Annotated in this window: 54 protein-coding genes and 1 pseudogene; 20 read left to right on the forward strand and 35 right to left on the reverse strand. The window is 62.0% G+C overall.

Going from position 1 to position 49,942, the window contains the following annotated elements:
* Positions 1 to 217: 217 nt before the first annotated feature.
* The 8 genes and pseudogenes from Q8R73_RS26065 to Q8R73_RS12600 form a co-directional block, all read right to left on the reverse strand.
* The gene (locus Q8R73_RS26065) at positions 218 to 1,636 is read right to left on the reverse strand and encodes a Clp protease N-terminal domain-containing protein (RefSeq protein WP_371126085.1); all 1,419 of its coding nucleotides are present in this window, start codon (positions 1,634 to 1,636) and stop codon (positions 218 to 220) included.
* Between the two features lie 243 nt (positions 1,637 to 1,879).
* On the reverse strand, positions 1,880 to 2,680 hold the full coding sequence (locus Q8R73_RS12570; protein WP_305719869.1) for a hypothetical protein: 801 nt from the start codon (positions 2,678 to 2,680) through the stop codon (positions 1,880 to 1,882).
* 229 nt (positions 2,681 to 2,909) lie between these two features.
* Positions 2,910 to 3,122 carry a DNA-binding protein gene (locus Q8R73_RS12575; protein WP_305719870.1) on the reverse strand — a complete coding sequence of 71 codons (213 nt, stop codon included), beginning with the start codon at positions 3,120 to 3,122 and terminating at the stop codon, positions 2,910 to 2,912.
* A gap of 274 nt (positions 3,123 to 3,396) precedes the next feature.
* Complete coding sequence (locus tag Q8R73_RS12580) at positions 3,397 to 3,825, reverse strand: hypothetical protein (RefSeq protein ID WP_305719871.1); 429 nt, start codon at positions 3,823 to 3,825, stop codon at positions 3,397 to 3,399.
* Between the two features lie 17 nt (positions 3,826 to 3,842).
* On the reverse strand, positions 3,843 to 5,258 hold the full coding sequence (locus tag Q8R73_RS12585) for a site-specific integrase (protein ID WP_305719872.1): 1,416 nt from the start codon (positions 5,256 to 5,258) through the stop codon (positions 3,843 to 3,845).
* A gap of 317 nt (positions 5,259 to 5,575) precedes the next feature.
* Positions 5,576 to 5,704: pseudogene (locus Q8R73_RS12590) on the reverse strand (PepSY domain-containing protein); the annotation flags it as partial.
* A gap of 277 nt (positions 5,705 to 5,981) precedes the next feature.
* Entirely contained in the window at positions 5,982 to 6,365 is a 384-nt protein-coding gene (locus tag Q8R73_RS12595) for a response regulator (RefSeq protein ID WP_305719873.1), read from the reverse strand.
* A gap of 194 nt (positions 6,366 to 6,559) precedes the next feature.
* Positions 6,560 to 6,856, reverse strand: coding sequence for an HU family DNA-binding protein (locus tag Q8R73_RS12600; protein ID WP_305719874.1), 297 nt, complete (start codon positions 6,854 to 6,856; stop codon positions 6,560 to 6,562).
* 818 nt (positions 6,857 to 7,674) lie between these two features.
* On the opposite strand from Q8R73_RS12600, the gene Q8R73_RS12605 reads away from it, so the two are divergent.
* Positions 7,675 to 9,531, forward strand: coding sequence for an ABC transporter ATP-binding protein (locus tag Q8R73_RS12605; protein WP_305719875.1), 1,857 nt, complete (start codon positions 7,675 to 7,677; stop codon positions 9,529 to 9,531).
* Positions 9,532 to 9,569: 38 nt separating this feature from the next.
* Entirely contained in the window at positions 9,570 to 9,842 is a 273-nt protein-coding gene (locus tag Q8R73_RS12610) for a PqqD family protein (RefSeq protein WP_305719876.1), read from the forward strand.
* Here Q8R73_RS12610 and Q8R73_RS12615 read toward each other — a convergent pair.
* Positions 9,800 to 10,195: a lasso peptide biosynthesis B2 protein gene (locus tag Q8R73_RS12615; RefSeq protein ID WP_305719877.1), complete on the reverse strand. Its 396-nt coding sequence runs from the start codon at positions 10,193 to 10,195 to the stop codon at positions 9,800 to 9,802. The two genes, Q8R73_RS12610 and Q8R73_RS12615, sit on opposite strands and share 43 nt — an antisense overlap.
* A gap of 65 nt (positions 10,196 to 10,260) precedes the next feature.
* On the opposite strand from Q8R73_RS12615, the gene Q8R73_RS12620 reads away from it, so the two are divergent.
* The gene (locus tag Q8R73_RS12620) at positions 10,261 to 12,033 is read left to right on the forward strand and encodes an asparagine synthase C-terminal domain-containing protein (RefSeq protein ID WP_305719878.1); all 1,773 of its coding nucleotides are present in this window, start codon (positions 10,261 to 10,263) and stop codon (positions 12,031 to 12,033) included.
* Between the two features lie 272 nt (positions 12,034 to 12,305).
* Here Q8R73_RS12620 and Q8R73_RS12625 read toward each other — a convergent pair whose 3' ends face one another.
* Positions 12,306 to 13,400 (reverse strand): LuxR C-terminal-related transcriptional regulator, encoded by a 1,095-nt coding sequence (locus tag Q8R73_RS12625; RefSeq protein WP_305719879.1) that lies wholly within the window; start codon positions 13,398 to 13,400, stop codon positions 12,306 to 12,308.
* A 191-nt stretch (positions 13,401 to 13,591) separates the two neighbouring features.
* Between Q8R73_RS12625 and Q8R73_RS12630 the strand changes: the two genes are divergently transcribed.
* A complete protein-coding gene (locus Q8R73_RS12630) occupies positions 13,592 to 13,834 on the forward strand; it encodes a hypothetical protein (RefSeq protein ID WP_305719880.1) in 243 nt (80 codons plus the stop codon).
* A gap of 13 nt (positions 13,835 to 13,847) precedes the next feature.
* Here Q8R73_RS12630 and Q8R73_RS12635 read toward each other — a convergent pair whose 3' ends face one another.
* Entirely contained in the window at positions 13,848 to 14,030 is a 183-nt protein-coding gene (locus Q8R73_RS12635) for a hypothetical protein (protein ID WP_305719881.1), read from the reverse strand.
* Between the two features lie 117 nt (positions 14,031 to 14,147).
* Positions 14,148 to 14,834 carry a TenA family protein gene (locus tag Q8R73_RS12640; RefSeq protein ID WP_305719882.1) on the reverse strand — a complete coding sequence of 229 codons (687 nt, stop codon included), beginning with the start codon at positions 14,832 to 14,834 and terminating at the stop codon, positions 14,148 to 14,150.
* A gap of 135 nt (positions 14,835 to 14,969) precedes the next feature.
* Between Q8R73_RS12640 and Q8R73_RS12645 the strand changes: the two genes are divergently transcribed.
* On the forward strand, positions 14,970 to 15,971 hold the full coding sequence (locus Q8R73_RS12645) for a DUF808 domain-containing protein (protein ID WP_305719883.1): 1,002 nt from the start codon (positions 14,970 to 14,972) through the stop codon (positions 15,969 to 15,971).
* Between the two features lie 55 nt (positions 15,972 to 16,026).
* Here the strand turns inward: Q8R73_RS12645 and Q8R73_RS12650 are convergent, their stop codons facing one another.
* Positions 16,027 to 16,284, reverse strand: a complete 258-nt coding sequence (locus tag Q8R73_RS12650) for a hypothetical protein (RefSeq protein ID WP_305719884.1) — start codon at positions 16,282 to 16,284, stop codon at positions 16,027 to 16,029.
* A 128-nt stretch (positions 16,285 to 16,412) separates the two neighbouring features.
* The gene (locus Q8R73_RS12655) at positions 16,413 to 16,898 is read right to left on the reverse strand and encodes a hypothetical protein (protein WP_371126086.1); all 486 of its coding nucleotides are present in this window, start codon (positions 16,896 to 16,898) and stop codon (positions 16,413 to 16,415) included.
* A 111-nt stretch (positions 16,899 to 17,009) separates the two neighbouring features.
* On the opposite strand from Q8R73_RS12655, the gene Q8R73_RS12660 reads away from it, so the two are divergent.
* The 3 genes from Q8R73_RS12660 (at position 17,010) to Q8R73_RS12670 (ending at position 18,629) form a co-directional block, all read left to right on the forward strand.
* The gene (locus Q8R73_RS12660) at positions 17,010 to 17,600 is read left to right on the forward strand and encodes a formyltransferase family protein (RefSeq protein ID WP_305719885.1); all 591 of its coding nucleotides are present in this window, start codon (positions 17,010 to 17,012) and stop codon (positions 17,598 to 17,600) included.
* Between the two features lie 167 nt (positions 17,601 to 17,767).
* Positions 17,768 to 18,130, forward strand: coding sequence for a hypothetical protein (locus Q8R73_RS12665; RefSeq protein WP_305719886.1), 363 nt, complete (start codon positions 17,768 to 17,770; stop codon positions 18,128 to 18,130).
* 112 nt (positions 18,131 to 18,242) lie between these two features.
* The gene (locus tag Q8R73_RS12670; RefSeq protein ID WP_305719887.1) at positions 18,243 to 18,629 is read left to right on the forward strand and encodes a hypothetical protein; all 387 of its coding nucleotides are present in this window, start codon (positions 18,243 to 18,245) and stop codon (positions 18,627 to 18,629) included.
* A 13-nt stretch (positions 18,630 to 18,642) separates the two neighbouring features.
* On the opposite strand, the gene Q8R73_RS12675 is transcribed toward Q8R73_RS12670, so the two are convergent.
* Both Q8R73_RS12675 and Q8R73_RS12680 read right to left on the reverse strand, forming a co-directional pair.
* Positions 18,643 to 18,843 (reverse strand): hypothetical protein, encoded by a 201-nt coding sequence (locus tag Q8R73_RS12675; protein ID WP_305719888.1) that lies wholly within the window; start codon positions 18,841 to 18,843, stop codon positions 18,643 to 18,645.
* 11 nt (positions 18,844 to 18,854) lie between these two features.
* A complete protein-coding gene (locus Q8R73_RS12680) occupies positions 18,855 to 19,253 on the reverse strand; it encodes a RidA family protein (protein WP_305719889.1) in 399 nt (132 codons plus the stop codon).
* 290 nt (positions 19,254 to 19,543) lie between these two features.
* On the opposite strand from Q8R73_RS12680, the gene Q8R73_RS12685 reads away from it, so the two are divergent.
* Together Q8R73_RS12685 and Q8R73_RS12690 are read left to right on the forward strand one after the other, a co-directional pair.
* Complete coding sequence (locus Q8R73_RS12685; protein WP_305719890.1) at positions 19,544 to 20,422, forward strand: DMT family transporter; 879 nt, start codon at positions 19,544 to 19,546, stop codon at positions 20,420 to 20,422.
* A gap of 223 nt (positions 20,423 to 20,645) precedes the next feature.
* The gene (locus Q8R73_RS12690) at positions 20,646 to 22,079 is read left to right on the forward strand and encodes a caspase family protein (RefSeq protein WP_305719891.1); all 1,434 of its coding nucleotides are present in this window, start codon (positions 20,646 to 20,648) and stop codon (positions 22,077 to 22,079) included.
* A 75-nt stretch (positions 22,080 to 22,154) separates the two neighbouring features.
* On the opposite strand, the gene Q8R73_RS12695 is transcribed toward Q8R73_RS12690, so the two are convergent.
* On the reverse strand, positions 22,155 to 22,394 hold the full coding sequence (locus Q8R73_RS12695; RefSeq protein ID WP_305719892.1) for a BrnA antitoxin family protein: 240 nt from the start codon (positions 22,392 to 22,394) through the stop codon (positions 22,155 to 22,157).
* A 2-nt stretch (positions 22,395 to 22,396) separates the two neighbouring features.
* Complete coding sequence (cysK, locus tag Q8R73_RS12700; protein WP_305719893.1) at positions 22,397 to 23,374, reverse strand: cysteine synthase A; 978 nt, start codon at positions 23,372 to 23,374, stop codon at positions 22,397 to 22,399.
* Between the two features lie 228 nt (positions 23,375 to 23,602).
* On the opposite strand from cysK, the gene Q8R73_RS12705 reads away from it, so the two are divergent.
* Positions 23,603 to 23,818, forward strand: coding sequence for a hypothetical protein (locus Q8R73_RS12705; RefSeq protein ID WP_305719894.1), 216 nt, complete (start codon positions 23,603 to 23,605; stop codon positions 23,816 to 23,818).
* Between the two features lie 30 nt (positions 23,819 to 23,848).
* Here the strand turns inward: Q8R73_RS12705 and tgt are convergent, their stop codons facing one another.
* Complete coding sequence (gene tgt / locus Q8R73_RS12710) at positions 23,849 to 24,982, reverse strand: tRNA guanosine(34) transglycosylase Tgt (protein ID WP_305719895.1); 1,134 nt, start codon at positions 24,980 to 24,982, stop codon at positions 23,849 to 23,851.
* 277 nt (positions 24,983 to 25,259) lie between these two features.
* Here tgt and Q8R73_RS12715 point away from each other — a divergent pair, with 277 nt between their 5' ends.
* Together Q8R73_RS12715 and Q8R73_RS12720 are read left to right on the forward strand one after the other, a co-directional pair.
* Positions 25,260 to 26,285 carry an aspartate-semialdehyde dehydrogenase gene (locus Q8R73_RS12715; RefSeq protein ID WP_371126087.1) on the forward strand — a complete coding sequence of 342 codons (1,026 nt, stop codon included), beginning with the start codon at positions 25,260 to 25,262 and terminating at the stop codon, positions 26,283 to 26,285.
* A 271-nt stretch (positions 26,286 to 26,556) separates the two neighbouring features.
* A complete protein-coding gene (locus Q8R73_RS12720; protein ID WP_305719897.1) occupies positions 26,557 to 27,678 on the forward strand; it encodes a hypothetical protein in 1,122 nt (373 codons plus the stop codon).
* A gap of 33 nt (positions 27,679 to 27,711) precedes the next feature.
* Here the strand turns inward: Q8R73_RS12720 and queA are convergent, their stop codons facing one another.
* From queA to coaD, 4 genes are all read right to left on the reverse strand, one after another.
* Positions 27,712 to 28,791: a tRNA preQ1(34) S-adenosylmethionine ribosyltransferase-isomerase QueA gene (gene queA, locus Q8R73_RS12725; RefSeq protein WP_305719898.1), complete on the reverse strand. Its 1,080-nt coding sequence runs from the start codon at positions 28,789 to 28,791 to the stop codon at positions 27,712 to 27,714.
* 123 nt (positions 28,792 to 28,914) lie between these two features.
* Complete coding sequence (locus tag Q8R73_RS12730; protein WP_305719899.1) at positions 28,915 to 29,379, reverse strand: peptidylprolyl isomerase; 465 nt, start codon at positions 29,377 to 29,379, stop codon at positions 28,915 to 28,917.
* A gap of 204 nt (positions 29,380 to 29,583) precedes the next feature.
* Positions 29,584 to 30,147 carry a peptidylprolyl isomerase gene (locus Q8R73_RS12735; protein ID WP_305719900.1) on the reverse strand — a complete coding sequence of 188 codons (564 nt, stop codon included), beginning with the start codon at positions 30,145 to 30,147 and terminating at the stop codon, positions 29,584 to 29,586.
* A gap of 28 nt (positions 30,148 to 30,175) precedes the next feature.
* Positions 30,176 to 30,673 carry a pantetheine-phosphate adenylyltransferase gene (coaD, locus tag Q8R73_RS12740; RefSeq protein WP_305719901.1) on the reverse strand — a complete coding sequence of 166 codons (498 nt, stop codon included), beginning with the start codon at positions 30,671 to 30,673 and terminating at the stop codon, positions 30,176 to 30,178.
* A 283-nt stretch (positions 30,674 to 30,956) separates the two neighbouring features.
* Between coaD and Q8R73_RS12745 the strand changes: the two genes are divergently transcribed.
* Positions 30,957 to 31,214, forward strand: a complete 258-nt coding sequence (locus Q8R73_RS12745; RefSeq protein WP_305719902.1) for a hypothetical protein — start codon at positions 30,957 to 30,959, stop codon at positions 31,212 to 31,214.
* Between the two features lie 108 nt (positions 31,215 to 31,322).
* Here Q8R73_RS12745 and Q8R73_RS12750 read toward each other — a convergent pair whose 3' ends face one another.
* From Q8R73_RS12750 to Q8R73_RS12765, 4 genes are all read right to left on the reverse strand, one after another.
* On the reverse strand, positions 31,323 to 31,784 hold the full coding sequence (locus Q8R73_RS12750; protein ID WP_305719903.1) for a GNAT family N-acetyltransferase: 462 nt from the start codon (positions 31,782 to 31,784) through the stop codon (positions 31,323 to 31,325).
* 63 nt (positions 31,785 to 31,847) lie between these two features.
* Complete coding sequence (gyrA, locus tag Q8R73_RS12755; protein WP_305719904.1) at positions 31,848 to 34,589, reverse strand: DNA gyrase subunit A; 2,742 nt, start codon at positions 34,587 to 34,589, stop codon at positions 31,848 to 31,850.
* Between the two features lie 201 nt (positions 34,590 to 34,790).
* On the reverse strand, positions 34,791 to 35,189 hold the full coding sequence (locus tag Q8R73_RS12760; RefSeq protein ID WP_305719905.1) for a DUF2306 domain-containing protein: 399 nt from the start codon (positions 35,187 to 35,189) through the stop codon (positions 34,791 to 34,793).
* Positions 35,190 to 35,355: 166 nt separating this feature from the next.
* Positions 35,356 to 35,859, reverse strand: a complete 504-nt coding sequence (locus tag Q8R73_RS12765) for a single-stranded DNA-binding protein (protein ID WP_305719906.1) — start codon at positions 35,857 to 35,859, stop codon at positions 35,356 to 35,358.
* A 467-nt stretch (positions 35,860 to 36,326) separates the two neighbouring features.
* Between Q8R73_RS12765 and Q8R73_RS12770 the strand changes: the two genes are divergently transcribed.
* The 3 genes from Q8R73_RS12770 (at position 36,327) to Q8R73_RS12780 (ending at position 40,561) form a co-directional block, all read left to right on the forward strand.
* Positions 36,327 to 37,097 carry an outer membrane protein gene (locus Q8R73_RS12770; RefSeq protein WP_305719919.1) on the forward strand — a complete coding sequence of 257 codons (771 nt, stop codon included), beginning with the start codon at positions 36,327 to 36,329 and terminating at the stop codon, positions 37,095 to 37,097.
* Between the two features lie 253 nt (positions 37,098 to 37,350).
* A complete protein-coding gene (uvrA, locus tag Q8R73_RS12775) occupies positions 37,351 to 40,332 on the forward strand; it encodes an excinuclease ABC subunit UvrA (protein ID WP_305719907.1) in 2,982 nt (993 codons plus the stop codon).
* 16 nt (positions 40,333 to 40,348) lie between these two features.
* Positions 40,349 to 40,561, forward strand: coding sequence for a hypothetical protein (locus Q8R73_RS12780; RefSeq protein WP_305719908.1), 213 nt, complete (start codon positions 40,349 to 40,351; stop codon positions 40,559 to 40,561).
* Between the two features lie 81 nt (positions 40,562 to 40,642).
* Here the strand turns inward: Q8R73_RS12780 and Q8R73_RS12785 are convergent, their stop codons facing one another.
* From Q8R73_RS12785 to Q8R73_RS12810, 6 genes are all read right to left on the reverse strand, one after another.
* A complete protein-coding gene (locus Q8R73_RS12785) occupies positions 40,643 to 41,731 on the reverse strand; it encodes an acyltransferase (RefSeq protein ID WP_305719909.1) in 1,089 nt (362 codons plus the stop codon).
* A 545-nt stretch (positions 41,732 to 42,276) separates the two neighbouring features.
* A complete protein-coding gene (locus Q8R73_RS12790; protein WP_305719910.1) occupies positions 42,277 to 42,564 on the reverse strand; it encodes a HigA family addiction module antitoxin in 288 nt (95 codons plus the stop codon).
* 5 nt (positions 42,565 to 42,569) lie between these two features.
* On the reverse strand, positions 42,570 to 42,857 hold the full coding sequence (locus tag Q8R73_RS12795; RefSeq protein WP_305719911.1) for a type II toxin-antitoxin system RelE/ParE family toxin: 288 nt from the start codon (positions 42,855 to 42,857) through the stop codon (positions 42,570 to 42,572).
* A 77-nt stretch (positions 42,858 to 42,934) separates the two neighbouring features.
* Complete coding sequence (locus Q8R73_RS12800; RefSeq protein WP_305719912.1) at positions 42,935 to 43,690, reverse strand: AAA family ATPase; 756 nt, start codon at positions 43,688 to 43,690, stop codon at positions 42,935 to 42,937.
* A gap of 249 nt (positions 43,691 to 43,939) precedes the next feature.
* Positions 43,940 to 44,806, reverse strand: a complete 867-nt coding sequence (locus Q8R73_RS12805; RefSeq protein WP_305719913.1) for a DUF296 domain-containing protein — start codon at positions 44,804 to 44,806, stop codon at positions 43,940 to 43,942.
* Positions 44,807 to 44,809: 3 nt separating this feature from the next.
* On the reverse strand, positions 44,810 to 46,456 hold the full coding sequence (locus Q8R73_RS12810; protein ID WP_305719920.1) for an acyl-CoA synthetase: 1,647 nt from the start codon (positions 46,454 to 46,456) through the stop codon (positions 44,810 to 44,812).
* 79 nt (positions 46,457 to 46,535) lie between these two features.
* On the opposite strand from Q8R73_RS12810, the gene Q8R73_RS12815 reads away from it, so the two are divergent.
* Positions 46,536 to 47,309 carry a potassium channel family protein gene (locus Q8R73_RS12815; protein WP_305719914.1) on the forward strand — a complete coding sequence of 258 codons (774 nt, stop codon included), beginning with the start codon at positions 46,536 to 46,538 and terminating at the stop codon, positions 47,307 to 47,309.
* A 16-nt stretch (positions 47,310 to 47,325) separates the two neighbouring features.
* On the opposite strand, the gene Q8R73_RS12820 is transcribed toward Q8R73_RS12815, so the two are convergent.
* Positions 47,326 to 47,454, reverse strand: coding sequence for a hypothetical protein (locus Q8R73_RS12820; RefSeq protein WP_304741461.1), 129 nt, complete (start codon positions 47,452 to 47,454; stop codon positions 47,326 to 47,328).
* A gap of 161 nt (positions 47,455 to 47,615) precedes the next feature.
* Here Q8R73_RS12820 and Q8R73_RS12825 point away from each other — a divergent pair, with 161 nt between their 5' ends.
* A complete protein-coding gene (locus Q8R73_RS12825) occupies positions 47,616 to 47,894 on the forward strand; it encodes a GNAT family N-acetyltransferase (RefSeq protein WP_305719915.1) in 279 nt (92 codons plus the stop codon).
* A gap of 155 nt (positions 47,895 to 48,049) precedes the next feature.
* Here the strand turns inward: Q8R73_RS12825 and Q8R73_RS12830 are convergent, their stop codons facing one another.
* The gene (locus tag Q8R73_RS12830) at positions 48,050 to 48,412 is read right to left on the reverse strand and encodes a DUF3597 domain-containing protein (RefSeq protein WP_305719916.1); all 363 of its coding nucleotides are present in this window, start codon (positions 48,410 to 48,412) and stop codon (positions 48,050 to 48,052) included.
* Between the two features lie 259 nt (positions 48,413 to 48,671).
* Between Q8R73_RS12830 and Q8R73_RS12835 the strand changes: the two genes are divergently transcribed.
* Positions 48,672 to 49,592, forward strand: coding sequence for a DUF2189 domain-containing protein (locus Q8R73_RS12835; RefSeq protein WP_305719917.1), 921 nt, complete (start codon positions 48,672 to 48,674; stop codon positions 49,590 to 49,592).
* Positions 49,593 to 49,942: the final 350 nt, after the last annotated feature.

Below are 49,942 nucleotides of genomic sequence, written 5' to 3' on the forward strand. Positions count from 1 at the left end.
CGTGGACAGATCACATGATTGGACATCAAAAGCTGCCACTCGAACGCGATTGGCGTTCGTTACCGTTGCGGACGTGGACGGCCTTATCCCCCGATGGCTATCTGGGTAGCGTCCTTGTGGGGGTCTGTGGTGCGCTAAGCCGTGCTTACCGTCCCACATCAGAGCCAAAAATGTTGCTGGCGAGCGGGACGGTCCTACTATCGGATCATTGGTGTACCTAAAGTCCCAACCGAGACAAAAGGGAGACGATCCAACCAAATTGCGCTTCCAATGCACCCGCGAGCGAAAGAAGAATCGGCTTCGATGCAGCAAGAAAACTGACCATGGCCGCAAAGAGTTGGTCCGGATGCTTCATTAGATGAGAAACGCCCTCCTTCACGGCGCTGTCGCGCGCAACCTTACCGACCTCACGACCTTGCTTAAGAAGATACTGGCCGATAGCGCCCAATGCGCCACGTATCCACGAGTGTTTTACGGACGTTGCCCCTTGCGTAACTGGAACGCCCAGATTTGAAGCTGATTCGTCTAATCGTTTTATCTCCGACGCGACGTCCAAAGTCTCGTTGTCGAAGATCTGACCTGCGCTCGAAAGTTGATCGAAGATGGGATCAAGCACCCGGTCTCGGAGCGCATCCAACGACTCCGACATTTGCCGGTAGCGATCAAGTTCCGTCGTAACACTATGTATGTCCGGAAAGAGGGTGATCAGACCCGCATGAGCAATAATCAAGGATTGGGTTGCAAATAGTTGATCCGCGTCCAAAGGTGGATTTCGCTCACGATCTGGAGAGGATTGTGATTTGACCTTTAAAAACATTTCGATGTCGAAGCCGGCCATAAAAAGCGAGTAAGCGCCCGTCTGAGGTCCAAGTCTTGCGAGAGCGTCGCTATAATGGTCGACAAGCCTCTTGAACTCCGGGTGTTCGTTGGCGCGTAAGTCACACAGACGCTTGAGATCGGAATGACGCTGCTCCACCAATGCTTTTCGTTCGCCGATCTGATCAATGGCAGGTGTCTGCTCAAAATGAAGTCGTCCCGCAATAGGCACGAATACTGGCGCAGAACTAGAACTCTCCTCTATCAGGCTCGAAATTTTCTCGTCATCCGCCGCCTGCTCTTCAGGCACTAGACCATGAGAGATATAGCTTACAACATCGTAGCGAGTAATGCCCTGCCCTAAGAGGACCTGTTGAGCAAACGATCCTTTCTCCGAAAATAGGGCGGCTAGAGCGTTTGCGCCGGTAACTACCTCACGGCCCGAAGATTGGACATGGATAACGGCTCGCTGAATGACTCTTTGAAAGCTTTCTGTAGGTTTAGCATCATCCGCCGGCTTTGCGACGATTGGGCGACGTTCAGGGAAAAACCATCTAGAAATTACATTTATGAAGGCACCACTTTCGTCCGCGGGGGTGGACTCGGATGCTGCCGGCAACTGAGCCTTGAGATGATAGCTCAACACTCTTCTAAGCTCGCTGAGGTCGCCGTGACATGCGTCGATGACGCTTGACGCATCTTCGTCATCGAGCAGTGCGAGCAAGAGGTGTTCCAACGTAGCAAACTGACTTAGCTCTTCGTTCGCTATCGCCAAAGAGCGATGTAAGGTCTGTTCGAAGGCTGGAGAAAACGTTGTCATGAAAAAATCTTTCGCTGCGGAACTTCCGCGCACATGTCAGTTCCCCTAAAAATGTTGATTCGATGAAAACAAATCATGGCCGCGACCGATAACCTCCGGTGTTTGACATTTGGCTTCTTCTCACGGCACCTTAGCTCAGGGACCGCAACCAGTGAATGTATCGATTTAGGTTTTCCCGCACTTTCGGGTTCTCGTGGCGTTTGCGCTGCACTAATGGTAGCCGAAATGCTCGTACCTTGCGCATCACCGCGGCGGCCACAGCCCTGGGGCGGGGCCCACAGCGCCTTCAATTACGTCGCTCCGGTTTTCCACCCGATCCCCAAGGCCAGAGAAAGCGGCGCTAGTGCTGTGGAGATTTCCCTGCTCTTGGGCTATGGCCTTAGCAATCAGAATGTCAAAGGCGTCGCTAACACGGTTGCCGCGATGAGGGTGGAAGGACCGTGCTTTACCAGCCAGCGGCATAGCAACCACCGGCAACGGTTGGTTCGTCCTTGCCTGCGCGGTCGCGAAGACCTTGTCGAAGTAGACCAACGGCTTATTATCGTTCCCTTGTCCTGCGATCTGCTTGGTTTCGGCAACAATCATGGCGACTGAGTAGCCGGCCTTGATCCACTTGGCCGCGCGTTCGGTCACGCCGTACCAATTCATCGGTGCTTCAGCGTGGTCCTTGAAGCCAGCGGCATTCAGGAACGTGAGACCGAGGGCGATGGCATCTCGCTTATCTGCAGAGACCTCTTCTCCTTTGTCCGAAAGAGATTTTCCATGATCGCGCACTTGCTTTTCTACATCATCATTTAATTCATTCAATTCATACAATTCATTCCTCTTTGTAGTCGATTGCGCAGTCGTATGCATCTCGGTTTGCGTGGTCGCCGAGCTGTTGGGTCGCTGATATGCGGCCCACTTGCAAAGGGTTATGAGGGTTTGACCTGTAGTCGTCTGCGTGGTCACTGACTGGTCAAATACGAGGGCGCTCAAAAATCGCTGCACCCGCTTATCGGACCATCGCCAAGCCTTTGCCATGAAGCGCACCGAGAACGTCAATTGACCCGGCTCCAAATGAACTACGATGCGATGTCGCCCGTTGGTGGCTGGCACCTCGCGCGCGGTATGTGATGCGGACTCTATGAGCCAAAGCCACGCTTCCAAATTGCTGAACGCGCCTTGAGGTTTGAACCTTGGATGTGCCAGCAGACCTCGCGAGACTAGAAAATATCCGCGGTTGTTCGTTTGCCCGCGGTTTGGGCGGCATGGCGCTGGTGCTGAACCCACGTCATGCCCCCCCGAGCGAGCCCGCGCGACGCTTCTCCCACTCCTCCAGCAGCCTCTCGCGAAAATAACGCCGTCCGTTGATCACGATCGGCCGCGGGAACTTAAGAGCTTCGTTTTCGAGCCAGCGGCCGAGCGTGCGCGTGACAATCTTATACCGAGCGCAAGCCTGCTTCGCGGGAATAAGTGGGCCGGTATCCTGATCATTTTCGTTCATGGCGGTGCTCCAAGACACAATGGCGTAGGTCTCAGGGCGGGAAGCGCCTGGACCCGACTGTTTGCAATGTGATGATTTGGATGCACCGTCCCCGGCACATTGAGCGCTGCGACATCCGTCCCCGGAGCGTGGGCTCGTGCACCGTTACTCGGTGATTTGAATATGCCTGTCAAGTCTCGGACAAAGGCGCACTAATGAACCGGTTTTGCGATCCAAATTATTTTGATCTGGAACCTTGAGCTCCGGACATCCGACGCTTGACCTAGTCGTGTCGTCACTTCTTTAGCACAGATACTAATCCAATGAGCATTCCGCCGAACCCGATCAGCAGCGTGAGGCGCATCTGCCAAAGCTCCCAACGCTCCTTTTCCTCCTTCCTCACAGCGGCCCGGAGCTTAAAGACTTCTTGAGGGCTCAGTCGCCACTTCCCGTCATAATCACCTTCAACCCATTTTCCGTTAGACGTGGAAAATGGCGGTGTTGGCAGTTGGAGGTAGGTCGCTTTACTCTGCCATTGTTGACTCAGCAGCAATCCTATCTCGTCATCGATAACCCCAATTTCTTGCGCGCGAACCGCGTAAACGGCATTTTCATCGTCATCCGTTTCAGCCTCTTCATATTTTTGGTCGTAGAACCGCTCTGTTTTCTTTCGACTTCTAACAAGACGACGTAGATTGAAGTAGCTCTTGATTTCATCAAGCATTTTCTCAACCCCACAACTCAAGCAGATGCAACGATGGGATGATCCGAAGCTCCTCTAACCATGCTAACGACGTTAGTAGCCGATCCCGGATTGACGAGGCTCAATACAAAGTTCGACCACGCCTCTAACGCTCGCCGCTTCTCGTCAGCAAACGAGTGCCGCTGATAAACGCCGGCCACACCGCGGAAACTGCCGGACGTGTGGTTCAGAATCTTCTCAATCACTGGAAGGTTAATGCCGAGACGCGCCATGCCGGTCGCTCCCGTCCTACGTAGATCATGCAATGTCCAGTGCGCAAGCGGCTGCACATCCGCCGGATTATCGCCGCGCTCGACTGCATCGACCTTTTGAAGCTTTATGATTTCGGCATCGAGCCGTTCCTTAGCCCGACTGAACCCCGATACCGGCGTTGTGCCCGTGACTGTGAAAATCAAGCCGCGCCTACCTATCATAGGCAACCCCTCTAGCAGAGCCCAAGCCGCAGGCGACATAGGCACCTCGTGCTCTTGGCCGTTCTTTACCCGGTCCCGCGGAATGACCCAAAGCCGATCCTGTGCCTTCAATTCTGGCCGAGACATGTCCGCGACCTCATCGCGGCGCTGCAGCGTGAGGATCAGGGTTTGAACCATTGGACCAAACGGCCAACCGATTGCGTCGGCACCGCGCCAGATCAAACGCAACTCGCCATCATCTAACACGCGATCACGGGATTGCTCTGCTGTCGGCGGCGACACCCCGGCGCAGGGCGAAACAGCAACGATATCCCGGGACGCTGCCCAGGTGAACATTTTGCGGATGGCCGCCAGGACGCGATTTGCCGTCACTGGCGACCCCCGTGAGACGATCCGGTCCAGAAGGTCATGGACATCGCGCCGCGTGATTTCGCGCACCGTGCGATCACCCCACTGGCTTAGGACCTCGCCCGCGCTTTCGGTGCGGACCAGTTTGCTCTCATCGTCCGGGTCTGGCTTCAGCCCGATCAGGCGAGCAGTCTGAAGCCAACTTGAGGGGCGAGTTTTTTGTTTCGCATATTTTTCGATGAAAAGTCGGGCAACGGCTTCAAACGTATCGCGATCAAGCAATTCAGATTGCTCGGCTCGCAGTCGGGCGTGCTTCTTTTGCCGCTTTTTTTGTTTCCCGGGATCGATGCCCCGCGCAACCTGCAGGGCCGCCTCGCCGGCAAGCTTCCGCGCCCCAGCTAGCGTGTTCGCTTGATCCAGCGCCGCGTGCTCCGGCTCATCCGTGCCAAGATACACGGGACCGAGCGTCAACTTCTTTGGTTTGCCAACGAAGCGATATCGGAAGGCCCATGATTTCGCCCCGGCGGGCTGCACCACCAAGTAGAGGCCCTTGCATCCAGGGTCGGGGATCTCCCGGCGATCTGCGGTGGGCCGAAACGCTTTGACGGACAAAGGTGTAAATGGTCTAGTCACGCGCGGGCCCCTTCAGGGTAACACCGGGTAACAAATTGAGGCTGTCTCTACCTGTTACCCTGTGTCACGGACAGTAGGAGACATTAGCACTAAATACAAGGATTTACAGGTGATTTTGGCCTCTCGATGTCTTGACTTGTCCCGATCTACTCCCATCGGCACGTGACTTTTAATCATGGGGTCGAGGGTTCGAGTCCCTCCGCGCTCACCAATATATCAGATCCTCTATCAGGCCCCGCCCCGCTGCGGCATTTGAGGTTTGGGTTCGAACCATCAAAAAGGCCCCGCCGATGATGGCAGGGCCCTCCTTCGGTTGGCTAATCATCTACCTTTTCGGACGTGATCGCGCCGGTCTTTGGATCGGCATGGAATTCCATCTTCTTGCCGTTCTTGATACCTTCGCCTTCCCAGCGACCGTCATCGGCTTCAAGTTTCGTCACTTGAGTGTCCTACTCATGGCGTCAACTCCTTCTTGATGAGGCACCAACAAGGCTGGAAGCAGAAGGTTTCGGGGACTGCTGATTGAAAAAAATAGCCCCGCCGATTGGGCAGGGCTTTGTCATTGCTGCTTTGCCAATCTCCCTTAAGGATAGCGGACAACTATCCCAGATCTGGCAGCGCGCCCGAATAGCCGGGCATCGATCACGCGGCAGCTCAATCCGCGAATTTCTTTGTTGTGCATACGCCAAGGCTGCCGCCTCCCTCGTCGGGAAGCCGACCTGCCTATGGTTTCGGTGCAATGTCGTTGAGAAGGTTCGAAATGGCGGTGACGAGTTGCGCCGGCGCGAACGGCTTGCTCAACAGGACGCTGTTGGGAACGCCGTGCGAAGCCCACTCGTCGGCCGCCGCTCCGGTCATATAGATGATGGGAAAAGCCGGATCGATCTCTCTGGCCCGCTTCGCGACCTCCCAGCCATCGATCCTCCCAAGCAGGTTGATGTCGGTGACGAGGCCGCGGAATTTATTCTGAGCCTGCAGCAGGGTGACCGCTTCTTCGCCGGAAGCGGCAATGACCGGTTTGAAGCCTCCACTTTCCAGTGTTTCCTCAACGACAGTCCGTACCAGTGGGTCGTCTTCAACGACCAGGATCACAATCGAATCTTCCAAAGTCCGTCCCCCTGCCTGCCACTACATCGTGCAAGCCGGGGAATTGTTCCGGCCAAGTGTATAAAAGTGAACATAGCGGATTCGACGCCACACCCGTATAGAGCTGGCGCGCCGGCGGCTACGGGACATGGCCGATCGATGGGTCGGCCTCTCGCGGGCAGGTACGGCGGCCTGCGTCTGCTGTTTGGAACAGCTCACACGGCGTCTTTGGCCACCTTCAGCGGGGACGCCTTGACCGACTTGCTGGCCGGCTTGGCCGCGAATTCCATCGGCTCTTTCGTAAACGGATTCACGCCGCTGCGGGCTTCGGTGGCGGGCTTGTTCACGACCGACATCTTGACGAAGCCGGGAATCACGAACTCTCCGGACTCATTCAGCTCCTTGTACCCCACAGTCGCCATTTGCTCGATCACGGCCTTGACGTCTCCCTTGGCAACCTGCGTTCCCTCGGCGATTGCATCGATCAACTGGTTCTTGGTCATCTTGGCCATCGGAAGTACCTTTGTGTGGGGTTGGGAACGGATTTGAGCGCGCGGGCTATGCGGGTGCACAACTCGGTCCGGAACGCGGTAAAACCACGCAGCGCGCTTCTCGTTCATGCCTGCGGTGATGAAGTTACCGGGCTTTAAACCCATCGAAGCCCAAAACGCAAGAAGGAGATCGGCGCGAGTTCCATGTCTCCCCGACCAGGCCGCCGCACCGGCCAGGGCGCCGATCATGGCACAAGCACGGTCCGGGAGCGGCAGGACCCGATGGTTCCGTGCCGAAGCCCCGCCTCCCGAATCACGATGTCGCTCGCCGCGGCGCTGATTAGGCCGAATCTGCAGGCCGCCAAAAAGTAATTGGGCTCACCGGCCTGGCCGGTGAGCCCAGAACAAGCGCGCCACGACCGGCGCAGGTCGCCTCGGTCCTGTTAGCAACGCTGTCCGTTGGACAGACGGCACTGACTACCCGGCTGGCTCTTCGGGTCCGACGCGGTCTGGGCTTGTGCCAGCGATCCCCCGACAAAAACCGCGAGCGCGAACGCAGCTGCGACCAGAGCTGAAAAACGAATCATGGAATCCTCCTGATTTGGGAACGCCAGCTCCGGCTCGGCGAGGCTGGTGACAGATAGTGTCTCGCCATACGTGCGGGCGGCGCGTCGGGGCCGCATCCCCCAAATAGATGAAAGCAGCCGAAATAAAACGCCGCGCGCAAAGCCGGTTTATCGGCCACGGCAGCCCTTCGGTGTTAGAATGAGGTCGTATCGAATCTCCCGCGCCCGATCGCCGGGAAGCAGCTGAATGTATCGCCGAACAGCGACGTTGTTATGCATAGAATTGATATTGCCGCCGCCCCGCCTCCAGATGTCCCGCATTCTTCATTACTGGCGTTCTACCGATACTTTCTCGCAGAGCATAAGCAGATCTTTGTCTGGCTGTTTATCTGCGGCTTCGGCGTGGCCTGCGCTGACGCCATGGTTTCCGTATTCGTCGGGAAGGTGGTGGCTTTCGTCGGTCAGCCCGACCGCTGGCAGGCATGGCTCGAACGTTGGCCGACGCTGGTTGCACTTCTCGTCGCGATAGGAATCGTTCGCCCTGGCATCATCTATGTCGATCTGCATCTGCGAAACAGCTATCTCGTTCCCGGCGTCACGTCCCGTATGCGCTGGATCAGCCATTGGCTGGTGGTGAACCAGAGCTGGCAATTCTTCCAGAATGATTTTCCAGGACGCCTCGCCCACAGGGTAATGCAAACCGCCGGCTCCCTGCGCGAAACCGCCGAGGCCGCCATTCGCGCGGTCTGGTATCTCGCGATGTATGGTGGCGCGAGCGCCGTTCTGCTGGGCGGCGCCGACTGGCGGCTGGCGCTTCCCATTGCGGGCTGGTTTTGTGGCTACGCCCTGTTGTTGCGCCATTATGTGCCGCGACTGCGGGCAAAGGCAGATGGCAGTTCACAGGCCTATTCGGATCTGATGGCCCGAATCGTCGACTGCTACAGCAACATTCTGACCATCAAGCTGTTCTCCTACGCCGCGGCCGACAGCGATCACGTTCGCCACGCCCTGCTGTCGCACAACGATGCCCAGCTGCGGCACATGCGAACGATCACCGGCTTCATGACGAGCCTCACGCTTCTCAATACGGCGCTGTTGACAGGAACAGGCATCATCGGCGTCAGCCTGTGGCTCAACGAGTCCATTGAGGCGGAGGCCGTGGCGATGGCGCTCCCGCTGGTATGGCAGCTATCGAGCACCGGCGGCTGGGTCGCGTGGGAAATATCCGGCATTTTCCAGAACCTCGCCGACGTCAAACAGGGGATGGAGTCGATCGCGGCGCCCAACCCGACGGTCGATCCTCCCGGCGCAAAAAAGCTCGAGATCAGGACCGGCGCCATCGAGTTCAGACAAGTGGGTTTCGGATACTCCAGCGAGCGCCCGCTGTTCGAGCAGTTCACATTGACTCTGGCGCCGGGTGAGCGCGTTGGCCTGGTCGGACGATCCGGCGCGGGAAAGTCTACTCTCGTCAGCCTGCTGTTGCGGCTCTACGACATCCAGGACGGCTGTATCCGTATCGACGGACAGGACACCCGCGAAGTCTCGCTGGACAGTCTCCGATCCTGCATCGGCGTAGTCACTCAGGACACCGCACTCCTGCACCGTTCGATTCGCGACAACATCATGTGCGGCAAGCCTGACGCCACGGAGGCCGAGCTCGAGCGAGCCCTGAACCAGTCCCGAGTTTCGCAATTCATGCCGGACCTGCGCGACGAAGACGGCGGAACCGGGCTCGATTCAACCGCCGGCGAGCGCGGTGCGCGATTATCGGGCGGGCAGCGTCAACGAATCATTCTGGCGCGGACGCTGCTCAAGAATGCCCCCATCCTGGTGCTGGACGAAGCCACAGCGGCGCTCGATTCCGAGGTGGAGCATGCAATCCAGGAACAGTTGGACACGCTGATGGTGGGCAAAACAGTCATTACAATTGCGCATCGCCTTTCAACGCTGGCTCGAATGGACCGAATTGTCGTACTGGATGCGGGACACATTCTGGAGGAAGGATCGCATGAACAGCTGATCGCTCAAGGCGGACTTTACGCCTCACTCTGGCAACACCAGACCGGTGGACGCCTTCCCGGCGGCGAACACTCGTCTTTCGCGCCGCCCAAATCTCCTGATTTCCACTGACTCTTCCCCGAAACTCTCCATCGCAAAGTGGTTTGAACATGCATATTCGACTGGCTGCCGGCACGACTCTCACGAACGTTGAAGGAAAGGACGTACTCTTCTCCGTAAAATCAGGCGATTCCTACGGCCTCAATGAAACGGCCGCGCGGATGCTGAGGCTCGGACTGGAGGTCGACCTGGAGCAAGTCGTCGATCGGCTGGCAGACGAGTACGGCGTCGAACGGAAGGAAATCCGTGATGATTTCGAAGAGCTCGCTCGCGAACTCGTTCAGCTGAAATTCGTGTTGGTCGCTTCAAGCCAGGGCGGGTAGGAAGCCACAACGGTGAAATCTTCCATACCCGGAGTCTCGATGAAGGTCTGCTCATTGCATATCACCCAAGCGTGGCCCGAGAGCGGCGACAGCCGCATGCCGATCCTGAGGGAAGCCGGATGACCATGACGATTCAACACGTACCAGGTCGCAACCGCCTGATCGAGACACTCGATCCGCAGCGGCAATAGCTGCATGCCGCGTATCGCGCTGCCGGCGAGATCCTCCGCTGATGCATCCGGCGAACGGCCGCGCCCCCGGGCGCGTCCCAACCATCGAAAGAAGGTGACGGTGCGGTCGATCCCGAACAGCTTCGTCGAGAAATGAGAGAAACACAAAATGGATACGCTCATGCAATTCGGCATTTCTGTAGGACTGCTTACCTCTCGATAGTAACCGAAAAATATCGGAACCGGCAATGAACGCATACTCGGCTGCCAACTCCCTCTGGAGCGTCGATCGAAACTGCCACGCGGTAGATTGTGCCCGGGGAACCATTCTGATCGAGGGAGCCGTCTTCCGGGTCGAGAACCAAGTCGGGCGCCGGGCTCTGGATCATTTGGCCGCGCTGATCGATCGCGAAGGCCCGGCTTCGATCGCCAGGGCGGAGGGCGATTTCGTCGCCATCATCGCAACAGATCAGGACGCCTTCGCGTTCAAGAGCTTCACGTCCCAGTACCAGATCTACTATCGGGAGTCGGATGGCACGGTTGCCAACCGCCTCGGCTTTTTCTTCGATGCTTCCAACGCAAGCTGGAACCAGCACTACTTCGCCAGACATGTTCTGCTGGTGCCGGGCTATCAGTTTCTGAGCACCGAAACACCTCTCGATAACGTCAGCAGGGTGCTTCCCGGCGAATTGATCCGACTGCGTCCCTCCGTGACGCGCCAACAACTGATCCGGCGGAATTACACCTATCGGCTCGATGTCGCGCAACGCAACGAGGACGTTGCGCCGGATATCCTGGCGATCCTGCGAAATTCGATCAAATCCCGTCTTGCGGCATATCCGGATGCGAAGCTTTGCGTCGAGATCTCGGGCGGCCTCGACTCCTCGTTCATAGCCTGCCTGCTGGGCGAGGAGGCTTCGAACATTCGCGGCGTGATGTTTTCACAGCCGAATGTGCCCTCGCATGTCATCAGCGAAGGCTATGCGCGCGAAGTCGCGGACCGCTACGGGATCGACCTCGTCGTGATGCGGCCCGAAGACCTTCCGGATGCGGTCGACGAAACCCCTGATTATGCCGATGAACCGAGCGATTTCTTCTGGTTCGGCGACTTGTTTTCGAGATCGGTAGCCAACGTGGCGGAGCCCGGCTCGCAGATTTTTACCGGCTTCGGCGCGGATCAACTGTTTCTGCGCTCGCCGTCATTCCTTCCATACCTGCTGCAACGCCGTGAGTACCGGCACTTCGCAAAAGCCCTGCCCCCGGCCAGCGCGCTGCTGTCGCGCGGGCGGGCCAATCTCGGCTGGCAATGCATGCTGTCGCTCGTTCCTGAAGGTATCCACCGACGGCTTAACCGGGCATTTGCCGACCGGGGGTGGAACCCGTGGGACGTCGGCGACGTCAACATGCGCCGTATGCTGACGGATGTGGTTCCCTGGCTACGTTGCGGCCGAAGCCTCCACGCCTATTCCGGAGAACGGGAAAAACTGGAAAAGGAGTTGGTCGGCGATGGGATCATCTGCGACGACTGGGGCTATTTTTCCGCGCCGCGGACCGTGACGCAGAGTCATTTCGCCGCGAAAGGACACACCGACGCTTCACCCTATTGCGATCTTCCGCTGCTGGATTTTGTCTATGACGAGGTCAGCGCCCTGCGCGTCCATGATTTTGAAGGGCGTTACAAGGAACTGCTGCGGGAATGCCAGAAGGGTATCGTGCCGGAATCGCTGCGCGGCCGGCAAAACGACACGTTCGTCTTCAATTCGTTTCAGCTGACATATGTGAACAAGGCCCGAGCGCATTTCGCCTCGCTGCTCAAGACCATTCCCGACGGCTGGGTCGATCAGCGGGGTGCGAACCATGCCCTGGAGCAGCTCTCGTTCGGCATCACCACCAGTTCAACCCGATCGGCGCTGGCCCTGATGGGCTATTTGAGCTGGCGCCGGGCTTTCATAGGGCACTGCACCTCCCCCGGCGGACCGAAGATCGCCGGCGCGATATCCGCACGATCCCTGCAGTCATGAAAAAGCGGCGCGCTCGCGAGGAGCCCGCCGCCTGGATGTACCGACGTCTGTTGTTACTTGAAGTAGCCGGAATACTTCTTGCCGTCGGTGCTCGGTCCAGTGTGATTGGACTTGATCAGCGCCAGGGTACCCAGCTTGACGATCGTCGGTTTGGTGTAAGATTTCACGATTATCTCCGTAAGATTCAGGCGCAAATCACGCCATTCCAATAGTGCAGTCAGTCAATCGACGCGTCATCCTCCAAATAGATGAAGAGACTCGCCGGTCAGACGCTAATTCTTCGCCGCGCCGCGATCAAGCGTGACGCTGGCCAGCAGCGACACCACCTCGGCCTGTCGGGCGCATCCGGTTTTTTCCAGAACCTGACGCAGTTGCGAGCGGACGGTGGAGATCGCCACCCCGCCGCTGGCTGCAATCTCTTCCAGAGTCTCGCCGACGGCCAGCCCGCGCGCCACCCGGGCCTCCGAAGCGGTCAGGTCGAACAGCGACCGCATCAGTTCCACCGGTGGCGCTGCCGGCGCCGACACCGGCGTCACCACCAGAAGCGCGTAGCTGCCGGCAAAGATATCGTGCGCGGAGCGTCGGATCGGAATGATGTGGACCACCAGCACCGCCTTGTCGTCGGCGTCGCGCAGCGGAAATGAGCGGACGGAGAATTCGGAATTGGTATCGAGCGCCCCAAGCGCCGCCCACAACAGGTCGTTGGCGCGACTATCCGTCAGTGCGATTCGGTTCCGGGCGCGCCAATGCACGTGGCCGGACAAATCCTCGATCAGGGGGTGGGTTTCGATCACCGTGCCGTCCTCGCCGAGCAGCAGCGCGGGCAATCCCATCGACGTCAGCGCCTCCTTGGCGCCAACGGCACGCTGCAGCCCCAGCCGGGCCGAGACAAGGGCGCTGCGCGCCAGATGAGAACGCAGCTGGTTCAGCGCCTCGACGCGCTCCTTTTCGATCGGTCCCCGATCGTGATCGCGCTCGATGCTGAAGACGATATGATCGCCGGTCGGCAGTTGCAGACCGGTACCGGCGGACCAACCGAGCCCGTGCGGGCGAAAGAAGTCCCGATAGATCGGATCGTTGTCGAGCTGTTCCTGCGTCCAGAAATCATGTTCGACAAAGAATGCCGGCAGCGTCCGTCCAAACAGGCAGATCCGGCGCGGACAGCGCTTGAACCACCCGTCTTCGACATAGGAACGAAAAATCTCGTTCAAGTTCGCCGACGCGGTCCATGTGAGAACGCGGTCGCGGGCGGAGAACAGCAGGCCGCCACGCGAATCCGTCAGTTGCGCCAATTCATCGAGGACGCCGGGCCAGAGTTCCGGAACGAAAGAACTTTCGTAGATGCGGTCGATCAATTCGGACTTCATGGAACTCCCGTAAGACACTTGCGATCAACCCGCGGCGGCAAAATCGCTTGGCCTTCGCACCGTATTTCGCTGCTTGCCGTCAATCAAGCGCGCACCAAGCCGTTGATTTATGCGGCCTTCTGCCGCGCGCGGCGTCGGAACCTGTTGCGGGTCAGATGGTTGGGTCCAGCGAAGCAAAAGTCAGGAAATAGATGCGCGAGAAAAAGATCGGCCGGCCGCTGGCAATCTCCGCCGCCGTTGCCCTGCTCAGCACGGCGGCGTTTCTAATCGTCGAGTTCGGCCCTCGAAACCGGGAGGCACCCGACCGGATGGCGACCAAAGAAGCCGCGCAATCAGCCGGCGCGAACGTTATCCCGACTCAGCCCGAGCTGGCGGTTGAACCCACACCGGCGGGACCCAAGCGGATTCAGTCGTTTCCCGGTGGGACAAAGTAAAACGGGGACTCCGTCAGGCCGACCAGCGATCCTCTTCCCGTGCCTGCTCCTCTGCGTTCAGGCGCTCCGCCACCTCCTCCGCGGTCTGCTCGTTGCACGCTTCCGCAATCGTCTCGCCGTCACTCTTGACGATCTTTTTGCGCCTGGTGCGAACCGGAAAGTCATCGGGTTCGAGGGATTTTTCATCTTCGGGCATTACATTGCCTCCCATATTCGGTTGGTGCGCAACTGGCGATCCGAACGCCGGTACCGCGAGAGAAAACATTCCAGACGGATGTCGGTTCCTTCGGCCGCGCGCTGCAGGCGGCGTGCTCTAGGCGGGCGAAATGCCCTGGCGCTGCCCAGCGCGCCAGCCCATCTCCCAGAACTCGACTTCGAGTCGGGTGGCTTCCTTGAAGATCGCGATCAGGTCTGCCTCGCGGGCCGGCGTGGCATAGAGATCGGCGAGACCATCCAGCTGCATCAGCGCTTTCGCCGCGAGCTCCTGATAGGGCGCGCCGGCATATTCGGCGATCCAGGCGCGGTAGGGATTGGTTTCAGCGAGCGCGCCGGGGTGCGCGGCGAGTCTGGTCGCGATCTCCCCGTAACCGATGACGCAGGGGGCGAGCGCTACCTTGAGCGCCAGCAGATCGCCGCGCATGCCCGCGTCGAGCACATAACGCGTATAGGCCAACATCTCGACCGCCGGCGGGGCGTGCTCCAGATCGTCAGGCGACAGGCCCCACCCCGCGCACAGTTTCACATGCAGGTTCATCTCGACGTCGATGATGGCCGACAGGCCGGCCGCGGCTTCGCGCATGTCGGCAAGCCTGGGCGACTTGTAGACGGCGAGCGCATAGGCGCGGGCAAACTCGATCAGGAACAGATAGTCCTGAACGAGGTAGCGACGGAACGCAGCCTCGTCGAGCGAGCCGTCTGCCAGCCCGTCGGTAAAGGGGTGCAAAGTGTAGGTCCGCCACTCCGCGGATGCCGCTGTCTTCAATCGCTCGAAAAAACTCATGATCTTTCGCCGACGGCCTCTCGACGGGTGTCTTCGGCTCGTTGCCGGGTTATAGCTGAGACGAGCAACAATGTCCGCGCTCACTTCGAGAGTCGGCAATCAGGCCGGCGATCTGTTGATTGAAGGGAACTGTTGATGAGCATCGGACTGATCGCCCTGCTCGACGATATCGCGGCGATCGCGAAGGTCGCGGCGGCTTCGCTTGACGATATCGCCAGCCAGGCCGTCAAGGCAGGCGCCAAGGCGGCCGGCGTCGTCATAGACGACACTGCGGTCACGCCGGGCTATGTGATCGGTTTCGCCGCCAAGCGCGAACTGCCGATCGTGGGCAAGATCGCGGTCGGATCGCTGCGCAACAAGCTCCTGATCCTGCTTCCCGCGGCCCTGGCCCTGAGCTTTTTCCTGCCCTGGGTCATCACGCCTCTGCTGATGATTGGCGGCGCCTATCTCTGCTATGAGGGGGTGGAAAAACTGCTGGAAGCCGTGCTGCCCCATCATGCCCAACAGCACGAAGCCCAGCTCGGCACGGTCGCGCTAAACCCGCAAACCCTGGAGGACGAAAAGGTCGCAAGCGCCATCAAGACCGATTTCATCCTCTCGGCGGAGATCATGGCGATCACGCTGGCGGCACTTCCCGCCGGCAGCATCTGGACGCAGGCCCTGGTGCTGGCGGTGGTCGCGATCGGGATCACCGTCGCGGTGTATGGCACGGTCGCGCTGATCGTGAAGGCCGACGACATCGGCTTGGCGCTGGCAACCAACGGCGTTGCCCCGCCGTTCGGCGGCATCGGCCGGGCGCTCGGGCGCGGCCTCGTTCGCGGTATGCCCGCCTTCCTGACCTTGCTCAGCGCCGTCGGCACCGCCGCCATGATCTGGGTCGGCGGCGGCATCGTGCTGCACGGGCTGGAGGTCTACGGCCCGCCATCGATCGGACACGCCGTTCACGCCGCGACCGAGGCTGCGGCTCACGCGCTCCCGGCGGCTGCGAGCGTGCTTGAGTGGATCGCCCATGCGGCCATATCCGGGGTCATTGGTCTTTTGATCGGCGCGGTCTGCATCCCTGTCATTGGATTTGTCGTTGCGCCCGCATGGAAGCGGCTGAAGGGTTTGATGCCGGGCAGCGCCGGCGGGAAGTGAGTCCCGGCTCGCATCGGATTCCCTGCACCCCTCTGCACACCGTCCGCGGATGGCTTCAGCCCTGCCCGTCCTCCAGCCCATACTCCCGGTAAATCGCCAGCGGGTCGCGGTCGGGAAACAGCCGGCATTTGGCCTGCGCCAGATGCACGGTGACGGTGCCTTGCTGGCAACTGGCGATCAGGAGCTTCCTGATATCCTCCATGTGAGGCCGCGGCTGGCTTGCCGGCGGCAGTTGCTCCAGCGCGATCAGCGCGGTGGCGAGCGCTTCCGTGAGCACCCACTCATCGTGGCCGGTGATTCCCTTTTTCGGCATTTGGATGGCCTCATTCCAGGGATGCACAAAGTCATGCCACCCGTTCAGCGGGTGTTGCAAAGAACGGTATTGCTCGGCGGCCGCGGAAAGCCGGTCGCCGCAGGCCTCGCCGCCGCGATGACCGCCGCTTACTGCTTCGCGAACGGAATATGCTGGTGGTACTGCTTCGGTATCGAGCTTCGATAGCGCGCCGGCACCGTGCCGCTGTCGATCGATTTGTCGATCTCCTGCTGCCGGGTCATCTTCTTCTTCGCCGCCTTCTTTTTCTTGGCGTTCGCCGGCTCGGTCGTGGCCGCTTCCTTCGCGGCGGCTGGCGGCGCTGTTGTCGTGGCTGCGGCGGCCGGTGGAGTCGTCGTTGCTGCCGGTGGCGTGGCCGCTGGCGTTCCCGTCCCGGTACCCGGCGTGGTCTGCGCCAGCACCGTGCCGGCCGACAGCGACACCAGAACAATCGTCGCCGCGATCAAGGGATGTCTCTGCTTCAAGGAAAATCCTGGCATAAAAACCTCCAATGCTGCCCCGGCTGCAATGCAATCAGCGTAAGCCCGCGGCATCGCCTCATGCAAGCCGCCTTCAGTGGCGTTTTTGCGGCCCGGCGCTTGGACACGGTCGGCCATTCCGAACTCCTTCCCGCCTGTTGATAACCCGGCCTCGCCGGCGCCCCCGGCGTGACAGACGGCGGCGACGTGTTATCGACGGGACGCCTTGCCCTGGACGGATATGACACCATGCGGATTACCTTGGTCGGCTCCCGCCATTTCGGCGTGACGACACTGAACATGCTGCGCCAGCAGGGCGTCGAAATCGCCCGCGTCGTCGTGGCGGACTCCGACGACCGCCTCGCTGCGGCCGCCCGCGACGCCGGCATAGCGGTTGCCGTGCAGGCCGATCCCAAGCTCGTGGTGGCCAGTGAGATCGCCGAAGGAACCGACCTGATCGTCACCGCGCACAGCCACGCCCGCATCGGCAAGGACGCGCTGGCGGCGTCCAGGCTCGGCGGGATCGGCTACCACCCCTCGCTGCTGCCCCGGCACCGCGGCATCGCGGCAGTCGAATGGACCATCCGCGAAGGCGATCCGATCGCCGGCGGCTCGGTTTATCATCTGGCCGACCGTATGGACGCCGGTGCGATCGCGGCCCAGGAATGGTGTTTCGTCAAGAAGGGCGAAACCGCCCGGGAATTGTGGGAGCGGGCGCTGGCCCCGCTCGGCCAGAAGCTCCTGGCAGAGGTAATTGAATACGCAAAGATTCATGGGTCGCTGCCCGCCAAGCCGCAGGACGAGCAATTCGCCACCAGCGCGCCCAACTTGCCAAGGTAATCAGGCACCGGCAGCATACAGGTCAAATCCCTCGTTCCCGGCCCGGAACCAATTTGGCTGGCAAATGTTTGATATGTAGGGAACTTTTCGCGTTGTGGCGGCGCAGCAAACTTTGAACACATTGTGGCTCAATACCGCGCCATCACACCTATTCGGGGATCTGATTCATGCGCTTCACTCGCATTCGCGTCGCTTTTCTTGCCTCCTTTTTGGTCGCCGCCGGCACCTTTGCCGCCGGTCCCGCCTCTGCTGACAGCAATGCCTATGACGGGCTCTGGAACGTCACCGTCGTGACGAAATCCGGCTCCTGCCAGCCGACCACGAGTTCGACACTGGTCGTGACCGATGGCAAGGTATCGGCCGGTGGCGCTGCCGTTTCCGGCAAGGTCGGAAGAGAGGGACTTGTGCGAGTCTCGATCAATGGTGCATATGCGAACGGCCAACTCAACGGGAAGACCGGTTCGGGGAAGTGGAATGGCTCGTCTGCAGGCGTACCGTGCAGTGGTCGGTGGGAAGCGTCGCGGCAATAAGCCCGGTCCCACAGCGGAAATCATCGCAAACGCGCGACGGCTGATTTTCGCAGCCGTCGCGTTTTTCTTGGCCGGGACCGTAAGCCATGCGGACCCCGGGGCATTCACCGGCATGGCCGGCAACTGGTCCGGCGGAGGCACCATCACGCTGGACGACGGGTCCACCGAGCGGGTTCGGTGCCGTGCCACCTACGCGGTTCGCGCTGACGGCGATGGCCTCAACCAGACCCTGACTTGCGCCAGCGACAGTTTCAAATTCAATCTCGCCAGCAACGTCATCGCCCAGCGCGGCGCATTGTCCGGAACCTGGAGCGAAAGCATTCGCAACGCCAGCGGCAATCTGGAAGGCCGCGGCGGCGGCGGCCATTTCAATGTCGTCGCCAACGGTCCTGGATTCAGCGCGCATATTTCATTGACGACGCGCGGCAACAAGCAATCCGTCGTGATCAAGTCCGACGGCGCCTTCCGCGTCACCTCGATTTCGCTGACCCGCTCTTGACCGTCTGCCGCAGCTAACTGGTTTTGGGCTTGGCCAGGCGCTCCGCCGTCTCCGTCATGGTCTTGGCGATCAGCAGGGCCTGTTCCTTGTTGAGCGCGAAATCCTGCACGCCCTTATGCGTGGTCAGCGACAGCACCATGATATCGGGCTGGTTCTCCGGCCAGCCGGTCGCGAAGGCGGTCACAAAATCCGCGGAGGTGGATCGTTTGTTCATCGTCGGTTTCCTCAGGCGTTCGGCACGAACGCGGTGACTTCGATCTCGACCTTGGCGCGCGTATCAACCAGGCCCGAGATGTAAAGCAGCGTCGATGGCGGGAAATTGCGCCCGAGTGTCTCCTTCCAGGCGGCGCCGATGCCGGCGCCCGCGGCCTGGTATTCCTCGCGGCTGGTCAGGTACCAGGTCAGGCGAACGATATGCTCCGGGCCGGCGCCGGCTTCGCCGAGCAGCTTGATGATCCTGCGCAGCGCGGTGCCGGTTTGCGCCGCCATATCGGGCGCATAGTCGCCCTTCTCGTCGCCGCCGGGTTGGCCGGCCAGCACCACCCAGCGGCCTGGACCATCGACCGCGACGCCGTGCGAAAAGCCGCGGGGCTTTGACCATTCGGCCGGTTGCAGAATGAGCATGAAGGCGTTCTCCCGATTGTTGTTGTCGTCGTTCCCGGACGGCCCGGAAGGACAGGCCCGGAACCTAGAGATTCCGGGTTGGGTGCTGCGCACTGCCCCGGAATGACGACTACGTTTAGCACCGATCGCGCGGGCCCTCCCACCCGAATTTTGGCGCGGCGCAGCACTGCCCCTGCATATTTGCGCGTTGCAAATCGCGTCGGGGTCGCCGATACCGGCCTGCCCTTCCCGCATCTGCGCGCCGCACCCGGCGCGGCAGCCTTAAGCAATCTCCTGGCAATCACCCAACGATGGACCGAACACCTTCCATACCTAGGGCCGCGCTGTGGATGGCGGGCTGGCTCGCCCTGATGCTGATCATCACGGTGGCCGGCCGCGAGGCGACGCGCGAGGTCAACGTCTTTCAGATCATGGAGGTGCGCTCGATCCTCGGCTTCTGCATGCTGTACCCGCTGATCCACATGAATGGCGGCTTCGCTGGAATGAAGACCGCGCGGCCCCTGCAGCACATCGCGCGCAACCTTATCCACTATGGCGCGCAGCTCGGCTGGTTCTTCGCTCTGACCCTGATTCCGCTCGGCCAGGTGGTATCGATCGAATTCACCATGCCGATCTGGACCGCGATCCTGGCCGCGGCCTTTCTCGGCGAGCGCATGACGGCCTGGAAGATCGCGGCGATCGTGCTCGGGATCGTCGGCGTCATCGTTATCGTTCGTCCCTCGACCGGCGAGTTCAATCCGGGCCAGTTGATCGCGCTGGCCGCCGCGGTCGGGTTCGGCATTTCCATCGCCATGGTAAAGTCGCTGACTCGCACCGAAAACACCGTGACGATCATTTTCTGGATGCTGGTGGTGCAGTCGCTGGCCGGATTCTTCCCGGCAATCTACGTCTGGGTCTGGCCGTCGGCCTGGGCCTGGGGCTGGATCGTCGTGATCGCCTTTTGCGGCACATTTTCACACTACTGCATGGCGCGCGCGATGCTGTATGCCGACGCGACGGTGGTAATCCCGATGGACTTCCTGCGGGTTCCTCTGACCGCCGCCGCCGGCTGGCTGATCTATTCGGAGCGGCTGGACATCTTCACCGTCATGGGCGCGGCGCTGATCCTCACCGGCAATCTGCTCAACCTCAAGACAGCCGGTCCGGCTCCCGCGCGGGCTCGCACCTGACCGAAGACGCCGCCGAATCGCCGACGATTTCATCCGACCCACCTCTGCAACTGTGATCTAGATCACTCACGTCGGCCCTCCGGCCGGTTAGTGTGATCTATCGGCGACGGGGCATCTCAATTCGGACACCTGCCTGATTTTCGACACAAGGCGTGGTTTTTTCGTATAGTCTGTCGCAATTCGTTGCTCCCTATCCGCGCGATTCCACCGGGGGATTTTTATAATGCGCTATCTCACCGTAATTCTTTCCCTGATTTGCATGGCCTTTACCGCCCAGTCGGCCAACGCCGAACGGCGTGTTGCCTTTGTCGTCGGCAACGGCACCTACAAAAACGTTCAGCCGCTGCCCAATCCCGAGATCGATGCCAAGTCGATGGCGAGCGTGCTTCGTAACGTCGGCTTCGAGGTGGTGGAAGGCACCAACCTCACCCGCGACAAGATGACGGAGCGGCTGCTCGAATTCGGCAAGAAGGCGCAGGGCGCCGACGTCGCGGTGTTCTTCTACGCCGGCCACGGCATCGCCATCGGCGGCACCAACTATCTGTTGCCGATCGACGCCGACATCAAATCGGAAATGGACGTCAAGCTCGGCTCGGCCATCAATATCGACCTGACGCTCGACCAGACCATGAGCGATGCCAAGGTCAAGCTGGTGTTCCTCGATGCCTGCCGGGACAACCCCTTCGCCGCGAAGATCAAGGCGAATGCCGGGGCCACCCGCAGCGTGTCGGTGCAGACCGGCCTTGCCGAAATGAAATCCGGCGAAGGCACCCTGATCGCCTTCGCCACCGGTCCCGGACAGACTGCGCTCGACGGCCAGCAAGGCAGCAACAGCCCGTTCACCCGCGCGCTGATCGCCAACATCGCAACGCCCGGCGTCGAGATCCAGCAGGCGATGACCAAGGTCCGCGCCCAGGTCAACGAGGAAACCCGCAAGGGCCAGCTGCCTTGGGGCCACACCAACCTGATCGGTGCGGTCTATCTCAATCCGGCTGCAGCGCCGGCGGCGAACGCCGCGGGACCGGCCTCGTCCGCGCCAGCGGTGGCTGTTGCCGCGACCGCGCCGGATTCCGACGTCGAAGTGGAGTTCTGGCGCACGGTCAGGGACTCCAACAAGCCCGAAGAACTCAACGCCTATCTGAGCAGCTATCCGAACGGCCAGTTCAAGCCGCTGGCGCTGGCCCGCATTGCCGCTCTGAAGGACGGTCCGTCGACGGCGACCCGCAATCTGACCACCGGGATCGATCCCAAGACGTTTGAAGCGGAAGCCAACCAGACCACGGAAGACCAGATCGGCCTCGCCGTAGGCCAGCGCCGTGACGTGCAGCGCCGGCTCAATGGCCTCGGATTCGATACCAAGGTGACCGGCAAGTTCGATGCACCGACCCGCGCGGTGATTACGCGCTGGCAGGCCGCTCGCGGCTATCCCAGCAGTGGCTTCCTGAACAGGTTCCAGCACAAGGCGCTGTTGACGGAAATCGTCGTCACGACGCCGACCGCCGCCTCGAGCGACGGGGAAGCGAGAAAGCCGGCGCGACGCGCGCAGCAGCAGCAACAGCCGCAGCGCAGCAGCGGCCAGCGCGGCGGCGGGGATGCCGGCGCGGCCTTTGTCGGCGGCGTGGTCGGCGGCATGATGGGCGGCATGTTCCGGCGCTGATCGGCCGCTCCGCCAGTTTCGAACCTGCAAAAAGCCCGGGTCAAACCCGGGCTTTTTCGTTGCGCGATGTGGCGGCTATTTTCCCACCGCCTTGCGTAACGCCTCGTTGATCCGGTCCTGCCAGCCCGGTCCGCCCTCCTGGAAATGTTCGAGCACGTCCTGGTCGATCCGCAGCGAAACCAGTTCCTTCACGCCGGGAATCGCAGCCGGTTTCGGCGGCGCTTCCACGACCCGGGTGGTGGTTTTCTTGAAGGCCGCCTCGGCTTCCGTCCGCGCATCGTTCAGGGTTCGCGGCCGTCTCGGTTGATCCGCCATGGCTAGATCCCCTCGAACAATACGGTCGACAGATAACGTTCCGAGAATGACGGCACGATCGCCACGATGGTCTTGCCGGCGGCCTCCGGCCGCTTGCCGATCTGCAGCGCCGCCGCGATCGCGGCGCCCGACGAAATGCCGCCGGGAATACCCTCGTTGCGGGCCAGCGCGCGCGAGGTTTCGATCGCGATCGGGCCGCTGATCCTGACGATTTCGTCGATCACCGACCGGTCGAGGATATCGGGAATGAATCCGGCGCCGATGCCCTGGATCTTGTGCGGGGTATGCTGACCGCCCGACAGCACCGGGCTTTCCTCCGGCTCCACCGCGACGATGCGCAGCGACGGCTTGCGCGGCTTCAGCACCTGCCCGACGCCGGTGATGGTGCCGCCGGTGCCGACGCCGGCGACGAAGTAGTCGATATTGCCGCCGGTATCGTTCCAGATTTCCTCCGCCGTGGTACGACGGTGAACTTCCGGGTTGGCGAGGTTCTTGAACTGCTGCGGCATCACGGCGTTCGGCGTGGTGCGCACCAGTTCTTCCGCGGTCGCGATCGAGCCCTTCATGCCTTGCGCCGCCGGCGTCAGAACGATCTCGGCGCCCAGGAATGCCAGCATCTTGCGCCGTTCGATCGACATCGATTCCGGCATCACCAACTTCAGCCGGTAGCCGCGGGAAGCGGCGACGAAGGCCAGCGCAATCCCGGTATTTCCCGACGTCGGCTCGATCAGTACGGTATCGGCATTGATCAGGCCGGCCTTTTCCATCGCGATGATCATCGCCGCCCCGATGCGGTCCTTCACGCTGGCGGCGGGGTTGAAATATTCTAGCTTTGCCAGAATCGTCGCGTACACCCCGTGCGCCTCCGGCAGCTTGCGTAGACGGACGATCGGCGTGTCGCCAACCGCATCGATAATCGAGTCGAAAACCCGGCCCCGGCCGGGACGGTGCACTGCACTCGTGGGTGACGGCGCGTCCATGAAAAACTCCTGTGGCGGCAATGTGCTGGTATCTGGAAGCTCTTCCATCATTACGGACAGGTTGTGGCAACGCGCAAGCCGGGAATCCCGGCTGCCGCAATTTCGCTGCGTTGCGAAACTGAACGCCGCCAAATAACGTCAAACGAACGCATTTATGTTGCGGCAACGTCAAACAAATCGGTGTATGCTAAAGTCTAAGTTCGAGGTTCAGATCGCCAGGAGGTCACGATGCCAGCAATCGCTGAAGTCATGTCGACCGTCGCGTCCAACCCCAGTCCCCGCGGGTGTGATCTGCCGACCTGCCCTGTTTGCTTCGACTCGATGGTCGCTGCAGAGGGCTCCGCCTATTTGTCGGAAAACGTCATCAGCTACCTGTGGACGTGCGATACCTGTGGCTATGGGTTCGTCACCAAGCATTCGGTCAAGCGGTTCGCCTGTATCTGAGGAATCCCGAATTGCTCTGGATTCGGACTTTCAGCGCGGCGCGATGTCGCCGCGCGCCCAATCGGCGCGGGTGCGCGCGCGAAAATCCTCAAACGTGCCATTCGAAACCGCATCGCGGATGCCCTGCATCAGGTGCTGGTAATACGCAACGTTGATTTCCGACAGCAGCATGGCGCCAAGCGTCTCGCCCGACTTCACGAGGTGGTGCAGATAGGCGCGCGCGCAATCGCGCGTCGACGGCCACGCGCTGGCCTCGTCCAGCGGCCGCGGATCGTCGGCGTGGCGGGCGTTCTTCAGATTGATCTGGCCGAACCGGGTGAACGCCATGCCGTGGCGCCCGTTGCGGGTCGGCATCACGCAGTCGAACATGTCGATGCCGCGCGCCACCGCCTCCAGCATGTCCTCGGGCGTGCCGACGCCCATCAGGTATCGTGGGCGGTCCGCCGGCAGGATCGGGGCCACCTCCTCGATCATGGCCAGCATCACCGCCTGCGGCTCGCCGACCGCGAGGCCGCCGATCGCGTAGCCGTGAAAGCCGATCTCGACCAGCCCCCGCGCGCTGGCGTGCCGCAATTCGGGCACGTCGCCGCCCTGGGCGATGCCGAACAGCATGGTGCCGGCGGGGGCGCTCTCGAAGGCGCGCTTGCTGCGCTCGCCCCAGCGCAGCGAGAGCTGCATCGCGCGCTCGATATCGGCGCGCTCCGCCGGCAGCCGCACGCATTCATCGAGCTGCATGGCGATATCGGAGCCGAGCAGCCGCTGCACCTCGACCGCGCGTTCCGGCGACAGTTCGATTTTCGTGCCGTCGAGGTGTGAGCGGAAGGTGACCGCGTTTTCCGTGACCTTGCGCAACTCCGACAGCGACATCACCTGGAAGCCGCCGGAGTCGGTCAGCATGGGACCGTTCCAGCCGGTAAAACGTTGCAAGCCGCCGAGGGCGGCGATGCGCTCGGCGCCCGGCCGCAGCATCAGATGATAGGTATTGCCGAGCACGATATCGGCGCCGGCATCGCGCACCTCGCGCCAATGCATCCCTTTCATGGCGCCCGCGGTGCCGACCGGCATGAAGGCCGGCGTGCGCACGATGCCATGCGGCGTGGTCAGCCGTCCGCTGCGCGCGGCGCCGTCGGTGGCCAGAAGATTGAAATGACCGGGAAGGCTCATGGATCAGCTTATCGCGCGACAAGGGCATCCGGTTCAACGGCGTCGCAGAATATTTTCGTTCCCGAACCCGTTGACGCGGTCAAAATTCTCCCGCATAAGCCCGCGCCATGATCGTCACCACCAAACGCACCGCGAAAACCGCAAAGCCCTGCCGGGCTTCGGGAGATTCGCGCGCGTAACTGGACGACCGCGTCATCTGAACCGAAGCCCCGCCTGAGAAGGTCCGGGGCTTTTTTGTTGCCTCGGACGACCCGGCCCCAACTGAGTGGAGACCAAAGTGAAGAGCGACCCCGTTGTTGCCATCGCCGGCGTGACCGGCGCCGTCGGTGCCGAATTCATCGCCACCCTGGACAGGCGCGGCTTTCGCGTCGGAAAGCTCAGGGCGCTGGCCAGCGCTCGTTCGGCAGGCAAGTCGATCGACTTCCGCGGCGTGCGCATCATGATCGAGGAACTCACGGAGCACGCCTTTGACGGTGTCGACATCGCGCTGTTTTCGGCCGGCGGCGCTATTTCCAGGCGGTTCGTACCCATCGCGGTGAAGGCCGGCGCCGTCGTGGTCGACAATTCCTCGGCCTTCCGCATGGATCCCGAAGTGCCGCTGGTGATCCCCGAAATCAACGCCGGCAGGATACGGGATCACAAGGGCATCATCGCCAATCCGAACTGTGCGGCGATCACCGCATTGGTGCCGCTGTGGCCGATCCACCGGGTCAACCGGGTCAGGCGCGTGATCATCTCGACCTATCAGGCGGCCAGCGGCGCCGGCGCCGCCGCCATGGAAGAACTGGTGGAATCCACCCGCGCCAGCCTCAACGGCGAGGCCTACCGGCAGAAGGCGCTTCCGCACCCCTGCGCATTCAACCTGTTCAGCCACAACACCGCGATCGACCCCGCGACCGGCTACAATGAGGAGGAGACCAAGGTCATCCAGGAGACCCGGAAGATCTTCGAGGACCACCGGATCGCCGTCGGCGTGACCTGTGTGCGGGTGCCGGTATTGCGCGCGCATTGCGCAGCGATCACCTTCGAATGCGAAAATCCGATCTCCGAAGTGGAGGTGCGCGATATCCTGTCGGGCGCGCCGGGCATCAAGATCGTGGACGACCGGGTGAAGAACTACTTCCCGATGCCGATCGATGCCTCGGGCCAGGACGACGTGCTGGTCGGCCGCATCCGCCGGGATCTCAGCGATCCCACCGGACATTCGATTTCGATGTTCGTGGCGGCTGACCAGTTGTTGAAGGGCGCCGCGTTGAACGCGATCCAGATCGCTGAATTGCTGCCGGAGCGCGCCATGGCGTGAGTAGCACTCCTGGCAAAAGGCGGCAGCGTTGGCACTTGGCAAAGTCCGGCACGTCAATGATGCCGACAAACAGTTGATGGAACCAATGTGGTTCATCTGGATTGGTCATTACCTAACCCAAGCCATTCGACTGGGTCGCAGACGTAGCAACACATGTTGCCGATCGTCGATAACCAGACCAGCTGCTCGAATCGATCGAAGCTCAGGCAGTCCAATCTCGCAGTTGGATCATTGATCGCCGTGTGCAGCAAAGCCATAGAGGTAAACCGAAATGCTGCATGTCGATATTCCAACCCGGGCTGACCTCCTGGCGCTCTCGACCCACCGCGATCCAATGAGCATCTCGATCTATCTGCCGACTTCCGCCGTTACGCAAAACACCGCCGGCGAGCGTATCGAACTGAAGAATCTGGCGAAAGACGCCATGCAACAGCTGGACCTGAAATCCGGCGACAAGGGTCGCCTGGCAGAGTTGTCCGAACATCTCGACGATCTCGTGGATGACGATGAGTTCTGGCGGTTTCAGGCGCGCAGCCTCGCGATTCTCGCAACGCCGGACAACATCCGTACATTTCGGCTTCCCAACACGCTTTTGTCGTCGGTGGCCGTTTCGGATCGATTTGATTTGATGCCATTGTTGCGAGCGGTCACCTTCCCGCAGGTTGCCATCGTATTGGCTCTCGCAGAGGGTTCGGTCAGGGTGATCGAGGTCTCCGCGGACCTGCCGGCGAAGGCCATCAAGGTCGACGGCTTGCCAAGGGATGCCGGCAGCGCCGTAGGCCGCGCCAGCGTCAACGATCGCTCGCCCAGCGGCCGGATACAAGGCTCGGAAGGTCAAAAGGTCCTGCTTCGGCAGTTCGCTCGCAAGGTGGATGGCGCGTTGCGGCCGTTCTTGTCCGGGAGCGACGTGCCGCTCGTCCTGGCTGCGGCGCAGCCGCTCGCATCCATCTATCGCTCGGTGAACAGCTACGCTCATCTCGCCGAAAAGGGTATCGACGGCAGCCCCGAGACCTTGTCCGATGCGGCGCTTGCCGAGCAATCCCGCGTGGTTCTTGATGATCTTCATCGAGAGGAAATCGACGCGTGGGGCCGGCTTTTTCAGACCCGCGCCAGTCAGGAACGTGCGACCACCGACGTAACAACCATCGCCCGCGCCGCGACGTTTGGAGCGGTCGAATCGCTGCTCGTGAATATCGACGAGACGATCCATGGCACGGTTGACGACGAAACCGGGGCTATCACGTTTGCCGATCACGCCGGCGCGGACAGCTACAGCGTCGTCGCAGAAATCGCCAGTCGGGCGATGCGCTCGCAAGGACGGGTGTTTGCCGTTCGCAAGGACGATATACCGGAAGGGAAACCACTGGCAGCCGTTCTTCGCTATGCGGTTTGAGCGCGATCAAGACCAGCTGATGCAGCCTTAGCGTCAGCTCTCCGCCTGGCGGAACATCAGGCACGCGTCGCCATACGAATAAAACCGGTAGCCGCTGCCGATGGCGTGCGCGTAGGCACGCTGCATCGTTTCGAGCCCGGAAAATGCCGCTACCAGCATAAACAGCGTCGAGCGCGGCAGGTGAAAATTGGTCAGCAAGACATCCACCGCGCGAAAACGATAACCCGGCGTAATGAAGATCGCGGTGTCGGCGTCGAATGGCTGGATGGTGCCGTCTTCCGCCGCGGCGCTTTCCAGGAGGCGCAGCGAGGTGGTGCCGACCGCAACGATGCGGCCTCCTTTGGCCCGGGCCGCGTTCAAGGCGGCGGCGGTCTCCCGGGAAATGGCGCCCCATTCGGCATGCATCCTGTGCCCCGAGGTGTCGTCGACCTTGACCGGCAGGAAGGTCCCTGCCCCGACATGGAGCGTGACGCGGTGAATCGCGATACCGCGTTCGCGCAACGCCTTTTCCAGTGGGGCCGTAAAATGCAGCCCTGCCGTCGGGGCCGCCACCGCGCCCTCATTGGCCGCAAACATGGTCTGATAGTCGGTAGCGTCGCGCTCGTCGGGGGCGCGCTTGGAGGCGATGTAGGGCGGCAGCGGCGGGCTGCCGAGATCTGAAATCGCCTGGTCCAGCGCCGGCCCGTGGAACGAAAACGACAGCGTCACCTCGCCGTCCTCGCCCTTGCGCTCGACCTCGGCATCGAGATGACCGAGCAGGCACACCCTGCCCTCATGGCCGAAGCGGACCACATCGCCCGCCGCCAGTTTCTTCGCCGGCTTGACCAGCGCCTGCCAGCGCGAGCCGTCGAGCCGCTTGATCAAGGTCGCCTCGATCTTCGGCTCGGTGTCGCGGCCGATGCGGCGGCCTTTCAACTGGGCCGGGATCACCTTGGTGTCGTTGACCACCAGCTGGTCGCCGGGTTCAAGCCATTGCGGCAGTTCCCCGACGACGCGGTCGAGCAGGCCCCCGTCGGAACGCACCACCAGCATCCGCGCGGAATCGCGCGGGCTCGCCGGCCGAAGCGCGATGTTCGCGGCGGGAAGTTCGAAGTCGAACAGATCGGTGCGCATGGCGCGATGCGCTCCAGCGTGTCTCGGACCGTCATTCCGGAGGCCGCGCGAAGCGTGGCCATCCGGAATCTCGAACTTCCGGGTTCATGCTTCGCATGCCCCGGAATGACGTTGCGTTTTCGCTTAAGCCGCGTCCAGCGCCATGCGGGCCTTGACGATCTTGTCCGGGTTTTGCACCGGCTCGCCGCGCTTGATCTTGTCGACGTTGTCCATGCCCTCGGTGACCTTGCCCCACACGGTGTACTGGTTGTTGAGGAACGAGGCGTCGTCGAAGCAGATGAAGAACTGGCTGTCGCCGGAATCCGGGCTGGCGGCGCGCGCCATCGAGGTGGTGCCGCGCACATGCGGCTCCTTGTTGAATTCCGCCTTCAGCTTCTTGCCGGAACCGCCGGTGCCGGTGCCTTGCGGACATCCGGTCTGCGCCATGAAGCCCTCGATCACGCGATGGAACACGATGCCGTCGTAAAAGCCTTCGCGCACCAGTTCCTGGATCCGGGCGACGTGGCCGGGGGCGAGGTCGGGACGCATCTCGATTTTGACGGGGCCCTGGGTGGTTTCGAGGATCAAGGTATTTTCGGTGTCAGCCATCTCGGTGCTCTCCGGGTTTGGGTGGGAATTTTTTGCAATATCTAAACGTTACGAGCGGACGACCGGCGATGGTGCCGTCCAGTGCATCGGCGAACGGCAACGGCGCAGTGCCGCAACGCCCCGATCACCGGAGGGCGGTCGATAGTGACAGCCCGGCGCCGCGGCAAACCGGGGAAGCGGTTTGCGGTGCGGCGCCACCGCGGTTCACTTGATGTCGGATGCGACCTGCACCTTCACCATCTTGTCGGGATCCTTCACCTCGCCGCCCCGCGATCCCGGCGGCGCCTTCTTCAGCTTGTCGACCACGTCCATGCCGGACACCACTTCGCCGATCACGGTGTACTGGCCGTTGAGGCTGGAACCCTCGGCGAACATGAAGAAGAACTGCGAGTTGGCGGTATCGACGCTGTCGCCGCGCCGCGCCATGCCGACCACGCCGCGGGTGAACGGCACCTTGGAGAACTCCTGTTTCAGGTTCGGATATTTCGAACCGCCGGTACCGTTGAAATTCTGGCCGTCGCCGGTCTGCGCCATGAAGCCGTCCATCACCCGGTGAAACGGCACGTTGTTGTAGAAACCCTCGCGCGCCAGCGTCTTGATCCGCTCGGCATGCTGGGGCGCCACGTCGGTGCGCAGCTTGAACACGATGCGGCCCTTGGTGCTGTCGATGACGATCGCATTCGCCTTGTCGAGACCCGCGGGCAGCGGTTGCGCGAGCGCGGGGGCCGCGCAGATCAGCGCGGCGATAAGGCCAAGAATTCGGATCATGAAAACTCCGGGGATCAGGGATGAGGGCTCAGGTGGCGAATTTGGTCTTCAGCGAAGCGGCAACCGCCGGCGGCACGAACGCCGAGACATCGCCGCCCATGGCAGCGATCTGCCGCACCAGTGTGGCGGTGATCGGGCGGACCGCCACCGATGCCGGCAGGAACACGGTGTGCACGCCGGGCGCCATGGTCTCGTTCATGCCCGATATCTGCATCTCGTAATCGAGGTCGGTACCGTCCCGCAGGCCCCGAATCATGATGGTCGCCCCCGCCTTGCGGGCCGCGGTGACGGTCAGTCCGTCATAGGTGGTGCAATCGAACGCGCAGTGGGCCGCGGCGGCGACCGGGGCGAATACCCGCTCGACCATTTCCAGCCGCTCCTCGGTCGAAAACAGCGGTTTCTTGCCGGGATGGACCCCAATGGCGACGATCAGCCGGTCGCACAGCCCGACGGCGTGCCGGACCACATCCAGATGTCCATTGGTAACGGGGTCGAATGAGCCGGGGTACAGCGCGATACGGGGCATAAAACCATCTACCCCGCCGCGCGCAACCCCGCAAGCCGGGGTTGGTTCCAGGCCGTCGGTCCAAAACCCCCGCTTTTATATTCGGTTAGCCAATGAACCACTTGCGGGGTCACTGCGTCATCTAGGCAGCCGAACAATGTTTCGTCCCCGCTGCGACGACGAAACAAAACTCCGGCAGGACGAAACCATTTCGCGGGCGCGCGAAGACATCCGGAAACCGGCTCGGGCTATCAGTTAACCAACGAAACGGCGGGCCAAAAAGGCCCAATGACAGGGGACCGTCATGATCAAGACTTTTTCAGCCATCGCCATCGCCGCGTTCATTGCAGGCGCCCTCACCGTTCTGCCCGGCTTTGCCCCCCAGGTCGAAGCCAGCGTGCCGGTAGCCCTCGCCAAGGGCGACCGCCTGGATATCAAACAGATTGGCCCCAATTGCTCGCAGCAAGCCTGGCCGAATTTTGAAGCCGCCTGCCTGCGCATCGCCGGCAAGAAGACCATGATCCGGGAAGCCCGCCTGGTCACCGCCGACCGCACTCCGTAGAAATTAGCTGCCAGGTTGCTCTGGTTCGAGGTCCCCGGGATGCCCCCCGGGGGCCTCTTTGATTCCGGGGTCACCCGTGAAGTGAAGCCCGAGGCAAATGACTTTAAGCTACCTCGCCAACCCCTTGGACATGATCGCAATTTTCAGGTCGTGGTGGTGCGAATATTCGATCAGTTCCCAGCCGAGGCCGGCGTAGAGTTTTTCGCTGCTGGGCGTGAACAGATAGATCCGGTCGAGGCTCATCCCGGCGGCGGCGCGCTCGACCCGTCCGACCAGTGCCGAGGCGATGCCCCTGCCGCGATGCGGCGGATCGACATAGACGCTCGACAACCACGGCGACAAATGCGGATGGGTAATGGTCCGGCGCACAAGCGAGGCGGAACCGAGCAATGAGTCACCGTCCAGCGCGATGAACGTGGTCGGCAAGTCGGACTTTTGCAGCGCCGCCGTCAATCGCTCGACATAGCGATCGAGCGTGTTGGCCGGATTCAAATAGCCAAACTCGGCGAAATGCCATTGCGCCAGGCGCGGCAGGTGAGAAACGTGATCCGCGAGATACTCAATCCGCAAACGACACCCCTCATCCGGCTTGCTGGGCAACGACGGCGCGCGCGGGCGGGCGAATGCTGATTGCTATTCGCCGTTCGCGCCGCCATTGCCATTCTCGGTGTCCTCGCCGATGTGCTCGACCGACACCACATGCTCGTCCTCGGCGGTGTCGAACACGATGACGCCCTGGGTGGAACGGCCGGCGACCCGGATGCCCTCGACCGGGCATCGGATCAGCTGACCCTTGTCGGTCACCAGCATGATCTGGTCGCTGTCCTCGACCGGGAACGACGCCACCAGCTTGCCGTTGCGGTTGTTGACCGACATCGCGACGATGCCTTTGCCGCCGCGGCCGGTGGTACGGTATTCGAACGACGAGGTGCGCTTGCCGTAGCCGTTGACCGAGACCGTGAGCACGACCTGCTCCTGCGCCGACATCTCGATATATCGCTCCGAGCTGAGCTGGATGGCGCCGGCGGTCTCCTCGCCCTCGGTTTCCGCGGTGTCCGCGCCCTCTTCCGCCGCGGCCTCGCCAGCCACCGCGCGGCGCATTTTCAGATAGGCCGTTCGCTCGTCCGAGGTCGCCTCGACATGCCGCAGGATCGACAGCGAGATCAACTTGTCGCCCTTGGGCAAAGCGATGCCGCGAACGCCCATCGAGGTACGGCCGGAAAACACCCGGACGTCGGTGACGGGGAAGCGGATGCACTGGCCGCCGGCGGCGGTCAGCAGCACGTCGTCGTGCTCGGTGCAGATCTGCACGTCGACGATCGCCTCGTCCTCGTCGAGCTTCATGGCGATGATGCCGGAACGCCTGACATCGACGAAATCCGACAGCTTGTTGCGCCGGACGTTGCCGCCCGTGGTGGCGAACATGACGTCGAGATTGCCCCAGGAGGCTTCGTCCTCGGGCAACGGCATGATGGTGGTGATGCGCTCGCCCTGCTCCAGCGGCAGGATGTTGATCAGGGCCTTGCCGCGGCCGTTCGGCGCCGCCACCGGCAGGCGCCAGACCTTTTCCTTGTAGACCTGGCCGCGCGACGAGAAGAACAATACCGGCGTGTGCGTCGAGGCGACGAACAGGCGGCTGACGAAATCCTCGTCGCGGGTCTGCATGCCGGAACGGCCCTTGCCGCCGCGGCGCTGCGCCCGGTAGGCCGACAGCGGCACGCGCTTGACGTAGCCGGCATGCGAGACCGTGACCACCATGTCCTCGCGCTGGATCAGGTCCTCGTCCTCGACCTCATCCTCGTGCTCGATGATTTCGGTTCTGCGCGGGGTGGCGAATTCCGACTTCACCGCGGCCAGTTCGTCCTTGATGATGGACTGGACCCGGGCACGCGAACGCAGGATTTCGAGGTAATCGGCGATTTCCACCGCGAGCTTGTCGAGTTCCTCGCCGATCTCCTCGCGGCCGAGCGCGGTCAGGCGCGCCAGCCGCAGTTCCAGAATGGCCTTCGCCTGCTCGAACGACAGCCGCGCGGTGCCGTCGTCGGCCAGACGATGGCGCGGATCGTCGATCAGCGTGATCATCGCCGCGACGTCCTTCGCGGGCCAGTCCCGCGACATCAGGGTATCGCGCGCGGTGTTGGGATCCGGCGAAGTCCGGATCACACGAATGATCTCGTCGATATTGGCCACCGCGATCGCCAGGCCGACCAGGATATGGGCGCGGTCGCGGGCCTTGTTGAGCAGGAACTTGGTACGGCGGGTGATGACCTGCTCGCGGAACGCGATGAACAGCGTCAGGAAATCCTTCAGGTTCATCACCTGCGGCCGTCCCGAATCGAGCGCCAGCATGTTGGCGGCGAAATTCGTTTGCAGCGGCGTGAAGCGATAGAGCTGGTTCAGCACCACTTCCGCCATGGTGTCGCGCTTCACCTCGACCACGACGCGGTAGCCGTCGCGGTCGGATTCGTCCCGCAGGGCGGCGATGCCCTCGATGGTTTTCTCGCGGTGCAGGTCCCCGATCCGCGCGACCATGGTGGCCTTGTTCACCTGATAGGGAATTTCCGTGATGATGATGGCTTCGCGGTCCTTGCCGAACGGTTCGATCCGCACCTTGCCGCGCATCACGATCGAGCCGCGGCCGAGGTGATAGGCCGAGCGGATACCCTGGCGCCCGAGAATGATGCCGCCGGTCGGAAAATCCGGCCCCGGGATGATGTTGATCAGTTCGTCGATCGACAGTGCCGGATTTTCGATCAGCGCCACGCAGGCATCGATCACTTCGCCGAGATTGTGCGGCGGGATGTTGGTAGCCATGCCGACGGCGATGCCGCCGGCGCCATTGACCAGCAGATTGGGGAATTTGGCCGGAAGAACCCGGGGCTCGGTCTCGGAATTATCGTAGTTCGGCTGGAAATCGACGGTGTCCTTGTCGATATCGCCAAGCACCGCCAGCGCCGATTTGGTCAGGCGCGCTTCGGTATATCGATAGGCCGCCGGCGGATCGCCATCGACCGAACCGAAATTGCCCTGGCCGTCGATCAGCGGCAGGCGCATGGAGAAATCCTGCGCCATGCGGACCATCGCATCGTAGATCGACTGGTCGCCGTGCGGATGGTATTTACCGATCACGTCGCCGACGACGCGCGCGGACTTCACGTACTTCTTGTCGGGCGTGTGCCCCTGTTCGTACATCGAATACAGGATCCGGCGATGCACTGGCTTCAATCCGTCGCGCGCATCCGGCAGCGCCCGCGCCACGATCACGCTCATGGCGTAATCGAGGTAGCTGCGCTTCATCTCGTCGAGGATGGATACGGGGCGAATATCCGAGGGTGCCGGCGGTTCGCCGGGCTTCTCATTTTCGGGGTCAGACAAAGGGAAATCCGGTCAGTTTTGGCTCAGAATCATATAGCGTATCGAGGCCTTTCTAACCACCCCTAACCGCTCCGCGCCAGCGGTTTTTCCCTTCGTTTTTTCATGGACTTAAGGGCGGGTTGATGCAGCCCGCCGAACCGGCGAATCCAGCCCTCCGATGCGGCGAAAAACGCATCCCGGCACCACGCGCTCCTGCGGCCCTCAGGAGCCGAACAGAACATCGTGCATGAGCCGGCCGGGCACCAGCGTGAACAGCCCCGCCAGCAGCAGCGCGCCGGCATAGATCGACATCATCGTGATCCTGTGGGTGCGCACGCGTTGCGCGCGGGCCGCCACCACCGCCAACACCAGCATGATCGGCGTGAATACCGAGATCAGGTGAATCGGGCTCCACGGCCCCCACAATCTGATGCCATGGATCAGGAACGAGGATGCGCTGATCACCAGCATCAACACGATCCAGACCCATCCCAGCGTCCGATGCGGCAGCGTGCCCTTGGGTGCTGCGAGCTGAACCGCGCCGAGCAGAAAGGCTGCCAGGGCGGCGAAGGCATGCACCTGGATTTCCGGAGCGGCGGCGAGCAGCGGAGCGAGCGACATTTGATACCTGCGAGGCCTGGGCCGGACGACGATGTAATGAGTATTTACATCAATCTTTCCATTGTCAAGTTTTCAGGCGCTCCGGAACGCATCATGGCCGGACTGCTGGAGTCCGGCCATGCCAGGAATTGCCTACCTTAATGGTTGCTCGCCTCGCGAGCTGCGATCAGAATGGAATGTCGTCGTCCATGTCGCTGTTGCGGGCGCCGGCACCGGCCGCCACCGCGCGGCGCGGCGCCGCGCTGGAGGGACCGCTGGAGCCGAAATCGCCACCGGACTCATCCGGTCCGAAATTGCCGCCGCCGCCACCCGCGCCGCTGCGGCCGTCGAGCATGGTCAGCGTCGAGTTGAAGCCCTGCAGCACCACTTCGGTCGAGTATTTCTCGACGCCGGCCTGGTCGGTCCATTTGCGGGTCTGCAGCGCGCCCTCGATGTACACCTTGGCGCCCTTCTTGAGATACTGCTCGACGATCTTGCAGAGCGGCTCGGAGAAGATCACCACGCGGTGCCACTCGGTCTTTTCCTTGCGCTCGCCGGTCGCCTTGTCGCGCCAGGTCTCGGAGGTTGCCACGCTCAGATTGGCGATCGGCCGCCCGTCCTGGGTCCGCCGGATCTCCGGATCCTTGCCGAGATTTCCGACCAGAATCACCTTGTTTACACTTCCCGCCATCGTCGCTCTCCACTCATGGAATGTACTGAATTGTCCGGAACGGTGGGCCGCCCGCCGATTCCGGGATTGCCATCCATTGCTGTCGGACCATCTTTGAACCGGACCCTATACGCTCGCCGCAGCCGCCAACCTCGCGATCCCCGGTGATGACAAGGTTATCCACATATAGCATTTCCGCGGACCACGTTCCAGTTTTGTTCTGAAATTCGCGGGCACGCAGTGAGCGCACGGTATCCAAGCACTGCGCCGCCACATTGGGGCGGTCAGAGTTCCATCGGGTTCCCTCCGGGTTCCCGATTCTCTAAACAAATCATTAAGATCCAGCGATTCACTTCGCCGCCGAGTGTTGCATTTCGGAGACGGCATTTTCCCTGGAATCGATTATGGTCATTTTCGAAACTGATTGGGCGTTCGCATCGAATTCAAACCGCTCGGGACAACGAAGCGGATCAACTGGAGAAAAAGAGATGAAGAAGTTCTTGCTGGGTACTGTTGGTTTGGTTGCGCTGGGCATGGCTGCTCCCGCGTCTGCCGCGGATATGGCTGCGCGTCCCTACACCAAGGCCCCCCCCCCCGTGATGGCCTCGATCTATAACTGGAGCGGCTTCTACGTCGGCGTCAACGGCGGCTGGGGTTCGAGCCAGAAGAGCTGGGACTTCGTGACCCCGGCAGGCGCCTTCGTCGCAGCCGAAGGCAGCCACGATGCAACCGGCGGCACCGTCGGCGGTCAGATCGGCTATCGCTGGCAGGCTTCGCAGTGGGTGTTCGGTTTGGAAGCACAGGGCAACTGGGCTGATTTCCAGGGCTCGAATGTGAGCCTTGCTTTCCCGGCATTCACCAACGACACCCGCGTCGATGCATTTGGCCTCTTCACCGGCCAGGTCGGTATCGCCTTCAACAACGCCCTGCTCTACGTCAAGGGCGGCGCTGCGGTCACCTCCGATCGCTACCGCGCTTTGGCGACCGGCACCGGCATCCAGGTTGCCAACACCGTCGACGACACCCGCTGGGGTGCCGTGGTCGGCGTCGGTCTGGAATACGGCTTCGCCCCGAACTGGTCGTTCGCAGTCGAGTACGATCACATGTTCATGGAAGACAGGACCTACACCTTCATCAACAACGGCAATGCCGGCGCCGCCGGGACCCTGTTCGGCACCGACCGCATCAGCCAGGACGTCGATATCATCACCGCCCGCATCAACTACCGCTGGGGTGGCCCGGTCGTCGCGCGCTACTGATCGTTTCGATCCGACCGCAATCGAACTACGAAAGGCCGGCCTTGCGCCGGCCTTTCTGTTTGTCGGCACGCTGCCACCTGCTGCCATCGAAACCGCACTCAAAACAAACGGTTGATGATTCGAATCGGGACTGGAAATCCCCGCGGTTCTTCCTATGTTCCATGCTTCACCCCATCGGCGTCCGGTCCCGGTCAATCCGGCGAACCGCGCCTGAACGCTAGCGGCGCCGAACACGCGCCCCGGGAATGCCGACATGGATGAAGTGCTGAGGGCGAAGCGCCAACCGAACGCCGGCTCCGGCATGCGCGCGATTACAATTCGCGGCGCGCGCGAGCATAACCTGAAAAACGTGGACCTCGAAATACCCAGGGACAAGCTCGTGGTGTTCACGGGGTTGTCGGGCTCCGGCAAATCCTCGCTCGCCTTCGACACCATCTATGCCGAGGGCCAGCGGCGTTACGTCGAATCGCTGTCGGCCTATGCGCGCCAGTTCCTGGAGATGATGCAGAAGCCCGATGTCGACCAGATCGACGGGCTGTCGCCGGCGATCTCGATCGAACAGAAGACCACGTCGAAAAATCCGCGCTCCACCGTCGGCACCGTCACCGAGATCTACGACTACATGCGGCTGTTGTGGGCCCGGGTCGGGGTGCCCTACTCGCCCGCCACGGGTCTTCCGATCGAGAGCCAGATCGTCTCGCAGATGGTCGACCGCGTGCTGGCGCTGCCGGAGGGCACCCGGCTGTATCTGCTGGCGCCCGTGGTGCGCGGCCGCAAGGGCGAATACCGCAAGGAACTCGCCGAATACCTGAAAAAGGGCTTTCAGCGGGTCAAGATCGACGGCACCTTCCACGACCTGTCGGAAGCGCCGGTGCTCGACAAGAAATTCCCGCACGACATCGACGTGGTGGTCGACCGCATCGTGGTGCGCCCCGACATCGGCCAGCGGCTGGCGGAAAGCTTCGAGACGGCGCTGAAGCTCGCCGAGGGCCTTGCGGTGATCGAATATGCCGACGCGCCGCCCGCCGCCGCCGCCGAGAAAAAATCCGACAAGAAGACCGCCAAGATCCACGACAAGACCGGCGCGGAGCGGATCCTGTTCTCGGAAAAATTCGCCTGCCCGGTCTCCGGCTTCACCATTCCGGAAATCGAGCCCCGGCTGTTTTCGTTCAACAATCCCTATGGCGCCTGCCCGGCCTGCGGCGGCCTCGGCGTCGAGCAGCATATCGACGAGGAACTGGTCATTCCCGACAAGGAACTGACCCTGCGCAGGGGCGCGATCGCGCCCTGGGCGAAATCGTCGTCGCCCTATTACATCCAGACCCTGACCGCGCTCGGCAAATTCTACAAGTTCACGCTCGACACCAAATGGAAGGACCTGCCGAAGAAGGTGCAGCAGGCGCTGCTGCACGGCTCCGGCGACGACGAGATCAAGTTCTCCTACGAAGACGGCGTGCGCTCCTACGATACGAAAAAGCCGTTTGAGGGCGTGGTCACCAATATCGACCGCCGTTTTCGCGAGACCGAGAGCGAATGGGCGCGCGAGGAACTGGGAAAATACTTTTCCGACATCCCCTGCGAAGCCTGCCACGGCCATCGGCTGAAGCCGGAAGCGCTGTGCGTCAAGATCGGCGGCAAGCATATCGGCGAGATCTCGGAACTGTCGGTGCGCCGCGCCGGCGAGTGGTTCGAGACCGTACCGAAGGCGCTCAACGCGCAGCAGAACGAGATCGCCGCGCGGGTGCTGAAGGAGATCCGCGAGCGGCTCTCCTTCCTGCTCGACGTCGGCCTCAATTACCTGACGCTGGCGCGCGCCTCCGGCACATTGAGCGGCGGCGAAAGCCAGCGCATCCGGCTCGCCTCGCAGATCGGCTCGGGACTGACCGGCGTGCTCTATGTACTGGACGAGCCCTCGATCGGCCTGCACCAGCGCGACAATGCGCGGCTGCTGGAAACCCTGAAGCGGCTGCGCGACCTCGGCAATACCGTGATCGTGGTCGAGCATGACGAGGATGCCATTCGCCTCGCCGACTACGTCGTCGACGTCGGCCCCGGCGCCGGCGTCCATGGCGGCAACATCGTGGCGCAAGGCACCCCCGCCGACGTCATGAACAATCCGAAATCGCTGACCGGGAAATATCTCACCGGCGAATTGTCAGTCGAGATCCCCGAGCGCAAGCCGCCGAACCACCGCCGCACCATCAAGGTGATCAACGCCCGCGGCAACAACCTGAAAAACGTCTCGGCGGAGATCCCGCTGGGGCTGTTCACCTGCGTCACCGGCGTCTCCGGCGGCGGCAAGTCGACGCTGCTGATCGACACCCTCTACAAGGCGATCGCGCGAAAACTCAACAATGCCAGCGAAGGCGCCGCGCCGCACGACCGCATCGAGGGCCTCGAGCATATCGACAAGATCATCGACATCGACCAGTCGCCGATCGGCCGCACCCCGCGCTCCAATCCCGCCACCTATACCGGCGCCTTCACGCCGATCCGCGAATGGTTCGCAGGTCTCCCGGAGGCCAAGGCGCGCGGCTACGAGCCCGGCCGCTTCTCCTTCAACGTCAAGGGCGGCCGCTGCGAGGCCTGCCAGGGCGACGGCGTCATCAAGATCGAGATGCACTTCCTGCCCGACGTCTACGTCACCTGCGACGTCTGCAAGGGCAAGCGCTACAACCGGGAAACCCTGGAAGTGCTTTTCAAGGGCAAGAGCATCGCCGACGTGCTCGACATGACCGTCGAGGAAGCCGCCGAGTTCTTCAAGGCCGTCCCCCGCGTCCGCGAAACTTTCAAAACGCTGCACCGCGTCGGCCTCGACTACATCCATGTCGGCCAGCAGGCCACCACCCTGTCCGGCGGCGAAGCCCAGCGCGTCAAGCTGGCAAAGGAACTGTCGAAGCGCGCCACCGGCCGAACGCTCTACATCCTGGACGAGCCGACCACCGGCCTGCATTTCCACGACGTCAAGAAGCTGCTGGAAGTGCTGCACGAGCTGGTGTCGCAGGGTAACACGGTGGTGGTGATCGAGCACAATCTCGAAGTCATCAAGACCGCCGACTGGGTCATCGACCTCGGCCCCGAAGGCGGCGACGGCGGCGGCGAAATCGTCGCCTGGGGTCCCCCGGAGGATATCGTCAAGGCGCCGCGAAGCTACACGGGGAAATTTCTCGGGCCGGTGCTGGCGAAGGCGGATGGCGGGAAGCGGAAGCGCGGAACGAGCGAGGCGGCGGAGTAGCGGCAGGAAAAATGCGATGATCCGAAAAACCGTCAAGCTCATCCATGAAGGCCGGTACGCTGCGGAGGTTCCTGTCGAACTGATCGAGGATGACACGGGCTGGTCGCCCTACCTCTCCTTGGAAGACTCAAAGAAACTTGATGCGGTCCGGGCGGCATTGCGCAAAGGCGAGTTCGCCGTGGCAGCCAGGCACGGGCGGGTATTTGAGTTGATGCCGACCGCGATCTGACGGCGCCAGCGCTTGGCTTGAGCCAGTCGTGAACGCTCCATTCGGCGTCATCCCGTTCCGACCACGATTGCCTTACGGCAGTCAGGTCGCCGACGGCGCGTCGACCGCAGGCGGCTTTACCGGAAACAGGCGAGTGCGCGTCCGCCGGAATAAGCGGAAACACGATCTCATGAGAGCCGCCGTCGGCCTTTCCAGCAGCCAGTGGACGGCTATCGCAGAGACGATGACGACCGCGAGATAGACCGCGGTTATGAGCAACGGCGGATATGGCAGCCGTTCCAGGAGCTTGAAATCCATCAGCTTGACCATCACCACGATGTGCAGCAGGTAAACCGGATAGGAGAGATCCCCCAGCGCGTTCCACCGGGCAGAATCCTTTGTGGATGAAAAAATGCCCGGCAGGGCCGCCGCGAAGCAGATGACGGCGGCCCAGAAACGAAACCCGTCCCAGGTCGCGGTGCCGTCGCGAAGCCACAACCAGGAGCATGCCAGAAACAGCAACCCGATCCTGCCGCTCCTGATCCAGAGCCAGCGCAACGACAGCAGTTGCACGAAATGACCGATCAGGAAAAACACAAGCGTCGATGGCAGGAACAGGTACATCATCCTGCCGTCAAAAGGCGTTGTCGAGACGATGGCCAGCCGGATCGCTGCGGACAGCAGCAATAGACTCATCGCGACCTTCCAGGAGCGGAGAATGAAGGGAGCCAGAAGATAGAAAACGAGTTCTGCGCCCAGGGTCCACGCCTGATGAAGATACTGCGGAGAAGCATCCCAATGCCAACCCGGGTAATCCGCGAACAGGATGCGCCAGTCCACCCCGATGATGAAAACGTTGGTGAACTTGTCGATCGACGACAAGGCGCCAAACCAGGACCAGAGATTGTGCACGGCGAACGTCAGCAGCAGAACCGGCCAATACAGCGAGAAAATGCGAACCAGCCGGCCCTCATAGAAGCGAAGCGCCCCGGCCGGCGTCGAAGGATACTTTTCCGTCAATCCTGTGCTGATCAGGAATCCACTGATCATATAAAAAAACATCACGGCAAAACCGGCATTAATTCCGAGTTCGATGTTCGGGAGAGTATTGATGCCTGCGGGCGTGAGCATCAACATGCGCAGGTGGCCAACAGCGACCACAAGCGCCAGGAAGAGGCGGATGGCCCCCATGTTGATTTACCCCCTCGCGATCTTCATCGTCGTCGCGATAGCGGCAACCTAGCATCGCCACCGGACCACGGGAAGCAGAGTCCAGCGTGTAGGTTGAGTTGAGCCCTTTCGAAACCCAACGGGCTCAGGTCGCTAACTTCGCGACATTCAACGCCATTAGCAGATCGATAGAGGCTTCAAAATCCAGTCCGCGAAACTGGTTCGGTTGCTCGCCGTCCCAAATCTTTTGGGTCGCGGAATTTCGCCACGAACGATCATGGCATAAATATACTACACGAAACGGTGAACGGCGAGGCATTGCATGCGGTGCCCTTTCGCTCTGCGCCCGCCGCCTTTTCACTCCTCCACCACCGCCTCGACAAACCCCTTCGGGTCCTCGCAGAACTCGCGCATGACCTTGTAGCTCGTAGGATGGGTAGCCCGTAGGATGGGTTGAGCCGTTCGCGAAACCCATCATCTTCATCCTCGCAAAACTGCGACTGATGGGTATCGCTATCGAGGCGGGTAAACCCCGCCTCTTCGCTCCACCCATCCAACATACCGTCCTACGCGGCATCCGCCGGCCTGACGCGCTTTGCAATCTCCGCGCCCTTCTCCCGCTCGACCACGCCGATGTCATATTGGCCCTGCAAGTCGAGCCAGAACAGCGCACCGTTGCCGAAGTAGCGGCCAAGGCGCACCGCCGTGTCAGCCGTGATCGAACGGCGACCGTTGAGAATGTCGGTGACGCGGCCGGAGGGTACGCCGATGTCCAGCGACAACCGGTTGGCGCTGAGCCTGCGTGCGGTCAGTTCGCGCTTCAACAGACGGCCGGGGTGTACAACGGGAGCCATGACGATCAACCTCTGTGGTAGTCGACGATCTCAACTTCGTGGGCATCGCCCTTGTGAAATTCGAAACAGATACGCCAGCGTTCGTTGACCGTCATCGCCCACTGCCCCCTGCGATCACCCTTGAGCTTGTGCAAACCGACGCTTTTCAACGGGCTCAGATCGTTGAGTGACTTGGCGACATTCAACGCCACTAACAGATCGATAGCGGCTTCGAAATCCAGTCCGCGAAACTGATTTGGCTGCTCGCCGTCCCAAACCTTTCGGGTCGCGGAATTTCGCCACGAAGGTATCATGGCATAAACATACTACGCGAAACGGTGAACGGCAAGTCCATTACACGTGATGCCCCTTCGCTCCGCCTGCCGCCTTTTCACTCCTCCACCACCGCCTCGACAAACCCCTTCGGGTCCTCGCAGAACTCGCGCATGACCTTGTAGTGATCCGTGTCCTTCACGCTCACCGGCTCCAGCCCGTATTTCGACAGCCGTAGCAGCCGCGCGCCAGGATAGGCCATCAGGACAGGCGAATGCGTGGCCATGATGATCTGGCAGTGGCCTGAGTTTTCCATCCGTCGCATCAGTTTCAGAAATTCCATCTGGCGCGACGGCGACAGCGCGGATTCCGGTTCGTCGAAGATGTAGATGCCCTGGCGCTGGCAGCGCTCCTCGAAGAAGCGCATGAAGCCCTCGCCGTGCGAATGGGACAGGAAATCCGCATAGGGGCTCCTGACCTGGTCGAGATACCTGGCGACGGAAAAGAAGCTCTCGGCCCGGAAGAACCAGCCGTTGGTGACCTTCGGCAGCCAGCTGGCGCGAAACGCGCTGGAAAGCTGGCCGCCCATCGCCTCCGCCGCTTCGGAATGATCGACCGGCCGATAGCCCTTGCCGCCGCCGGCTTCGTCGTAACCCGCCAGCACGGCGATGCCTTCGAGCAAGGTGGATTTGCCGGTACCGTTCTCGCCGACGATGATGGTGAAGGCGCGATCGAAGCCCAGCTCGAAATCATCACTGAGGAACGGCAGGCAGAACGGATAGGCGGCGCGGTCGGCGATGCGCGACGGCTCGAGCCAGACGCGCCTGAGGTACGGCGCGGGCAGATTGACGGTTCGATTTCGTCGGGAGGCCATGCTATCCGCTCCAAAGGCACGTCTGGAACATAAAGGGAACACGTGCGCTTTGGAAGCCAGATTCGTGACTTGCCTCTCGCTTCGGTACACTAAGCCATGGTATTAAGATACCTCAACCCGGCCTCACCTTGGCATTGCATGGGGTTGTTTTCAATATTTCTGCACAGGGTGGCAAAGGCGCTTGCGCCGTGGCCGTCATCTTCCTGCCGCACCACGATCGATGGTGGGCACGTAAGCGCTTTTCCCAACCTACGAAACGGCCACCACCTCCAGCACCAGCTCCATCGTCATCAGCACCGGATTGTCGCAACGCTCCAGCCGGCCCTCGGCGAGTCCGCCGGTGTAGTCGACGACGGCAATGTCCAGGTCGGCTTCGAGCGCGCCGCCCGGCCCCGCCGCGATGACTCCCGAACGGATCGCGAGTTCGGTTGCGAACGGCTCGACGATACGGCCGTCGGCGAAGCGCACCCCGATGGTGCTGCCGACGCCGCCGCGGAGTTTTGCGCGCGAGATTCCGCGATCCCGGCAGAACGCCTCCAGCGCGCCGGCAACATCCTGGTTCGGCCGCAGCCGCAGCGCGAAGGCGCGGCTGGTTGTCCCGGCGGCGGAGGCCGCACGAGCGACCGGTCCGAACAGCCTGAAATTGGTCTCGGGGTCCGGCTCCGCCACGAACATCGCGCCGTCAATGCCGAAAGCCTCGACTGCGAAGCACTCTGCGACAACCGTTTCCTCCGGCAGGATATGGCCGCCGCCGGCACGGCCATCGGCTTCCGTCCACAACGCGTGGCAATGGAAGAACGGCGCACCGTCGCGCTGCCCCAGCGTCATCGCGCCGACCGTGAGCCGCGTGATGCCGGCCGGCCGGAAGGTGTCGCTGTAGAACGCGGCATTGGCGCCGGTCTTCGACAGCGCCGGCATCACATAGGCGAACGGGCCGAGCGCCCCGCCCCTCATGTTCAAGGTGCCCCCCGCGAAGCCTTGCGCCGCAAAGCCGCGGCGCGCGGCCTCCAGCAGCGGCAGGCCGGCTTCGAGCGTGAGGGCGAAAGCGCGTCCTCTGGCCTCCACCCACTGGATGCGCTCGGGCGCCGGCGGGCCGGGCTGCGTGACGCTTCGCATCGCTCAGCGACCGCCATCGGCCGGCTGCCTGGCGTCGAGCAGGCCGCGCGCCTCCAGCTCGTCGCGCACCAGCCGCTTCGGAATCTTGCCGTAGCCGGATTTCGGCAGCGCCTCCCAGAAAAAGAAACGCTTCGGCATCTTGTAGCGCGGCACCTTGGCGGCCAGGAAGGTGGCGAGTTCGAGTTCGCTCACCGCGGCCGAACCCACGCGCGCCACGCAGACCGCGATGCCGACCTCGCCCCAGACCGGGTCCGGAACGCCGACGATCGCCACCTCGCCGATACCGGGATGAGTCAAAATCTTCTCCTCCACCTCGCGCGGATAGATGTTGGATCCGCCGGAGATATACATGTCGGAGGCGCGGCCGGTGATGTAGACAAAGCCTTCATCGTCCAGATGGCCGAGGTCGCCGGTGCGAAACCAGCCGTCGCGAAACGCCTTGGCGTTGGCTTCCGGATTATCGTAATAGCCGGCGAACACCGCGGGCCCGATCACGCAGATTTCGCCGGTCTCGAACGCCTTGAGTTCGCGCCCGTCTTCGCCCTGGATCGAGACCTGCATGCCGGTGCGTTCATAGCCGCAGGAGCCGATCCGCGCCCGCGGTCGGTCCTCGGCATCGTGCAACTCCGGCGGCAGCACCGTGATGTTGCCGGTGACCTCGCCGAGCCCGAAATACTGCACCAGCACCTTGCCGAGCTTTTTCAGCGCCGCCTTCTGGTCCTCGCGGTACATCGGCGCGCCGGCATAGATGATGTAGCGCAGCGAGGAATGATCGTAGCGGTCGACGGCAGGGTGCTCGACCATCATCTTCAGGATGGTCGGCACGGTAAAGATATTTGTCACCCGCCGGGTCTCGATCAGACGGAACGCCTCGTCGATGTCGAACCGCTCCGACGGCAGCAGGATGGTCGGCACGCCGCGCGCGACCTGCACCAGCTGGTGCACGCCGGCGCCGTGCGACAGCGGCGCCACCACCAGCGAGGCATCCTGCTCCGTGGTGCCGGGCATCAAATCGGCCAGGTGATTGGTCACCACGAACGCCATCTGGCCATGGGTCAGCACCGCCGCCTTGGATCGCCCCGTGGTGCCCGAGGTGAAGAAGAACCAGCAGGGATCGTTGTAGTCGACGGCGGTGTTTTCGAACTTCGCGCCGGCATGCGCGGCGATGGCCTCGCCCACCGATGTCCCGGCGAAAGCACCCTCCCCGATCCACCAGGTGAAGGCGAGCGCCGGGCTCGCGGCGGCGACCGCGGAGGCATGGTCAGGAAAGTCGCCGTGACAGAGAAACGCCCTGGCACCGGAGGCGGTCGCGAGATAGGCGACCTCGTCCGGCATCAGCCTAAAATTGGTGGGAACCCAGACCGCACCGAGCCGAAAGGCCGCCAGCATCGACCAGAACATCTCGTCGCAATTCTTCGAATGAACCAGGATGCGGTCGCCCTTGACGATGCCTTGCGCGGCGAGTGCCGCCGCCAGCGCCGAGACGTGGCCATCGATCTCGCGCCAGTTCCAGGACCGGTCGCCCCAGACGAAGCCGATGCAGTCGCCGTGGCGGCGGGCGTTTTGCGTCAGCATATGGGCGAGATTCATGACCCGGGAAGACATGCGCAGGATGCCGCCGGGAGGCGCGGACGCGGGGACGGTATCGATCACGTGGGGCTCCGGAACTGAGGTGTGGTTCGCCGATCAATGATTGCAATAATACGCCTAAACGGATGTAGATGTCGCCATGACCCTGGCCGCCCTGAAAACCGATATCCGAAGGCTCTACGAGGGCGCAACGCCGGGCGGCATCCGCTTCCGCTACACGCTTCTCGCGTTCGATATCGTCACGGTGCTGTTCATCATCGCGACCTCGTTCCTGCCGACCAGCGAAGTCATCGAAGCGCTCGACGTGGTTTTTGGAATCGGAATTCTGGCCGACTTCTCGGCGCGCCTGCTCGTCAGCCGGCATCGCTTGCGCGAATTCACCCGATTTTCGACATGGACCGACCTGATTGCGATCGTTTCGTTCCTCGCGCCGCTGGCCGGGGAAGGCGGCGGCTTTCTGCGTATCCTGCGAACCCTGCGGCTGCTGCGCGACTACCAGATGCTGGTGCGGCTACGCGCCGACAGCTCGTTCTTCCGGCGCAACGAAGAGGTCATCTTCGCCGTCACCAACCTCGCGGTGTTCATCTTCGTGATGACCGCGATCGTCTACGAGACCCAGAAATTCCGCAACGACCAGATCACGAACTATGCCGACGCGCTGTATTTCACGGTCACCGCGCTGACCACCACCGGCTTTGGCGACATCACCCTGCCCGGCACGCTCGGCCGCCTGATCTCGGTGGTCATCATGATTTTCGGCGTGACCCTGTTCTTCAATCTCGCCCGCGCGCTGCTGAACCCGGACAAGGTACGGTTTCCCTGCCCGACCTGCGGCCTGCAGCGCCACGACCGCGATGCCGTGCACTGCAAGGCGTGCGGCGTGGTTCTGAATATTCCCGACGAGGGCTCCTAGCGCCGGCCCGGCATGCTCAGCGCAAGCCCGTCCCGCCGCAGCGCTGGCATTTCACCACCTTGTCGCCCTTCTTCAGCAGGCCCTTGCCCTCGCAGTTCTTGCATTTCTGCTTCTTCTTGATGTTGGGGCCCTTTTGGCTCGTCATGACGTTCTCCAGACCGGAAATGCGGCGTTCGCCGGCAAGGCGCCCGGTTCGCGGTCCAAGTGATAGCATAAAGGCAAGGGAACTCTGCGGCCTATCGACGGGTTTGCATTGGCGGGTTCACGCGCCTAAATCAGCGCAGTCGTTTTCGGAGAGATGAACGCATGGACAAGGCTTCCGTCCGCAACAACAAGGCGCAGAGCCGGTTCGAACTCGATGTCGAGGGCGCCGTGGCCTTCGCGAATTATCGCCTGACGCCCTCGGCCGTCGTCATCACCCACACCGAGACGCCGAGCGCGTTGCGCGGCCGTGGCATCGCGTCCGAACTGGTGCATGGCGCGCTGCAGCTGATCCGCGCCGACGGGATGAAGGTGATCGCCGGCTGCGGCTTTGTGGTGGATTACCTGCACAAGCATCCGGAATTTGCAGATCTGGCCGGCTGACCGACTGGACGCATCTGAAGCGACAATCATGTCCGGCGCAATTCTCTCTCGTTCAACCGCCCGCGCAGGCTTCAACCGCTGCGGTCGGCCGGCGTCGAAGAAAGGCCCGCCATTCGGCGGGCCTTTCGGGTCTCGTGCGGTTGGCGGGCCGTCCGTTACTTGAGATCCTCCGGCAGCTTGCCACCGTTGGCGGCGAGCTTCGTCATTACCTGCTTGTGCAGCCAGATGTTCATGCTGGCGGAATCGTTGCTGTCGCCGGTGTAGCCGAGTTCCTTCGCCAATTCCTTGCGCGCGGTGAAGCTGGAATCGATATCGAGCGCCTTCATCAGGTCGACGATCGAGGTGCGCCAGGCGAGCTTTTCGCCCTTGGCCTTTACCGCAGCGTCCAGGATCGGTGCGACGTCGACGGTGGCTGCAGTGGACGAACCGCCCGATCCGGCAGCTGTGCCCTCGCCCGCAGGAGCCGCATCGGCCTTGGTGCCAAAGATCGCGCTCATGATTTTTCCGAAAATGCTCATGGTTTTCTCCTGAAAGACGTTACGGACAGCCCGGCCGGACCTTAACGCCCCCGCCGGGGCTTGCCAATGCAGCATTCACCGAAGCGTGAGCGACGGTGCCGGTGATTGGGAGTACGCTCAAGGGCTCAGTTCGCGACATGGCCCGCTTCGGTTTCCTGTATTCGCGTCTGGCCCTGATCGTGATCGTTTTCGCAGTCGGCCTGTTTTGGCGCCCGCAAGGGCGTGACATCCGGCCGTCACATAAAGGGAGACGACGACCATGGCCACGCCATACCCGGGCAATGCTCCCGGCAATACCGCTCCGCTGCCTGCGCAGGATATCGCAGCCGCACCCGTTATCCGAAGCATCGGCCTTTCCGACCTGCATCGGGCGCTGCGGCTTGGCTGGGAAGATTTCAAGGCGGTGCCCAGCCACGCCATCGTTCTTTGCGTGATATATCCGGTGCTCGGACTGGTGCTGGCACGCACCGTGCTCGGCTATTCCGTTCTGCCCCTGCTGTTTCCGCTGGCGGCGGGCTTTGCCCTGCTCGGCCCGTTCGCAGCCCTCGGCCTCTATGAACTCAGCCGCCGCAGGGAGCGCGGCGAACAAGCCTCAGCATGGGACGCGGTCGGGGTACTGCGCTCACCGTCATTCGGCGCCATGCTCGGGCTCGGCACGCTGCTGCTGGCGCTGTTCGTGGTCTGGGTCGCCACGGCGCAGGCGATTTACGTCGCGGCCTTCGGCTACGAAGCCGCGGCCGGGATCCCGGATTTCGCACGGCGCGTGCTGACGACGTCGCAAGGATGGTGGCTGATCATCGTCGGTTGCGGCGTCGGCTTCGTGTTCGCTGTGGTGGCGCTGTGCGTCAGCGTGGTTTCATTCCCGCTGATGCTCGAGCGTCGCACCGGAGTCGGCGAAGCCATGGTAACCTCGTTGCGCGCAGTGGCGCGAAATCCGGCGCCGATGGCGGCGTGGGGATTGATCGTCGCAGGGTTGCTGGTTGCGGGATCGCTGCCGTTCTTTATCGGCCTCGCCATTGTCATCCCGCTGCTCGGCCATGCCACCTGGCATCTCTACCGCGAGGTCGTCGCGCCAGAACTCAATCCGCAACCGCTACCACCCCGCCAGCATCGCGAGCGGCGGCCGGCAGCGGATTTCCCGGCCAACCTGTTCCCGTGGAAGCGCAACAACGACGCGTAGCGGCGCGAAACCCGTCGGCCGCGCGATTACCATCGGGGCCGCCGGTGATTGGCGGCGGGCGTGGCGCAGTGGGAAACCTTATTCGATCCGCCCGATAAAGAACTGATTATTAATTCATATTTCTTTGCGACGGTGCATGCGAATCGCGCATGCGTGTTCGGCTGTGATCAAGCTTTATGCACCCCTGATTTGGCGCTTACTGGCACGACGACGATGCCGAGCCCCCGCCGGAGAGCTCCCCCACAACGTCCCATAGCACCAATCCCCGTGAAAAAACGGAGTATCGGACGTCTTTACCCTAGTCGACCGACCGTTTGGCGCACCCCGGAAAGGGTTAACCGATCCTTATC

The organism is Bradyrhizobium sp. (assembly GCF_030697065.1).
Classification (GTDB): domain Bacteria; phylum Pseudomonadota; class Alphaproteobacteria; order Rhizobiales; family Xanthobacteraceae; genus Bradyrhizobium.

What these genes read in the sequence shown, in the direction of transcription:
- Q8R73_RS12705 (WP_305719894.1), top strand. Translation starts at nt 23,603, where the DNA reads ATGCCAGCAATCGCTGAAGTCATGTCGACCGTCGCGTCCAACCCCAGT.
- Q8R73_RS12795 (WP_305719911.1), bottom strand. Translation starts at nt 42,857, where the DNA reads ATGATACCTTCGTGGCGAAATTCCGCGACCCGAAAGGTTTGGGACGGC.
- Q8R73_RS12780 (WP_305719908.1), top strand. Translation starts at nt 40,349, where the DNA reads ATGATCCGAAAAACCGTCAAGCTCATCCATGAAGGCCGGTACGCTGCG.
- Q8R73_RS12580 (WP_305719871.1), bottom strand. Translation starts at nt 3,825, where the DNA reads ATGCTTGATGAAATCAAGAGCTACTTCAATCTACGTCGTCTTGTTAGA.
- Q8R73_RS12650 (WP_305719884.1), bottom strand. Translation starts at nt 16,284, where the DNA reads ATGCCGAAAAAGGGAATCACCGGCCACGATGAGTGGGTGCTCACGGAA.
- Q8R73_RS12630 (WP_305719880.1), top strand. Translation starts at nt 13,592, where the DNA reads ATGCGCGAGAAAAAGATCGGCCGGCCGCTGGCAATCTCCGCCGCCGTT.
- Q8R73_RS12615 (WP_305719877.1), bottom strand. Translation starts at nt 10,195, where the DNA reads ATGAGCGTATCCATTTTGTGTTTCTCTCATTTCTCGACGAAGCTGTTC.
- Q8R73_RS12575 (WP_305719870.1), bottom strand. Translation starts at nt 3,122, where the DNA reads ATGAACGAAAATGATCAGGATACCGGCCCACTTATTCCCGCGAAGCAG.
- coaD (WP_305719901.1), bottom strand. Translation starts at nt 30,673, where the DNA reads ATGCCCCGTATCGCGCTGTACCCCGGCTCATTCGACCCCGTTACCAAT.
- Q8R73_RS12815 (WP_305719914.1), top strand. Translation starts at nt 46,536, where the DNA reads ATGACCCTGGCCGCCCTGAAAACCGATATCCGAAGGCTCTACGAGGGC.
- Q8R73_RS12625 (WP_305719879.1), bottom strand. Translation starts at nt 13,400, where the DNA reads ATGAAGTCCGAATTGATCGACCGCATCTACGAAAGTTCTTTCGTTCCG.
- Q8R73_RS12635 (WP_305719881.1), bottom strand. Translation starts at nt 14,030, where the DNA reads ATGCCCGAAGATGAAAAATCCCTCGAACCCGATGACTTTCCGGTTCGC.
- Q8R73_RS12820 (WP_304741461.1), bottom strand. Translation starts at nt 47,454, where the DNA reads ATGACGAGCCAAAAGGGCCCCAACATCAAGAAGAAGCAGAAATGCAAG.
- Q8R73_RS12745 (WP_305719902.1), top strand. Translation starts at nt 30,957, where the DNA reads ATGATCAAGACTTTTTCAGCCATCGCCATCGCCGCGTTCATTGCAGGC.
- Q8R73_RS12675 (WP_305719888.1), bottom strand. Translation starts at nt 18,843, where the DNA reads ATGAACAAACGATCCACCTCCGCGGATTTTGTGACCGCCTTCGCGACC.
- Q8R73_RS12720 (WP_305719897.1), top strand. Translation starts at nt 26,557, where the DNA reads ATGCTGCATGTCGATATTCCAACCCGGGCTGACCTCCTGGCGCTCTCG.
- Q8R73_RS12655 (WP_371126086.1), bottom strand. Translation starts at nt 16,898, where the DNA reads ATGGCCGACCGTGTCCAAGCGCCGGGCCGCAAAAACGCCACTGAAGGC.
- Q8R73_RS12660 (WP_305719885.1), top strand. Translation starts at nt 17,010, where the DNA reads ATGCGGATTACCTTGGTCGGCTCCCGCCATTTCGGCGTGACGACACTG.
- Q8R73_RS26065 (WP_371126085.1), bottom strand. Translation starts at nt 1,636, where the DNA reads ATGACAACGTTTTCTCCAGCCTTCGAACAGACCTTACATCGCTCTTTG.
- Q8R73_RS12825 (WP_305719915.1), top strand. Translation starts at nt 47,616, where the DNA reads ATGGACAAGGCTTCCGTCCGCAACAACAAGGCGCAGAGCCGGTTCGAA.
- uvrA (WP_305719907.1), top strand. Translation starts at nt 37,351, where the DNA reads ATGGATGAAGTGCTGAGGGCGAAGCGCCAACCGAACGCCGGCTCCGGC.
- Q8R73_RS12685 (WP_305719890.1), top strand. Translation starts at nt 19,544, where the DNA reads ATGGACCGAACACCTTCCATACCTAGGGCCGCGCTGTGGATGGCGGGC.
- Q8R73_RS12805 (WP_305719913.1), bottom strand. Translation starts at nt 44,806, where the DNA reads ATGCGAAGCGTCACGCAGCCCGGCCCGCCGGCGCCCGAGCGCATCCAG.
- Q8R73_RS12730 (WP_305719899.1), bottom strand. Translation starts at nt 29,379, where the DNA reads ATGGCTGACACCGAAAATACCTTGATCCTCGAAACCACCCAGGGCCCC.
- Q8R73_RS12785 (WP_305719909.1), bottom strand. Translation starts at nt 41,731, where the DNA reads ATGGGGGCCATCCGCCTCTTCCTGGCGCTTGTGGTCGCTGTTGGCCAC.
- Q8R73_RS12770 (WP_305719919.1), top strand. Translation starts at nt 36,327, where the DNA reads ATGAAGAAGTTCTTGCTGGGTACTGTTGGTTTGGTTGCGCTGGGCATG.
- Q8R73_RS12600 (WP_305719874.1), bottom strand. Translation starts at nt 6,856, where the DNA reads ATGGCCAAGATGACCAAGAACCAGTTGATCGATGCAATCGCCGAGGGA.
- Q8R73_RS12680 (WP_305719889.1), bottom strand. Translation starts at nt 19,253, where the DNA reads ATGCTCATTCTGCAACCGGCCGAATGGTCAAAGCCCCGCGGCTTTTCG.
- tgt (WP_305719895.1), bottom strand. Translation starts at nt 24,982, where the DNA reads ATGAGCCTTCCCGGTCATTTCAATCTTCTGGCCACCGACGGCGCCGCG.
- Q8R73_RS12760 (WP_305719905.1), bottom strand. Translation starts at nt 35,189, where the DNA reads ATGTCGCTCGCTCCGCTGCTCGCCGCCGCTCCGGAAATCCAGGTGCAT.
- Q8R73_RS12620 (WP_305719878.1), top strand. Translation starts at nt 10,261, where the DNA reads ATGAACGCATACTCGGCTGCCAACTCCCTCTGGAGCGTCGATCGAAAC.
- Q8R73_RS12605 (WP_305719875.1), top strand. Translation starts at nt 7,675, where the DNA reads ATGCATAGAATTGATATTGCCGCCGCCCCGCCTCCAGATGTCCCGCAT.
- Q8R73_RS12800 (WP_305719912.1), bottom strand. Translation starts at nt 43,690, where the DNA reads ATGGCCTCCCGACGAAATCGAACCGTCAATCTGCCCGCGCCGTACCTC.
- Q8R73_RS12835 (WP_305719917.1), top strand. Translation starts at nt 48,672, where the DNA reads ATGGCCACGCCATACCCGGGCAATGCTCCCGGCAATACCGCTCCGCTG.
- Q8R73_RS12830 (WP_305719916.1), bottom strand. Translation starts at nt 48,412, where the DNA reads ATGAGCATTTTCGGAAAAATCATGAGCGCGATCTTTGGCACCAAGGCC.
- Q8R73_RS12610 (WP_305719876.1), top strand. Translation starts at nt 9,570, where the DNA reads ATGCATATTCGACTGGCTGCCGGCACGACTCTCACGAACGTTGAAGGA.
- Q8R73_RS12640 (WP_305719882.1), bottom strand. Translation starts at nt 14,834, where the DNA reads ATGAGTTTTTTCGAGCGATTGAAGACAGCGGCATCCGCGGAGTGGCGG.
- cysK (WP_305719893.1), bottom strand. Translation starts at nt 23,374, where the DNA reads ATGGACGCGCCGTCACCCACGAGTGCAGTGCACCGTCCCGGCCGGGGC.
- Q8R73_RS12765 (WP_305719906.1), bottom strand. Translation starts at nt 35,859, where the DNA reads ATGGCGGGAAGTGTAAACAAGGTGATTCTGGTCGGAAATCTCGGCAAG.
- Q8R73_RS12670 (WP_305719887.1), top strand. Translation starts at nt 18,243, where the DNA reads ATGGCCGGCAACTGGTCCGGCGGAGGCACCATCACGCTGGACGACGGG.
- Q8R73_RS12735 (WP_305719900.1), bottom strand. Translation starts at nt 30,147, where the DNA reads ATGATCCGAATTCTTGGCCTTATCGCCGCGCTGATCTGCGCGGCCCCC.
- Q8R73_RS12690 (WP_305719891.1), top strand. Translation starts at nt 20,646, where the DNA reads ATGCGCTATCTCACCGTAATTCTTTCCCTGATTTGCATGGCCTTTACC.
- Q8R73_RS12665 (WP_305719886.1), top strand. Translation starts at nt 17,768, where the DNA reads ATGCGCTTCACTCGCATTCGCGTCGCTTTTCTTGCCTCCTTTTTGGTC.
- Q8R73_RS12790 (WP_305719910.1), bottom strand. Translation starts at nt 42,564, where the DNA reads ATGGCTCCCGTTGTACACCCCGGCCGTCTGTTGAAGCGCGAACTGACC.
- queA (WP_305719898.1), bottom strand. Translation starts at nt 28,791, where the DNA reads ATGCGCACCGATCTGTTCGACTTCGAACTTCCCGCCGCGAACATCGCG.
- Q8R73_RS12645 (WP_305719883.1), top strand. Translation starts at nt 14,970, where the DNA reads ATGAGCATCGGACTGATCGCCCTGCTCGACGATATCGCGGCGATCGCG.
- Q8R73_RS12695 (WP_305719892.1), bottom strand. Translation starts at nt 22,394, where the DNA reads ATGGCGGATCAACCGAGACGGCCGCGAACCCTGAACGATGCGCGGACG.